Raw genomic sequence first — 49,374 nt, forward strand, 5'->3', positions numbered from 1 at the left:
CCGTGGAACCGGACCCCGCCCCTCCGCCCCGGCCTCCGCGCGCCGCGGCCGATGCGTCACCGGCAATTCTTGAAGTAAGCGGTCGTTAACCGGTGACGCGATCTCCGCGATCGGGCATACTCACAGCGCACAGCCCGCTGATCAGCGCTTCCGCGACCCGGAGCGCCCCGGCCGGCTGGGCGCCACAGAGCCACCCGGCGGAGCCGCCCACCCACGGTGCCCTCCCGCCGCCGTGCCCGAAAGGGAGGAGAGCGTCGCCATGCCCGACCGCGCCCCGCAGCCGGTGGACCGGCAACTGCCCACGGACGAGGCCAGGGACCTGATCTCCCTCGTCCGCGACATCGCGCAGCGCGAGATCGCGCCGCACGCGGCCGAGGAGGAGGACGCCGGACGCTTCCCGCGCGAGGTCTTCACCCTCCTGTCCGAGGCCGGACTGCTCGGCCTGCCCTACGACTCCGAACACGGCGGCGGCGACCAGCCGTACGAGGTCTACCTCCAGGTCCTCGAGGAGCTGGCCGCGGCCCGGCTGACCGTCGGCCTCGGCGTCAGCGTCCACACCCTCGCCTCCTACGCCCTCGCCACGCACGGCACCAAGGAGCAGCGGGTCGAGCACCTGCCCGCGGTCCTCGGCGGAGGGCTGCTCGGCGCCTACTGCCTCTCCGAGCCGTCCTCCGGCTCCGACGCCGCCTCGCTGCGCACCCGGGCGGTCCGCGACGGCGACGACTGGGTGATCACCGGCACCAAGGCCTGGATCACCCACGGCGGCGTCGCCGACTTCTACACCGTCATGGCCCGCACCGGCGAGGAGGGCCCGCGCGGCATCACCGCGTTCCTCGTGCCCGGCGACGCCGAGGGGCTGAGCGCGGCGGCACCGGAGAAGAAGATGGGCATGAAGGGCTCGCCCACCGCACAGATCCACTTCGACGGCGTGCGCGTCCCCGACGCCCGGCGCCTCGGCGACGAGGGCCAGGGCTTCGCCATCGCGCTGGCCGCCCTCGACTCCGGACGGCTCGGCATCGCGGCGTGCGCGATCGGCGTCGCCCAGGCGGCGCTGGACGAGGCGGTCGGCTACGCCACCGAGCGGCGCCAGTTCGGCCGGCCGATCGCCGACTTCCAGGGGCTGCGCTTCATGCTGGCCGACATGGCCACCCAGATCGAGGCCGGCCGGGCCCTGTACCTGGCGGCGGCCCGGCTGCGCGACGCGGGCCGCCCCTTCGCCAAGCAGGCGGCCATGGCCAAGCTGCACTGCACGGACACGGCGATGAAGGTCGCCACGGACGCCGTGCAGGTCCTCGGCGGCTACGGCTACACGGCCGACTTCCCCGTCGAGCGCTACCTGCGTGAGGCCAAGGTCCTGCAGATCGTCGAGGGCACCAACCAGATCCAGCGCATGGTCATCGCCCGTCACCTCGCGGGTCCCGAGTCGCGGCGCTGAACTGCCCCGGCCGGACCAGGGGCGCCGCGAGCCGGACCCACTCCGGGTCGTGGCGTCCGGGCAGCGTCCGGCCGCCCTTGGCCCAGGCGCGGACGAGATCGCGGTAGATGGGCGGGTCCTGCGGCGGCGGAGCGGGCTGCGCGGGCGTGCGCGGGACCGTTTCCGCTGCTGCGGGGACGAGCATGCGGTACTGACGCCCGGTCGCGGTGTGGGTGGGGGTCATATCCGGGCAACGCGGAAACGGCCGGACAGGTCACCGGCCCGCGCAATCGAGCATGAGTTCCCGGCCGTCCGGGGACGTGCCGGAGCCGCCCCGCGCGTCAGGACGCGGGGCGGCCGACCGGTCGGCGAAACGTGCGGGGGCGCGACGCTCAGGCGGCGTGGCGGCGCATCGACGGCACGCGCATCGGGCGCGAGCCCGGGCCGCCGACGTGCGAGAACGGCTGCGTCCGCCAGTCGAGGCCCTGCGGCAGGGTCAGCAGCAGGGCGGTGTCCTGCTCCTGCGGCTCCACGGTCTCGTCCGCGGGCCGGGCGTCGGCGGCGCTGCGGCCGGTGCCGCGGCACACCGTGAGGCCGAACGGGTTCCACGGAGAGGCGCACAGCGCGTGCTCCGGCAGGAACTCCTCGTCCGACAGCAGGGCGATGGGCTGCGCGCAGTCCGGGCAGATCACCCGGTACATCTCGAAGGTGTCGTACGCGTCTGCCTCGTCGGCGTCGAAGGCGTCGGGTTCGACGCCCTCCGGCTCGGGCTCGGCGACCGGCTGGAGTCGCTTGGGCGCGGTACGACCAGGGCGTTGAAGACTCTGCATGGGATTCTCCCCCTCGGGCTGGGCCGTGACGGCAGTGCGGCCTCGACCACAGCAAGCACTTCCCGTCCGCCCGGCGGGGTAATCACGAGCACATCACGGAGAGCGCGCCGAGGCTGTGGCGTTGGTCACATGCCGTGCACAGGCGCCCGCCCGCGCGACCGGCGGGGGCACATCACGAACCGGTTATGACCTGCGCTGCACGGGTATCCGCGGAGATCACCCGCACTGTAGGTTCTTGCGCCATGGAGGAGCTGGACCGACAGATCGTGCAGCTGCTCGTCAAGGACGGGCGGATGAGCTACACCGACCTGGGCAAGGCCACGGGCCTGTCCACGTCGGCCGTGCACCAGCGCGTGCGCCGGCTGGAACAGCGCGGCGTCATCCGCGGCTACGCCGCCGTCGTGGACCCGGAGGCGGTCGGGCTGCCGATGACGGCGTTCATCTCGGTGAAGCCGTTCGACCCCAGCGCCCCCGACGACATCGCCGAACGCCTCGCCGGCGTCCCCGAGATCGAGGCCTGCCACAGCGTCGCCGGCGACGAGAACTACATCCTGAAGGTGCGCGTGGCCACCCCGCACGAGCTGGAGGAACTGCTGGCGCGGGTGCGTTCCCTCGCGGGCGTCTCGACCCGTACGACGGTCGTCCTGTCCACCCCCTACGAGGCCCGGCCGCCGCGCATCTGACACCGCGCCGTCCGGCGGCGAGCCCCGCGTGCGGGAGGCCCGGCGCGGCGCGGGAAACTGTCCGTCATGAGTGAGCGCACCGCCCCGACCGAGACCGTCCTGCTCCGCCGCGGAGAGGTCCACAGCCCCGCCGACCCGTTCGCCACGGCCATGGTCGTCGAACGCGGCCACATCGCCTGGGTCGGCTCCGAGGGCGCGGCCGACGCCTTCGCCGACGGCGTGGACGAGGTGGTCGACCTCGACGGCGCCCTGGTCACCCCGGCGTTCACCGACGCGCACGTGCACACCACCTCCACCGGCCTCGCGCTCACCGGCCTCGACCTGTCCGGCGCGCCCTCCCTGGAGGCGGCCCTGGCGAAGGTGCGGGAGTTCGCCGCCGCCCGCCCCCACGACCGGGTGCTCCTCGGGCACGGCTGGGACGCCTCGCGCTGGCCCGGCGGCCGTCCCCCGGCCCGCGCCGAACTGGACGAGGCCACCGGCGGGCGGCCCCTGTACCTGAGCCGCATCGACGTCCACTCCGCCGTCGTCACGACCGCCCTGCTCGACCTGGTCGCCGCAGACGTCCCGCGCGAGGACGCCCCGCTCACCCGCGACGCCCACCACGCCGTCCGCGCCGCCGCCCTCGCCGCCGTCGGGCCGGCCCAGCGCGCACAGGCGCAGCGCGCCGCCCTCGCGCACGCGGCCTCCCTCGGCATCGGCGCGGTCCACGAGTGCGGCGGCCCCGAGATCTCCTCCGAGGACGACTTCACCGGCCTGCTGCGGCTCGCCGCCGAGGAACCCGGAATCAGGGTCGTCGGCTACTGGGCCGAACGCGACGTCGACAAGGCCCGCGAGCTGGGCGCGCTCGGCGCCGCCGGGGACCTGTTCGTCGACGGCGCCCTCGGCTCGCACACCGCCTGCCTGCACCGGCCGTACGCCGACGCCGGCCACACCGGCACCGCCTACCTGGACGCCGCGGACGTCGCCGCCCATGTCGTCGCCTGCACCGAGGCGGGGATCCAGGCCGGTTTCCACGCGATCGGCGACGCGGCCGTGACCGCGGTCGTGGAGGGCGTGCGCGCCGCCGCCGAGAAGGTCGGCCTCGCCCGCATCCGGGCCGCCCGGCACCGCGTCGAGCACGCCGAGATGCTCACCCCCGAGACCGTCGCCGCCTTCGCCGAGCTGGGCCTGACCGCGTCCGTCCAGCCGGCCTTCGACGCGCTGTGGGGCGGCGAGGACGGCATGTACGCCGAGCGCCTCGGCGCAGAGCGCGCCCGGACCCTGAACCCCTTCGCCGCCCTGCTGCGCGCCGGCGTGCCCCTCGCCCTCGGCTCCGACAGCCCGGTCACGCCCCTGGACCCCTGGGGCACGGTCCGCGCCGCCGCCTTCCACCGCACGCCGGAGCACCGGGTCTCGGTCCGCGCGGCGTTCACGGCGCACACGCGCGGCGGCTGGCGGGCGGTCGGCCGGGACGACGCCGGTGTCCTGGTGCCCGGCGCGCCCGCGGACTACGCCGTGTGGCGCACCGGCGAGCTGGTCGTGCAGGCCCCCGACGACCGGGTCGCCCGCTGGTCGACCGACCCGCGTTCCGGCACGCCGGGCCTGCCCGATCTCAGCCCCGGGACGGACCTGCCCGTCTGCCTGCGCACGGTGGTGGGCGGACGGACGGTCTTCGTACGGCCGGGCGAGTGATCTCCACGGGCCGGACGGCACGGCCCGCGCGGCGGGGCGGCGTCGCGCGACCTGCGTATCTCCGGGCGGGGCCCCCGCACGCGGGTGAACCCGCAGGTCGGACGGCTGTTGACAGGCGGCGGTCCGGGGCCGGTAGGTTCGGCCGGGTCCACCACGGGACGCCCGACCGGGGACGTCCGCAACTCGCCGTGGCGCCGCTGGGTCAGGGACGGTGTACCGCACCGGGGCACCGTCGCTGGGAGCCAGGCGCAGCGACCGCGCCCACGGCGGGGGAACGTTCCGGCCCGGTCGGGACGGTGTGACCCGGGTGGGGCCCGGGCGCTCAGTAGACAACGGCTTTCGGTCGACCCGCAGCCAGCGGGTCCCAGGTCGGCCCGAAGGGCGCCGGGCCCCCCTCCGCAAGGGCGGGCGACGAGGCCGGACGGCGGGCCGTCACCGGGAGCTCGCCGGACCGACATCGCGCGTACGAACATCGCGTCACGTCGGCGCAGGCGGCGGCCACTATGGTGGACCTCTGCGTACGGACGTGAAGGGGCAGCAGTGAACGACGGCGAGGGGACCCGCGCGGCAGACGCCCAGGAGAGGCGTTTCGGCCCGCTCGGCACGCCATTGGTGATCATTCCGACCTACAACGAGGCGGAGAACATCAAGGCCATCGTCGGCCGGGTGCGCGAGGCCGTGCCCGCGGCGCACGTCCTCGTGGCCGACGACAACAGCCCCGACGGCACCGGCAAGCTCGCCGACGAACTCGCCGCAGGCGACGACCAAGTGCACGTCCTGCACCGCAAGGGCAAGGAGGGCCTGGGCGCCGCGTATCTCGCGGGCTTCCGCTGGGGTCTGGAACACGACTACGGCGTGCTGATCGAGATGGACGCCGACGGCTCCCACCAGCCCGAGGAACTGCCCCGCCTGCTGACCGCGCTCAAGGGCGCCGACCTGGTGCTCGGCTCCCGCTGGATGCCGGGCGGCCGGGTCGTGAACTGGCCCAAGGGCCGGGAGCTGATCTCCCGCGGCGGCAGCCTCTACTCCCGCGCCCTGCTGGACGTCCCCATCCGCGACGTCACCGGCGGCTACCGCGCCTTCCGCCGCGAGACCCTGGAGGGCCTCGGCCTGGAGGACGTCGCCTCGCAGGGGTACTGCTTCCAGGTCGACCTCGCCCGCCGCGCGATCAAGGCCGGCTATCACGTCGTGGAGGTCCCCATCACCTTCGTGGAGCGGGAGCACGGCGACTCCAAGATGAGCCGGGACATCCTGGTCGAGGCGCTGTGGCGGGTCACCTCGTGGGGCGTGGGGGAGCGGGTCGGGAGGATCATCGGCCGGGGCGGTCCCGAGAAGCCGTGACCCCGCCGCGTGCCGTCCCGCCCTCGCCGGAGGGCTTATGCCGTGCTGAGCATCCGGCGGGCACACTGGGACCATGACGACTGGCGCTTCGACCTCTCCCCGCCCCGCCCGGCCCCGGCGCTCCCGGCTGCGGACGTTCCTGCCGCTCGCCGTCGCCGGCTGGCTGGTGCTGGAGATCTGGCTGCTGACCGTGGTCGCGGGCGCCGCGAGCGGGTTCGTGGTCTTCCTGCTGCTCGTCGCCGGCTTCCTGCTCGGCTCGGTGATCATCAAACGGGCGGGCCGGCGAGCCTTCCGCAACCTCAACGAGGCGCTCGAGCGGGGCACCCCGCCGTCGAGCGGCGGCGGCAACGGCCTGATGATGCTGGGCGGACTGCTGCTGATGCTGCCCGGCCTGGTCTCCGACGCCCTCGGTCTGCTCCTGCTGGTGCCGCCGGTCCAGAAGGCACTGAGCCGGTACACGGAGCGCACGGTGGAGCGCAGACTCCGCGCCGCCGCGCCGGGCGGCCTCGGCGACGCCTTCCGGCAGGCCCGTATGCACCGGCCAGACGGCAAGGTCGTGCAGGGTGAGGTCGTCCGGGACGAGCCGGGCGACACGCCGCGCGAGCCGCGCCCGCCGCTGAACCGCTGAGCGGGACGGCCGGGCGGGACGGCCGGGCCGGAACAGCACCACGACCGCGGGCGCCGTACGTCTGGACGTACGGCGCCCGCGGTCGTTGTTCTGCCGGCGCTGGGATCATGGCACCCGGCCTTCGGACCGGGCCGCCGGGACTAGGCCGACTTGCGGCTGTCCCGCGGGTGCACCGCGATGTTCATCGCGCCGGAGCGCAGAACGGCCAGCCGCTCCTCGAGGACCTCTTCGAGCTCCTCGCGCGTGCGCCGCTCCATCAGCATGTCCCAGTGCGTACGCGCGGGCTTCGCCTTCTTCTCCTCCGGGCCGTCGCCGTCGACAAGGAGTGCCTGGGCCCCGCAGACCTTGCACTCCCACTCCGGCGGGATCTCCGCCTCTACCGAGAAGGGCATCTCGAAGCGATGTCCCTTCTCGCATGCGTACTCCACGGCCTGGCGCGGGGCCAGGTCGATGCCGCGGTCCGTCTCGTAGCTGGTCACCACGAGGCGCGTGCCGCGAAGAGCTCGCTCACTCATGAATCGTGCCTCCCGGGCTTGTCGCCCACAGGACAGGTGTCGCTGTCGTCGTCATCCGGTCAACGTCCGGTCGGCGGTAAAGATTCCCGTTCGGAGTCCCGTTCCGGGTCATGCGTCGCCGTCGTGGCCGCAGCCTTGTCAACCAGTGCAGTACCCACCGGCGCCCGGTTTGTCACACCTATTCGGAGATGTCACCCAGCGTTTCGGCATCTTTGACGCGCAGTAACGGTACGCCTGGCAGGCCAAACGCGTACACTACAGCCCTTTCGGCTCCAGTGCTAAATCCTTTCGGGAACGGGGTTCCCCGCGTCGGCGATCGCACGCCGTACGGGCACCCTCGCGAGCAGCAGGAACCCGAGGAGGAAGAAGGCCACCAGGGAGATGATCGCGTCCCGGTAGCTGCCGGTCAGCTGGTAGGTGAGGCCGAACAGCAACGGTCCCAGCCAGCTCGTCCCGCGGTCGCTCAGCTCGTACGCCGAGAAGTACTCGGCCTCCTTGCCGGGCGGCACCAGATGGGAGAACAGGGAGCGGGACAGGGCCTGGCTGCCGCCGAGGACGAGCCCGATCCCGGACGCCAGCACGAAGAACCACACCGGCGCCCCGGCGGGCAGGAAGTAGCCGGCCGCGAGGACCAGGGTCCAGGCCGCCAGCGAGCCGAGGATGGTCCGCTTGGCGCCGTACCGGCGGGCCAGCCGCCCCAGCGCCAGCGCGCCGGCCACCGCCAGCACCTGCACCAGCAGCACGGCCCCGATCAGCGTCGACTGCCCGAGGTCCAGCTCCTTCGAGCCGTAGATCGACGCCTGGGAGATCACCGTCTGGATGCCGTCGTTGTAGACGAGGTACGCCAGCAGGAAGGACAGCGTCAGCGGGTGGCGGCGCATGTCGCGCAGGGTCGCCGCGAGCTGCCGCCAGCCGGTGGCGGTCGCCTCCCGGGCCGGGGCCGCCCCGCGGTCGCGCAGCCTTCGCAGCGGGATCACCGTGAACACCCCCCACCACAGACCGGCCGACGCCAGGCAGATGCGCACCGCCTGGCCCTCCGAGACGCCGAAGGAGTCGTGGGCGAGGTACAGCACCAGATGGGCGACCAGGACCAGCGCGCCGGAGGCGTAACCGAAGGCCCAGCCGCGTGAGGAGACCGCGTCGCGCTCCTCGGGGGCGGCGATCCTCGGCAGGTAGGAGTTGCAGAGCATCATCGCCACGGACTGCGAGGCGTTCGCGACGATCAGCAGCAGACCGCCGAGCAGATAGCGCTCGCCGTCCAGGAAGAACATGCCGGTGGTCGCGGCGGCGCCCAGATAGGCGGCCACGCCGAGCAGCGGCTTCTTGCGGCCGGTCCGGTCGGCGGCGGCGCCGGCCAGGGGCATCGCCAGCACGGCCACGATCACCGACAGCGACACCGAGTACGCGAAGAAGGAGCCGGCCCGCACCGGGATGCCCAGCGGGTGCACGAACCCGTCGGCGTCCGCGGCCTCCTCGGCCACCGAGGTCAGGTAGGGGCCCAGGAACACCGTGAGCACGCTCGTCGAGTAGACCGAGCAGGCCCAGTCGTAGAAGTACCAGCCGCGTCGCTCGCGCCGCCGCTCGGCGGCCTCGTCGGCCGCAGGTGTCCGCACGGTCTCGGTGCCCACCCCGTGCCCTCTCTTCCCCGTGAAGGCGCCGCGCGGGGGCCGTGCCGGCGGGGGAGCGGGGCCTCAGACCCAGACGCCCCGTTCCTCCATGACCTTGCGCAACGTGTCGATGTGATCGGTCATGATGCCATCGACCCCGAGGTCCAGCAGCCGGTGCATGCGCTCCGGTTCGTTGATCGTCCAGACGTGCACCTGAAGCCCGCGCGCGTGGGCGGCCCGGACGAAGCGGCGGTCCACCACCTGGATGCCCGACTGGTACTCCGGCACCTGGGCCGCGACCGCCGAGCCGCGCAGCGCCGCCGGCACGCCCCAGGAGCGCAGCCGCAGGTTGAGCACGCCGCGGGTGCCGTACGAGGTCGCCAGCCGCGGCCCGGCCAGGCGCTGGGCGCGCACCACCCGCGCCTCGGAGAAGGACCCCACGCAGATCCGGTCCCAGGCGCCGGTCCGGGCGATCAGGTTGAGGAACGGATGCAGTGCGGACTCCGCCTTGAGGTCGACGTTCCAGCGCACCTCGGGAAAGGTCTCCAGCAGCTCCTCGAACAGCGGCACCGGCTCGCTGCCCGCCACCCGCGCGCGGCGCACCTCGTCCCAGGGGAGGTCGGCGATCCGGCCCTGCCCGTCGGTCACCCGGTCCAGCGTCGCGTCGTGGAAGGCGACGAGCCGGCCGTCGCGGGTGGCGTGGACGTCGGTCTCGATGTACCGGTAACCGGCCTCCACCGCGCGCCCAAACTGCAGCACGGTGTTCTCCAGGCCGTCCGCCGCGCCGCCCCGGTGCGCGAAGGGGATCGGGCCGGGGTGGTCGAGATAGGGGTGCCGTATGCGCGTGGTCACGGACGCAGTATGACCCGCCGGGGTTGACCGGCGGCAACGACCGTGCTGCCGTCGGATGCCGACGGGACGGCGAAAACGCGCAGGAAGAACTGGGCGAGCGGGCCGATGGACACCGCGTACAGCAGGGTGCCGGCACCGATGGTGCCGCCCAGCGCGAACCCGGAGGCTACGACGGCGACCTCGACCGCGGTGCGCATCAGCCGGATCGAGCGGCCGGTGCGCCGGTGCAGCCCGGTCATCAGCCCGTCGCGCGGACCGGGTCCGAAGCGGGCGGCTATGTAGAGGCCGGTGGCCACCCCGTTGAGCAGGATGCCGGTGGCCAGCAGCGGGACGCGCACGGCGAGGGCGTCCGAGGCGGGCGCCAGGGCGAGGGCGCCGTCCATCGCCAGGCCGACCACGACGACGTTGGACACCGTGCCCAGCCCCGGGCGCTGGCGCAGCGGGATCCACAGCAGCAGCACGCCCGCGCCGACGACGATCGACACCACCCCGATGGTCATACCGGTCAGTTCGGCGAGCCCTTGGTGCAGCACGCCCCACGGTTCGAGCCCCAGGCCGGCCTCCACGAGCAGCGCCGAGCTGACTCCGTAGAGGGCGAGGCCCAGGTAGAGCTGGACGAGCCGACGCAACAGACGCCCCCCGGCGCGGGCGCCCGTTGGGCTGGAGGAGGTGGCGTGATTTCTGGAGGTGGAGAAGTCCTGTGAGCCGGATGAGCCCGGTGAGCCCAATGAGTCTGGTGTGTCTGGTGAGTCTGATGAGACGGACAAGGTGTCCCCCGGTGGTCGTCGTGGCCTGACGCATGCCACTCTGTGGCGTGGAGCGATCGGCCATCCATGGCCAATTCGGGGAAGGTGGACTGATAGTCATGGCCCAGTGGACTTCCGCGGTGGGCGCGGCGCAGCTCGGCCGGCTGCTCAAGTCGCAGCAGGACCGCCCGGCGGGCCCCGGCACACGCCGCCCGCCCGCCTACCGCTCGCTCGCCGACGGCATCCGGCTGCTGGTCCTGGAGGGCAGGGTGCCGGTCGCCGCCCGGCTGCCGGCCGAACGGGAACTGGCCCTGGCCCTGTCCGTCAGCCGCACCACCGTCGCCGCCGCCTACGAGGCGCTGCGCTCGGAGGGCTTCCTGGAGTCCCGGCGCGGCGCGGGCAGCTGGACCGCCGTGCCGGCCGGCAACCCGCTCCCCGCGCGCGGCCTCGAACCGCTGCCCCCGGAGGCCCTGGGGTCGATGATCGACCTCGGCACGGCCGCGCTGCCCGCGCCCGAGCCCTGGCTCACCCGCGCGGTCCAGGGCGCCCTGGAGGAACTGCCGCCGTACGCGCACACGCACGGCGACTACCCGGCCGGGCTGCCCGCGCTGCGTGCCATGATCGCCGAGCGCTACTCCGCGCGCGGCATCCCCACCATGCCCGAGCAGATCATGGTGACGACCGGCGCGATGGGCGCCATCGACGCGATCTGCCACCTGTTCGCGGGGCGTGGCGAGCGGGTCGCCGTGGAGTCGCCGTCGTACGCCAACATCCTCCAGCTGATGCGGGAGGCGGGGGCGCGGCTGGTGCCCGTGGCGATGGCCGAGGGTCTCACCGGCTGGGACATGGACCGCTGGCGCCAGGTGCTGCGGGAGGCGGCGCCGCGCATCGCCTATGTCGTCGCCGACTTCCACAACCCGACCGGCGCCCTCGCCGGCGAGGACCAGCGCAGGCGGCTGGTGGAGTCGGCCCGCTCGGCGGGGACGGTGCTGGTCGCCGACGAGACGATGAGCGAGCTGTGGCTGGACCCGGACGTGGAGATGCCGCGGCCCGTGTGCGCCTTCGACCCGGCCGGGTCCACCGTGATCACCGTCGGCTCGGCGAGCAAGGCCTTCTGGGCGGGGATGCGCATCGGCTGGGTGCGGGCGGCGCCGGACGTGATCCGCAGCCTGGTCGCCGCGCGCGCGTACGCCGATCTGGGCACGCCGGTGCTGGAGCAGCTCGCGGTGAACTGGCTGTTCAGCACCGGGGGCTGGGAGCAGGCGGTGGAGATCCGGCGGGAGCAGGCGCGGGACAACCGGGACGCGCTGGTCGCCGCGGTGCGCCGGGTGCTGCCCGAGTGGGAGTTCGAGGTGCCGCGGGGCGGGCTGACGCTGTGGGTGCGCGCCGGGGGGCTGTCCGGGTCGCGGCTCGCGGAGGTGGGGGAGCGGGTCGGCGTGCGGGTCCCGTCCGGGCCGCGGTTCGGGGTCGACGGGGCCTTCGAGGGGTATGTGCGGCTGCCGTTCACCGTGGGCGGGGCGGTGGCGGAGGAGGCCGCCGCACGGCTCGCGGCGGCGGCCCGGCTGGTGGAGAGCGGCGGGACGGCGGGAGCGGACGCGCCGCGCACGTTCGTGGCGTAGGCCGCGGCGGGTGGGGACCGGGGGCCTACGGGGTCTTCGCCGGGGCGGTGTCGGCCCCCACCGGCTCGGCGTCGAGGGTGGGCACGGGCGCGGGTCCGGCGTCGAGGGTGGGCACGGTCACCGGCTCGCCGTCCAGGGTGGGCACCGGGGTCTTGATCGTGACGACCGGCTCGGGGGCCGGCGCGTCCGCCGGCTCCGGCGCGGCCTCGCCCTCGACGGGGACCCGCTCGCCGTCCGCCGGGGCGGTGCGCGGCGGGAGCAGCTCCAGCACGGCCTGCCGGTGGGCGTCGCTCGTGGCGTCGTCGTACGGGTCCGGCGTCGCCGGCACCTGGAGACGCAGGACCGGGCCCGTGCCCAGGCGGGCGTAGCCGCGGCCGGGCGGGACCTGGGTCGGGGGCGTGGTGTGCGGGGGCGCGCCCAGCACGGCCTCCAGCTGGGCCGCGGTGGCCTGGCCGAGCGCCACGCGCGCGCGGGTGTGCTGGCGCACCGGGTCGCCGAGCGCGTCCAGGGTGTCGAACGTCTCGGCCACGACCACCGTGACGCTCGCCGCGCGGCCGTGCCGGAGCGGGATCTGGAGCAGGGACTGCGGGTCGCGGTGACCGTCGGCCGCGGCCACCTGGCTCAGCGCGGCCGGGCGGTCCAGCAGGATCCACAGGGGCCGCCTGGTGTCGTCCGGCGGCGGCTGGCCCGCCTGACGGGCGCGGTTGACGGCGATGAGCCGCCGTTCCGTCTCGGTGGCGGCCCACTCCAGGCCGGCCAGGGCGCCGGCGAGCGCGCACTCCACCGCCAGCACGCCGTCCCGTCCGGTCAGACAGGCGTATTCGCCGGTGCCGCCGCCGTCGACGACGAGCAGGTCGCCGTGCTGGACCGCCTGGAGGGCCACCGACCGCAGCAGCGTCGACGCGCCGCTGCCGGGCTGGCCGACGACCAGCAGGTGCGGCTCGGTGGAGCGGATGCCGGTGCGCCAGACGACCGGCGGGACGTCGCGCCGCTCCTCGCCGTGGGTGAGCGGGAGCGTGCGCGGGACCTCGCCGGGGTCGGTGAAGCCGAGGACCGTCTCGCCGGGGGCGGTGACGAAGGGCTGGGCGGCGATGTCCGTGGGCAACGGCGCGAGCACCGAGACCGTGAGCTGGTTGCCCTCCTCGTCCCACAGGAAGTGGTACTCGCGGCCGCGGCCCGACTTGGCGCCGACCAGGTGCTCGATCCGCGCCCGGGCCTCGCGCTCGCCGTCCGCGAAGTAGGCCGGGTAGCGGATCACGAGATGGGTGGTGCGGCCGGTGCCGTCGAACTCGTACTCCGGGAAGGCCTTCTCCCACGCCCCGCCGTGGGAGTAGAGCGGGGCCGGGTCCTCGGGCACCGAGAAGTACGGGACCAGCGCCTCGTACAGGGCCCGCAGCCGCTGCGTGCGGGAGTCGTCCGCGCCGTCGCCGGCCGACCGGGAGCGGTCCCGCCCCTGCCAGGCCGCCGCCGCCATCAGCGTGACGACGGCGAGCAGCGGGCCGTACGGCACGAGCGTGACGACCAGGAGCACCGAGGCCGCCATGAACAGCAGGGGGCCCCGCCGGTCCTTGGGGGTGCCGGCCCACTTGCGCCGCCCGGCCGAGGCCAGCCGGCGCAGACCGCGCGTGATCCTGATCAGCGGGTGGAGGACGTCGGTGGCGCTGTCGGCCGCCGTCCGGGCCAGCTCCCGGCTCCGCGCGAACCGGGCGCTGCCGTTGCTCAGAATGCGGGGGAGGGGGCGCCGGGCCACTGCTGTCTCCTGGAGGTGCGTACGAGCGGGTCGGGGGGTCCGGGCGGACGGGGCGTCAGAACTTGAGGCCGCCCAGGAGGCTCGCCAGGCTCTCGCCGCCCGCCTTGATGCTCGGCGCGATGGCCGTGCTGGCGAGGTAGAAGCCGAACAGGACGGCGACCAGGGCGTGGGACACCTTGAGCCCGTCCTTGCGCAGGAAGATGAAGACGACGATGCCGAGCAGGACGACGCCTGAGATGGACAGGATCATGAGGTCTCCTGGTGTCGAGGGGGACAGTCACCATGAGTACTTCCAGGATCACAGCATGTATCCATACGATTAAAGGTGCAACTGGGTGAAAATCGCTCGATTTCGCCCAGGTGGCGGAGGTCGTCCCCGGCCTGTCGCCCGTGCGTCGTGCCCGGCGGGTGCATTGCTGATCCTTGCCTCGGCGGGCGCCGCTGATGTGCCCGCCGAGCCAGTACGCTGGCATTTCACCCGTACGGCCGCACCGCTCGCGGACGGACGGTGCTCCCCCCCCACGGTCCCCGACGCGTGCAGTGAGAGGCGGTCCCGCCGATGACCGAAGCCCCCGACCCCGAGGTCGTGGAGTTCGCGACCAGGATCTTCGAGCTGGCCCGGCGGGGCCGGACCGAAGAGCTCGCGGCGTACGTGGACGCGGGCGTGCCGGCCGACCTCACCAACGACCGCGGCGACTCCCTCGTGATGCTCGCCGCCTACCACGGCCACGCGGGAACCGTGCGCGCGCTGCTGGAGCGCGGCGCCGAGGCCGACCGCGTCAACGACCGGGGGCAGACCCCCCTCGCGGGGGCGGTTTTCAAGGGTGAGCAGGAGGTGATCCGGGCCCTGCTGGACGGCGGTGCCGACCCCTGCGCGGGCACTCCCTCGGCCATCGATACCGCACGTATGTTCGACAAGGGGGACCTGCTGGAGCTGTTCGGCACCAGCTGACCGCAGCGCCGCGGCCGGCCGGGAAACCCCGTCCGACCAGGCGCGACACGGAAAACGGGGGAGGCGGTACGGGACCGCCCGAAATTTCGGTCGCGGCATCGAGAAGCGCCGGGTCATCATGACGTCGTGATTCACGGACGCGATGGCTGGGCAGGTGTTGCCGCACCGCGCGGGCCGTGATGCGGCCCGCATGGGCCACCGACGAGAGGCAGAGGAAGATGGTCTACAACAAGCAAGAGACGGCGGGCGCCCCGACGTGTTGTCACGCGGCCAGGTAATGCACGTCCCCGGTTGCGTCGACGCTTGATGTGAGGCTGTTTCCCATGTTCGATCCGGTCATAGCGCCCAGTGGCACGCTGCTCGGCCTGCTCCAGCGGGGCCGCGGCGACGGCACGCTGCACGCGCTCACCGCCCCGCGCGACGAGGCGCTCACCGCGCTCGACCAGTGTGTGCGCCACGACCCCCGTCACGACTGGCAGGTCGAGAACCGCTCCCTCTACTACGCCCGGCTCTACCTCGACCTGGGCGGCGGCATCGACGCCATCGAGGCGCACCTGTTCGCCCCCGAGGACCTCGTCGACACCGACGAGTCCCGCACCGGTCTGGCCCTCGCCGTCCTCGGCCACCTCGCCTCCTACGGCAGGCGCGACGCCCTCGCCCTGCTGCGCCGGTACGCCGCCCACGGCGGCAACTGGGCCTGGGCCCTGGACGAACTCGCGCTGCGCGACGACGACGCCGGGCTTCGTGCCCTGGCCGCGCCCGTGCTGGCCCGGTTCGCCACCGACGCCGAGGGCGAGGCCGAGCTGGCCGCAGCCGTGCGCGACGCCTTCGAGCCCCGTCCCTGGCGGCTGTGGGCCGACGATCCGCGCCCGTCCATCGCCGGGCGGGTCCGCGCCGCCCAGGAGACCGGTTGCTTCGACCGCTGGACGCGCCAGATGCGGCCGGCCGGCCCCCGGCCCGGCTGGAGCGTCGCGGCCGTCTTCGCATGGGCCCAGCAGGGCATCGAGCGCGGCGCCGCGCTGCATGTACCGGCAGCCCGCTGCCTCGCCGCCGTGGCGGGCCCCGAGGACCGGCCCGAGATCCTGCGAGCCGCCCAGGACGGCTCCGAGGGCGCCCGCTGCACCGCGCTGCGCTATCTCGCCGACAGCGCCGACCCCGACGCCCTCGACCTGATCGAGCTGGCCGTGGCGACCGGGCCGGCGCCCGTCCTGCAGGCCGCCGTCGACGCCTTCGAACGGATGAGCGGGCCCGTCGCCGTGGACCGGGCGCGCGGCTGGGCCCGTCGGCCCGACGAGCTGGGCGCTGCCGCCGGGCGGGTGCTCGCCTGCCGGGGCGGGACCAAGGACAGCGACCTCGTCCTCGGCGCGCTGCGCGAGGCCGTGCGGGGCGAGGGCCCGGACGCGCCGACCCTGTGGACCCTGGTCGACGGCGCCGGGCGTCTCGGCATCGTCTGCGCCGCCCCCGTGCTGCGCCACATCTACCGCGAGACGGCCTCGTCGCACCTGCGCGGCAGGGCGGCCCGGGCGCTCGCCGCCACCGACCCCTCCTTCCCCGCCGGATTCGCCGTCGAATGCCTCTGGGACTGCGAGGAGACCACCAGGGAACTCGCCGCCCGGCACGCCGAGACCGGCGACGCGCGGGTCGAGGAGCAACTGCGGCGGCTGGCGTCGGATCCGGCCGAGGAGGCGGAGGTCCAGACGGCGGTGCGCAGCCGGATCGGCCCCGACGCGCCCGCCGTGTGAACGAGGGGTTACCCGGGAGTCAGAAGTACATGGACGAGGCCTGACCTGCGCGGGTGTGCAGCGCAACGCTCATGGACCGTTCCCCGGCCGGAAAGATCGACGTTGACGCGGCCACGTCCAGCACGGCGACAACACCCCTATGCGTGTCGTCATCGTGACCGAATCCTTTCCCCCCGATGTGAACGGCGTGGCCCACTGCGCGCTCCAGACCGCCCGACACCTCGTCGATCGCGGTCACGCTCCCCTCGTCGTCGCACCGGCTCCCGCTCCCGGACAGAAGGCCGGCGCTCTCGCGCCGTGCCCGGTCGTCCACGTCCCCTCCCTCCCGCTCCCCGGCTACCCCCAGGTCCGCGTCGCCCTCCCCAGCCGGCGCCTGGCCGCGGCGCTCGTCGAGCACCGCCCCGACATCGTGCACCTGGCCAGCCCTTTCGTCCTCGGCGTCCGCGGCATGGCCGCCGCCGCCCGGCTGCGCATCCCCGCCGTGGCCGTCTACCAGACCGACCTGGCCGGATACGCCCGCACCTACATGGGCGCCGGCGAGGCGGCCGCCTGGCGGCGCATCCGCTCCGTGCACTCCGCCGCCGACCGCACCCTCGCCCCGTCCACCGCCTCCCTGCGCGACCTGGAGATCCACGGCGTGCCCCGAGTCCGGCTGTGGCGGCGCGGCGTGGACACCGCGCGCTTCCGCCCGGGGCTGCGCGACGAGGCACTGCGCCGGGAACTCGCCCCGGGCGGCGAGCTGATCGTCGGTTACGTCGGACGGCTCGCCCCCGAGAAGCACGTCGAGCTGCTCTCCGGCGTCTGCGGCCTGCCCGGCGTGCGCGTCGTGGTCGTCGGCGACGGACCGAGCCGGCCCGGTCTGGAGGAGGCGCTGCCCGGCGCCGTCTTCCTCGGCCGCCGCACCGGCGACGAACTCGCCCGGATCTTCGCCTCCTTCGACGTCTTCGCCCACACCGGCCCGTTCGAGACCTTCTGCCAGACCGTCCAGGAGGCCATGGCGAGCGGCGTTCCCGTCGTCGCGCCCGCCGCCGGCGGCCCGCTGGACCTGGTCGACCACGGGCGCACCGGAATCCTCGTCCCGCCGCGCGACGCCGACGCCGTACGGGAGGCCGTGGCCGCCCTGGCCGCCGACGCGGAACTGCGCCGTGTCTTCGGCGCCACCGCGCGGGCCACGGTCGAGGGCCGCACCTGGGCCGCCGTCGGCGACCAGCTCATCGAGCACTACGCGGCCGTGCTCGAAGCCCGCAGGCCGGCGGTGGCGGCATGAGCGAGTCCCTACGCATCGTCCGCCTGGCGAACTTCGTCGCCCCCTCCTCCGGCGGTCTGCGCACCGCCCTGCGCGAACTCGGCAAGGGCTTCAAGGCCGCCGGCCACGAGCCCGTCCTGATCGTGCCGGGCGAGCGCCACACCGACCAGGAGACCGAGCAGGGCCGCGTCATCACCCTGCCGGGGCCGCTACTGCCCGGCACCGGCGGCTACCGCGTCCTGATCGACCGGGGCCGCGTCGCCGCCCTCCTGGAGGACCTGGGCCCCGACCGCCTGGAGGTCTCCGACCGCACCACCCTGCGCTGGACCGGCAAATGGGCCCGGCGCGCCCGGGTGCCCGCCGTGATGGTCTCCCACGAGACCGCCGACGGCGTGCTGCGCACCTGGGGCCTGTCCGAGAACCTGTCCCGCCGCGCCGCCGACAGCCTCAACGTCCGCACCGCCCACACCTACTCCAAGGTCGTGTGCACCACCGAGTTCGCCGAACGGGAGTTCGTCCGCATCGGCGCACGCAACGTCGTACGCGCCCCCCTGGGCGTCGACCTGGTGGCCCGGCATCCCGCCCTGCGCGACCCCGCGCTGCGCGACCGGCACGCCCACGCGGACGAGACGCTGCTGGTGATGTGCTCCCGGCTGTCCGTGGAGAAGCGGCCCGGCACCGCCCTTGACGCCCTGGAGGCGCTGCGTCGGCGCGGGGTGCGGGCCGTGCTGGTCGTCGCCGGCGACGGACCGCTGCGGGCCCGGCTGGAGCAGCGGGCGACCGAGCGCGGTCTGCCGGCCACCTTCCTCGGGCACATCTCCGACCGCGGTCTGCTCGGCGCCCTCCAGGCCTCCGCCGACGTGTGCCTGGCCCCGGGGCCGGCCGAGACCTTCGGGCTCGCCGCGCTGGAGGCGATGGCCTGCGGCACACCGGTCGTCGCCAGCTCCTCCTCCGCGCTGCCCGAGGTGATCGGCTCCGCCGGGGCCACCGCGGCGGACAGCGGCAACGCCTTCGCCGACGCCGTCCAGGCCCTGCTGGACGGGCCCGAGAAGACGCGCCGGGAGGCGGCACGCGCGCGTGCCGAGTGCTTCGGCTGGGACACCGCCGTACGGGAGTTCCTCGCCGCGCACGACGCCAAGGCGACCGAGCGGCCCTTCGTCCCCGCGGAGGGCCTCGCATGAGACCCCCCGTCCGTTACGTGGCCCTCGGGGACTCGCTGACCGAGGGAGTGGGCGATCCGGTGGGGAACGGGTGGCGCGGCTGGGCCGCGCTGCTCGCCGGCGGGCTGTGCGAGCAGCCCGCCGGGTTCACCAACCTCGCGGTCAGCGGCGCCCAGACCCGGGACGTCCTGGAGAACCAGCTGCCCGCGGCGCTGACCCTGCGCGCCGACGTCGCCTCCGTCCTCGTCGGCGTCAACGACACGCTGCGCCGCACCTTCGACGTCCATCACGTCGCCGCCCGTCTCGACCGGGTGTACTCGGCCCTCGTCCAGCAGGGCGCGGTGCTGCTCACCGCCTGTCTGCCCGACCCCGGCGCGATGCTCGGGCTGCCCGGCGCCCTGGCCCGCCCGCTGGCCCGGCGCCAGCAGGCGGTGAACACGGTCGTGCACGCGCTGTCCGAGCGGTACGGGGCGCTGCACCTGCACGCCGCCGAGGGCGCCTGGCTCACCGACCGGGCCATGTGGAGCTCCGACCGGCTGCATCCCGCAGAGCGCGGCCACCGGCAGCTCGCGCTGCGCTTCCACGCCCTGCTGGCCGAGGCGGGCCTGGCGACCGGTCCGGCGCCCTCGCCCGAACCGGAGTTCCCGCCGCCCAGCAGGTCGGCGAGCCTGTGGTGGCTGGCCACGCAGGGCAGCGCCTGGATCGCGCGCCGGTGCAACGACCTGCTGCCCCAGTTGCTGCGCCTGGCCGCCGACGAGATGCGCCACCGCGCGCGGGGGACGGTCGGCCTGCTCGATCTGCGGGCGGCGCAGTCGGTGTCCGCGGCGCTGGCCGCGCTGCCGGCGCCGGAGCCCGTGGCGCGGCGGACGGGGGTTGCGGACCTCACGGCGGAGGGCCTGACGGCGGCGGATCGGGCGGCGGTGCGGGGCCCGGCCGGGAGGAGGGACCTCGCCGTCGCCGACCTGGCGGTGAAGGAGCACGCCGTGCAGGGACCGACGGCGAAGGATGCGACCGTGAACGACCTGCCCGTGCCGGTGTCCGTCGGCGAGGCGCGGCCGGGTGCGGGGGTGGCCGCGTAGCGCCCGTACGGCGGGGATCCGGCGTGCGGTCAGCGGCGGCGCACCGGCACGAACCGCACCGGCGTGCCCGGGACCGCCTGAGCCGCCGCCGCGAGGTCGGCCGCGCGGACGACGGCGATCACCGGGTAACCGCCGGTGGTCGGGTGGTCGGCGAGGAAGACGACCGGCCGGCCGTCGGGCGGGACCTGGACCGCACCGAGGACCATGCCCTCGCTGGGGAGTTCGCCCGCGCGGGCCCGCTCCAGCACGGGCCCCTCGGTGCGCAGGCCGATGCGGTTGCTCGCGGGGGACACCCGGTACGCGCGCGAGGCGAACGCCGCCACCGCCGACGGGGTGAACCAGTCGTCGCGGGGACCGAGGGTCACCCGCAGGACAAGCTCGGCCGGGGGCGCCGGCTGAGGGGCCACGTCCACACGCGCGTGGGGCGCCCCGGCCATCCGCCCGAGGGGCAGCACCGCGCCGTCCGTGAGCGGCGGCGGGCCCAGGCCCGACAGCAGGTCCGTGGAGCGGCTGCCGAGCACCGGCTCGACGGCGATGCCGCCGGCGACGCCCACATAGCCGCGTACGCCCCGCACGGCCGGGCCGACGTCCAGCAGCGCGCCGCCGGGCACCCGCACCGGCGCGCCCCAGGCGGCCGGGCGTCCGTCGACGGTGACCCGGCAGGGCGCGCCGGCGACCGCCACGGTGACCGTCGAGCGGGGGCGCAGGGCGCAGCCGGCGAGGGTCGTCTCCAGGACGGCCGCCTCGGGCGGGTTGCCGACCAACCGGTTGACCAGCGCCGCCGCGGGCGGGTCGAGGGCGCCCGAGCGGGGCACCCCCAGGTGGGCGTGGCCCGGACGCCCCAGGTCCTGGACGGTGGTCAGCGCCCCGGCCCGTACGACGGCGAGCGCACGGTCGCTCATGACCGGCCCACCCGCCCCGCCGGAACGAAACGGACGCGCGTGCCCGGCGACAGCAGGGCGGCCGGCGCGCGCGTGTGGTCCCACAGCACCGCGTCGGTGGTGCCGATCAGCTGCCAGCCGCCCGGCGACGTGCGCGGGTAGACGCCGGTGTAGGCGCCCGCCAGCCCGACCGAACCGGCGGGCACGGCGGTGCGCGGCGTGTCGCGGCGGGGGACGTGGTATCGGGGCGGCAGACCAGTGAGGTAGCCGAAGCCGGGCGCGAACCCGCAGAAGGCGACCTCGTACTCGGTCCCGCAGTGGATGCGGGCCACCTCTTCCTCGGACACGCCCCACAGGGCGGCGACGTCCGCGAGGTCGGGCCCGTCGTAGCGCACGCGCAGCTCGACCGCCTCCCGCGCGGGCGGGGGAGCGGGCGGCGCTTCGGCGGCGGTCAGCTCACCGGCCAGCCGGCCCGGCTCGGCCAGACCGTCGAGGAGGACCGTACGGGCCGCAGGGACGATCTCCCGCACCACGAGCGACCCCTCCGCGCGGCGGCGCAGCAGCTCGGCGTGGAGCGCCCGCGCCTCCCGCCCGGAGGCCACCTCCACGAGCAGGGCGTCGTCGCCGACGGGCAGCACTCTCATGCGAAGGCCTCCACCCGCACCCCGGACTCCTCCAGCCGCCGTCTGACCCGACGGGCCAGCTCTACGGCGCCGGGCGTGTCCCCGTGCAGGCACAGGGAGCGCGCGCGTACGTCGATGCGCGCCCCGGACAGGGAGGCGACCTTCCCGGTCCGGGCCAGGCTCAGCGAGCGCTCCACGACGGCCTCCGGGTCGCTGATCACGGCCCCGTCGTGGGCGCGCGGCACCAGCGTGCCCTCGTCGGTGTACGCGCGGTCGGCGAACGCCTCCGGGACCGCCGGGAGCCCCGCCTCGCCGGCCAGCTCCAGCAGCCGTGAGCCGGGCAGTCCCAGCACCGGCAGCGCGCCGCCGGCCAAAAGCACGCCGTCGACGACCGCGCGGGCCTGCGCCTCGTCGTGCACCGCGCGGTTGTACAGCGCCCCGTGCGGCTTGACGTAGGCCACGCGCGCGCCCGCCGCACGGGCGAACACCTCCAGGGCGCCGATCTGGTACGCCACCTCGGCCGCCAGCTCGGCGGGCGGCACGTCCATCGCGCGCCGCCCGAACCCGGCGAGGTCCCGGTAGGAGACCTGGGCGCCGATCGTCACCCCGCGCGCGGCGGCCAGCTCGCACACCCGGCGCATGGTGGGGGCGTCCCCGGCGTGGAAGCCACAGGCCACGTTGGCGCTGGTGACGACGGACAGCAGTCCCTCGTCGTCGGTCAGCCGCCAGCGCCCGAAGCCCTCTCCCAGGTCGGCGTTGAGATCGATCGCGGTCATGAGTCCCCTCGTGCCGGACGTGCGCTGTCCATTTTCTCACCCGAATGTGTCACCCGATTGCTGGCCGGGAAGACCTCGGCCTCGCCGTCCGACCCCACCGGACCGTGTCACCCGACGCGGTACTGCTCGTCGCGGGCGTCGGTCAGGAACATCTGCCCCGGCGCATGGGTGATGGCGAACGGCGGCCGGGACGCGATCACGGCGGCCTGCGGAGTCACGCCGCAGGCCCAGAACACCGGGATGTCCTCGGGCTCCGCGACCACCGGGTCGCCGAAGTCGGGACGGGCCAGGTCGGCGATGCCGAGGGCGGACGGGTCGCCGCAGTGCACCGGGCCGCCGTGCACCGCGGGCAGCAGACTGCTCTCCCGGATCGCCGCCGCCAGGCGCCCGGGCGGCACCGGACGCATCGACACCACCATGGGGCCGTGCAGCCGCCCGGCGGGCCGGCACTGACGGTTGGTCACGTACATGGGTACGTTGCGCCCCTGCTCGATGTGGCGCAGCGGGACGCCCGCGCCGGTCAGCGCCCACTCGAAGGTGAAACTGCACCCGATCAGGAACGACACCAGGTCGGGCCGCCAGTGGCGGAGCACGTCCGTCGGCTCGTCCACCAGCTCGCCCTTCCGCCACACCCGGTAGCGCGGCAGATCGGTGCGCAGGTCCGCGTCCGCCGCGAGCACCGTGGTCACGGCGCCCGGGTCGGTCACGTCGAGCACCGGGCAGGGCTGGGGATTGCGCTGGCAGAACAGCAGCATGTCGTACGCCCAGTCGGCGGGCACCGAGATCAGGTTCACCTGGGTGTGGCCCGCGGCGACCCCGGCGGTGGGGCCGGCCAGGCCCGCCCGGAAGCGGGCGCGGGCGGTTTCCGGGCTCCACGCGCGCGCGTGCGGGTCCACGACGGTCAGGGGACGGTCCTGTGTGCGGTTCACGCCAGTTCCCTTCCACGAGTCTCGGGCAGTCCGAACAGGGCCAGTGCGGCGAGGCCGTAACCGATCGCGCCGAAGACCAGCGCGCCGCCGACGCCCCAGCTGTCCGCCAGGAAGCCGACCGTCGTCGGGAAGACGGCGCCCACGGCCCGGCCGGTGTTGTACGTGAAGCCCTGCCCGGTGCCGCGCACCTCGGTCGGGTACAGCTCGCTCAGGAAGGAGCCGAAGCCGCTGAAGATGGCCGACATGCAGAACCCGAGCGGGAAGCCCAGCACCAGCAGCAGGGTGTTGGCGCCGCTGGGGATGTTGGCGTACGCCAGGATGCACACCGCCGACAGCAGGGCGAACAGCCAGATGTTGCGCCGGCGGCCCAGCCGGTCGGTGAGGTAACCCCCCGTCAGATAGCCGAGGAACGCGCCGGAGATCAGGAACGTCAGATAACCGCCGGTGCCGACGACCGACAGGTCGCGCTCGGTCTTGAGGTACGTCGGCACCCACGTCGCCAGCGTGTAGTAGCCGCCCTGGACGCCGGTGGAGAGCAGCACGGCGAACACGGTCGTGCGCAGCAGACCCGGCGCCGCGGCCGTGCCCGGCCGGAAGATCGCGGCGAACGAGCCCTTGTGCGGGGCCCTCTCGCGGGCGGCGACCGCCTCCGGGGCGTCGTGCACGCGGCGGCGCATCCAGATGACCAGGACGGCGGGCAGCGCACCCGTCCAGAACATCACCCGCCAGGCCAGTTCGTCGCCGAGGAACGAGAACACCAGCGTGTAGACGATCGCCGCCAGGGCCCAGCCCACGGCCCAGGAACTCTGGATCACGCCGAGGGTGCGCCCGCGGTGCCGGGCGCTCGCGTACTCGGCCACCAGGATCGCGCCCACGGCCCATTCGCCGCCGAAGCCGAGCCCCTGGAGCGCCCGGAACACCAGCAGCGTCTCGTAGTTGGGCGCGAAGCCGCAGGCCACGGTGAAGACGGCGTAGGTGATCACCGTGATCATCAGCGCCCTGACCCGGCCGATCCGGTCCGCCAGCACGCCCGCGAGGGCGCCGCCGACCGCGGAGACCACCAGGGTGACGGTGGTGAACAGGCCCGTCTGGCCGCTGTCCAGGCCGAAGTGGGCGGCCAGCGCGACCATGCTCAGAGGGAGCGTGAAGTAGTCATACGAATCGAGCGCATAGCCGCCGAAGGCTCCGGCGAAGGCGCGTCGTCCGCGCGGGCCGAGGGCGCGGAGCCAGGCGAAGGCGCCGGTGTCCGCGGAGCCGCCGTTGCCGCTGGGGTCGCCCGTGCCGGCGGGCCCGCCCGTGCCGGCGCGATCGCCCGGTCCGGGTCCGCGGCCGGTGGCCGCAGGGCGGGGTGCAGGGGCCGGGGCGCCCGGCGCGGAGTCCGGGGACGGGACCGGCGCGGAAGCGGGCGTGGACGTCGGCGGAGGAGTCGGTGCAGGGTTCGCGCTCATGTGCACCTCGCAGTGGGTGGAGGGAGGGTGCTGCGGACTGAGCCGTGCCGTGCGGAAGCGACGGCCGCCACGGTGCGGGCGGCGACGCCGTACCCAGCAAGGTAGAGGATCGTTGAACGATCCCTCAATACCCTTGTTGTTTCGTTCCTGTTTCTGCGCTTGAATTCCCGGCATGGCAGAGCAGCTGACCGGACTGGCCGACGACCGCGCGCTCCTGGGGCGCACCAGCACCGCCGAACGCGTCGCGGACATCCTCCGAAGCCGCATCGCCGAGGGTTATTTCCCGCCGGGGACCCGGCTGTCGGAGGAGAGCATCGGCGGCGCGCTCGGCGTCTCCCGCAACACGCTGCGCGAGGCGTTCCGGCTGCTCACCCACGAACGGCTGCTCGTTCACGAGCTCAACCGGGGGGTCTTCGTGCGCGTGCTCACGGTCGAGGACGTCGAGGACATCTACCGCACCCGGCGGCTCGTCGAGTGCGCGGTCGTGCGCGGACTCGGCGAGCCGCCGTACGCCCTGGACGGGCTCGCCGCCGCCGTCGAGGAGGGGCAGCGGGCCACCGTCGAGCACGACTGGAACGCGCTGGGCACCGCCAACATCCACTTCCACCGCGAGCTGGTCGCCCTCGCCGGCAGCGACCGCACCGGGGAGCTGATGCGCAGCGTCTTCGCGGAGCTGCGCCTGGCCTTCCACGTCGTGGACGACCCGCGCCGCCTGCACGAGCCCTATCTCGCGCGCAACCGCCAGATCCTCCAGGCCCTGCGCTCCGGCGACCGGGAGGGCGCCGAGCGGCTGCTGGAGGTCTACCTCGACGACTCGCGGGAGCGGATCGCGGAGGTCTACCGGCGCAGGGTGGCGCAGGAGCCGTAGGCGCGGGAGCAGGCACGCGAGCCGACCGGCGCGGGAGCAGTGGACGCAGACGGGAGCGCTGCGGGCAGGGGGCGGTTCTGCGCCGTTTGGGTCGTTGTCAGACCGAGGACCTAATCTGTGCACCGTGACTTCGCCTGCATCGACGGACAGCGTTCCGCCCCAGTTCAGCGCGGGGCCGCGCCCCGCCGTGGGCCCGGCCGCCGACGAGGGACTGGCGCGGCGGCTGCGCGCGCTCGCCTGCACCGCGCCGCTGCACGACCTCGACGCGCGCAAGGCCAACCTGGCGGGCGAGTACTCGGTGTACGGCATGGCCGAGATCGCCCTCGCGGCCATCGACCTGATCACGCTGAACATGGACTTCGACACCGGCGCCGACCACGATCAGGTGGTCGCCCGGCTCGTCCCGCGCACAGCCGCCCAGGCCCCGCGCCGCCCCGCCGCCGAGCACGAGCGGGTGGCCCGCTGGGTCCTGGAGAACCTGATCAACGTCGGCAGCGTGGACCGCGGCTTCCGCGCCGTCTACGGCACCTTCGCCCCGGACGGCACATACGTCCGCCGTGACTACGACTTCAAGCTGATCGAGGAGGTGCCCGGCCCGGGCGGCAGCGTCTACCTGCGCACCACCGACGAAGCGGTGAACGTCCTCGTCGGCGCCCTCGACACCGATGTCACCAGCGCCCAGATCGCCGCCGAGGTCAAGCTGGAGGTGCTGATCAGCCGCGGCCGGCTCGCCGACGCCCAGCTCGCCGCCGAGCAGGCCCGCTACCGCACCGTGCAGTACTCCGAGACGCTGCGCAGGGCGCTGGAGGCCACCCGGCGCAACGTCCGCGCGGTGGACTGGCTCACCACCGTGCCCGACATGATCGCCGAGGCCCTCGACCATGTGGCCGACCGCTACCGTCACGAGAACGCCATCCTCACCAACATCCGCAAGGCCCGCGACGAGTCCGAGGACCCCGAGCACAAGCGGCGCGCCGCCGAACTGGTCGACATCGTCAAGGACTGCATCCGGCGCCACACCCAGCTCCAGTCACGTCTGCTGGAGGCCGGCCCGCTGTTCCGCGCCGAGCAGGACCGGCAGGCCTTCGCCCCGCCCGCCCCGGCGTCCGGGATCGACCTGTACGGACAGCTGGTCGCGCCGCTGCTGCCGCTGCCCCTGGAGCAGGCCATCCGCGTCACCGACGCCTTCTTCGCGCGCGGGACGGGACTGCGCACGCCGGTGTCCGTCAGGGTCGGCGACCTGGTCGACATCCTGCTGACACCGCCGGTCGAGCGGGAGCACCTGGGCGCGGAGATGCCGGAGCCGGACCTCATCGCCACGCCCGACGACAGTCGCTTCAGCGAGGAGCAGCTGGCGGCTGCCAGAAAGCTGCTGGACCTGCCCGCCGACGCCCCCCGGCGGCTGTCGGGCCTGCTGGCGCAGGCGCGCCGACGCGACCCCGACCTGCCGTACCTGGTGGCCCTCATGGCGATCCACGCCGCGAGCCCCGCGGTCGGCACGGCTTACCGGCAGGGCGAGGAGAAGCTGCTGTTCGCGGTGGACGACGGGACGGAGCTGGACGATCCCGAGTTCGGCGGTGCCGACCTGATCGTGGGCACGGCGCTGCTGGACGCCGCCGGGATGGCGGCCGACCGGCAGGAGGTGGCGTGATGCGGCCCGCCGAGCGATCGGCAGCGGGTCGCGTGTTGCCCCACGTCGGACGGTCGGCAGAGGGCTTCGTGGTGCCGTACGTCGGCCGACCGGCGGGCGGTGGCGCGATGCCGCGTGCCGGGTCGCCGGTGGAAGGCCGTGCGACGCCGTATGCCGGCCCTCGCCGCGCTCGTGCCCGCACCGGTGTCGGAGCCCACCCGATGCCGTATGCCGGCCCTTGCCGCACCCGCGCCCGTACAGGCGTCGGACGCCGCGCCACGCCGTACGCCGCCCCCCGCCGCACCCGCACCGGCGCGGTCCCCGCACCCCGTCCCCAGAGCAAGGAGTCGCAGTCGTGAGCGAGCACGTCGAGTGGAGTGAGCCGGACGCCCCCTCCCCGGCGGGCGCCGCCGTCACCCCCGCCGACGCCGCCGACGCGGCCCGGCTCGTCGCCTTCGGGCTCCAGCCCAGGCTGCTGCCGGCGCGCGACCAGGAGTACGCCGACCTGCTGCGCCGCTACCGGGAGGACCCGCCGTTCGCCCGGCTCGCGGACGCCGTGGCCGCCGGGCTCGGGCTCGTCGTCCTGGAGGTGTCCCCCCGCGCGGGCATGGCCGTGACCGCCGCCGAGGACTCCGTGTTCGCCGTGCGCATGGGCGACTACGCCCGCCGCACCGCCGCCGACTCCGCCGACCGGTTCCTGCACGGGCTGGCCCACCTCGCCGTCGCCGCCATGGCCTTCCCGCGCCCCGAGGACCTCGCCGACGACGGCTACATCGGCCGCGTCACGGTCAACGGCGTCGACGCGTTCGTCCGCCAGGCCTGCCGCCGGCTGGAGGAACGGGCGGCGCAGCAGGGGGAGAACACCGACCCCGTCTCCGACGCGCCGGGACTGGAGGCCGCCTGGCGGATCTGGGTCAGACGCAGCGCCGCCGGCGCCACCAAGGACGCCCGCCGCCTCGCCGGCTCCACCACCGGCATCGTCGGCAAGGCCGTGGCCTTCCTCACGGACTCCGGGTTCCTCCAGCGGACCGGCGACGACAACGGCGGCACCTACCGCACCACCGCCCGCTACCAGCTCCAGGTCCGTGACATGGCCGGCAGCGCCGCCATGGCCGAGCTTCTGGACCTCGGCATCGTCCCGGTCACCGACGGCACGCCGACCCTGCTGCCGCCCGAGGACACCGACGACCTCGACCTGGTGGCCGACGCCGGGCTGCCCTTCCACTCCGCCTGAACCCCCACCTGCCGAAGACTTACGAGAGTCCGCCATGTACGAGCTGTCCCGGGTCCGCCTCTACTCCATCGGGCCCGCCGGCGCGCGCTACGCCGACACCGTGCTCGACCTGCGCGGTGTGGGTGAGCCCGTGCCCGACCCCGCACCCGCCCAGGCGGAGTTCTTCGAGGAGGAGCCCGCCGGCCCGCCGCGTCGGCCCGCGCCCGCGGGAGTGCTCTTCCTGGAGAACGGCGGCGGCAAGTCCGTGCTGCTGAAGCTGATCTTCTCGGTGATGCTGCCGGGCCACCGCAACACCCTCGGCGGCGCCAGCTCCGGCGTGCTGCGCAAGTTCCTGCTCGCCGACGACTGCGGACACGTCGCGCTGGAGTGGCAGCACGTCCTCACCGGCGAGCTGGTCGTCGTCGGCAAGGTCAGCGAGTGGCGCGGCCGCCAGGTCTCCAGCGACCCGCGGAAGTTCGCCGAGGCCTGGTACTCCTTCCGGCCGGGCCCCGGACTGAGCCTGGACAACCTGCCCGTGGCCGAGTCCACCGCCGTACGGCCGCCCATCGAGGGCCAGTCCGGGGCGCAGGGGCGCCGCCGCACGATGAAGGGCTTCCGGGACGCCCTCACCGAGGCGGGCAAGGCCTACCCGCACCTCGAGGTGCACTGGGAGGACATCCACGAGCGCTGGACCGAGCACCTCGGCGACCTCGGCCTCGACCCCGAACTCTTCCGCTACCAGCGGGAGATGAACGCCGACGAGGGCGAGGCGGCCGGCCTCTTCGCGGTCAAGAAGGACTCCGACTTCACCGACCTGCTGCTGCGCGCCGTCACCGACACCCGCGACACGGACGGCCTCGCCGACCTCGTCAGCGGCTTCGGCAGCAAACTCGGCCGGCGCGCCGAGCTGATCGCCGAACGGGACTTCACCGCCGGATCGGTCGATCTGCTCGGCCGGATCGTCGATGCCGCCGAGGCCCGCTCCCGCGCCCGGGACGTCCACACCGGCGCCGAGCGGCGCACCCGGACCCTGGCCCGGCGGCTGTCCGCGCGCGGCGCGCAGGAGCGGGCGCGGGCCGCCGACCTCGCCCAGCGGGTCACGGCGGCCGCGCACGCCGTCACCCAGGCCGAGTCCGGGCGCGAGCGCAGCGCGCTGATCGCGGCCGAACTGGCCTACCGGCACGCCTCCCTCGCGCTCGCCGCCGCCGAGAAGCAGGCCGCCGCGCAAAAGCGCGAACTGGCCGAGGCGCGCACCCTGCACGCCGCCTGGCAGGCCGCCGAGGCCGTGCTGCGCCACCGCGCCGCCGCCGACCGGGTGGCCAGGGTCGCCGCCGCGATCCAGGAGGCCGAACGGGACGCCGCCCCTGCGCTCGCCGCGCGCACCAGGGCAGCCGTCGACCTCGTCCGGGCGTTGCACGCCGCCGCGCAGAGCGCCGAGTCCCTCGCCAACGAGGAGGAGGAGCGGTCCGCCGCCCTCCAGGAGGCCGGCGACCTCGCCCACCGGGACTCCACCGCCGCCGCCACCGAGGCGCAGCGGGCCCGCAGCGAGGCCGGGCACCTGCGCCAGCGCCTGTCCGAGGTCGAGCAGGAGACCGCCGAGGCCGTGCGCGCGGGCTGGCTGGACGACAGCGCGCCCGACGCCGACCCGGCGCGCGCGGCGCTCGCCGCCAGCGACGCCGAGAAGGCCGCCGTGGCCGCCTGGGACACCGCCCGCGAGGCGGCACGCCGCGCCGCCGATCAGGCCCGGGAAGCGACCGCGGCCGAGTCCCGCGCGGAGCTGACGGCCGCCCGCGCGGCCGACGCCGCACTGTCCGCCGAACACGCCCACGACGCGGAGCGCCGCACCGCCCGGGCGCTGGCCGGCGAGGAAAGGCTCGCGGAGCTGCTGGGCCTCGCCGGGCACGACGTGCGCGCCGGCATCCCGCAGCCCAGGCAGGAGGACGCCGCCCCCACCGGGGAACCGGCCGACGGGACCGGCGCCCTCACCGCCGAGGAACTCGACCGCTTCGCCGACGAGTTGCGCGAACTCCTCGACGACGCCGTCTCCTCCGCGGAGCGGCAGCTGTTCGAACTGCGCACCGCCGCAGCCGACGACGCCCGCATCCTCGGCGCGCTCGGCGACGGGGGACTGCTGCCGCCGGGCCCGGACGTCCTGGCCACCGTGGAGTACCTCGGCGAGCACGGCATCCCCGCACTGCCCGGCTGGCGCTACCTCGCCCAGGCCGTCGACCCCGCCGACCACGCCCGTGTGCTGGCCGCCCGGCCCGAACTGGTCGACGGCGTGATCATCACCGACCCCGCCTCGCACGCCCGCGCCCGCGAGGCCCTCGGCGAGGCCGCGCTGCTCCCGCGCTCGGCCGTCGCCGTCGGCACCGCCGCCGCACTTCTCGCCCCGGCTCCGGCCGAGGGCTCCGGCACGGCCGACGTCTTCCTCGTACCGCCGAACCCCGCCATGCACGACGAACACGCCGCCGACGAGGAGCGGCAGGCGCTGCGCGCCCGGGCGACCGCGCGGGACGAGGAGATCCGCACCCTCGCCGCCCGTCTCGGCAAGGACCGGGAACTCTCCGCCCGCCTGGCCTCCTGGCGCGCCGGCTGCCCGGCCGGACGGCTGACCGAGCTGGCCCGGGCGGCCCACGACGCCCGCGCCTTCGCCGCCGAGGCCGAGGCCGAGCTGACCGAGGCGCGCACCCGGCGGGCGGAGGCCGAGGAGGCCGCCGCCGAGGCCGCGCAGGTGCGCGAGGAGCGGCAGGAGGCCGCGCAGAAGGCGCGGCGCGCGGCCGACGCACTCGCCGGGCTCGCCTCCCGGCTGCGCGAACGCGCCCGCTGGCAGGTGCGCCTGCGCGAACTCGCCGACGAGGCCGCCGAGTCGGAGGCCCGGGCCCAGGCGTGCCTGGAACGCGCCCGCGCCGCCGACGAGGACCGGCGCGCCGCTCAGCGCGCGGCCGACGACGCCCGCCGCACGGCGCGTGCCCTGCGCGCCGAGCGCTCCGAGATCGCCGGCGCCCCCGACGACGTACCGGACGACGACGCCGACACCCCGAAGGCGTCCCTGCCCGCCCTGCGCGAGGCGTACCGCGCCGCCTCCCAGGTGTACGAGAAGGTCGGCGTCGGCGCCGACCTGCGGGCCGAGCAGGCGCGCGCCGAGAGCGACGAGAGCGCGGCCCGCGCCGAGCTGGACCGGCTGAGCAACAAGGTCCGCACCCGTGCCGAGCAGCTTCTTCAGTCCCCCGACGGCTCCGACGGGCCTTCCCGGCAGGCCGCGGTCGTCCGTGCCGAGGAACTCGTGCAACTGCTGGAGACCCGGATGTCCAGCGCCAGCGAGCAGCTCGGCAGGCTGCGCGGCGAGGCCGAGCGGCTCGCGCCCGAGGACGGTGGCGCCCACACCGAACTCCCCGAGGAACTGCGGCCCCGCGACGCCGAGCACGCCCAGTCCCTGCTGCGCACGGCCACCGCCGAACTCGCCTCCCGTACCGAGGCGCTGTCCCGCGCGCGGGAGGCGCACGCCGAACTGCTCGACGCCCACCGCGCCGCCGAGGACGCGGCCGGCGGCTTCGACGAGATCGCCGCCCTGCTGCGCGACCTGCTGCGCGAGCCGGTCGGCGAGGAGGAACCGGGCGCGCCCGAGCCCTACCCCGGTGGGCTGGAGGAGGCCCGGAGGTCCGCCGCCGAGGCCCGCAGATCACTGCGCGGCTGCGCCGCCGACCTCTCGGCCGCCGAGGCAGCCGTGCGCGAGGCGAGCGACATCCTCGTCCGCCACGCCAACTCCACCCGCTACGAGCAGGTCCGCACCCCGGCCCGGCAGCAGATCCGCGAACTGCCCGCCGCGGCCCTGCCCGAGCATGCCCGCAAGTGGGCCGACGCCTTCGCGCCCCGCCTGCGCGTCCTCACCGACGAACTGGACCAGCTGGAGCGCAACCGCGACTCGATCGTGGACCGTCTGCGCGGTCTGGTGGAGTCTGCCCTGGCCACCCTGCGCTCCGCCCAGCGGCTGTCCCGGCTGCCCGAAGGGCTCGGTGAGTGGTCAGGGCAGGAGTTCCTGCGCATCCGGTTCGAGGAACCCGACCAGGCCACCCTCACCGAGCGGCTCGGCGAGGTCGTCGACGAGGCGACCCGCGCCGCCGTCAAGAAGAACTCCGACCTGCGCCGCGACGGCATGTCCCTGCTGCTGCGCGGAGTGGCCGCCGCCCTCCAGCCCAAGGGCGTCGCCGTCGAGATCCTCAAGCCGGACGCCGTGCTGCGCGCCGAGCGCGTCCCCGTCGGGCAGATGGGCGACGTGTTCTCCGGCGGCCAGCTGCTCACCGCCGCCATCGCCCTGTACTGCACGATGGCCGCACTGCGCAGCAACGACCGGGGTCGCGACAAGCACCGGCACGCGGGCACCCTGTTCCTGGACAACCCCATCGGCCGGGCCAACGCCACCTATCTGCTGGAACTCCAGCGGGCGGTGTCCGACGCCCTCGGCGTCCAGCTCCTCTACACCACCGGCCTGTTCGACACCACCGCGCTGGCGGAGTTCCCCCTGGTCATCAGGTTGCGCAACGACGCCGACCTCCGCGCGGGGCTGAAGTACATCAGCGTCGAGGAACACCTGCGCCCCGGACTGCCCCGGCCGAGCGCCGACGGCGAAGGGGAAGCGGTCCGCAGCGAGATCACGGCGACGCGGATGTTCAAACGCCCGGCCTGACGCGAACCCCGCCAACCACGGGGGCCCGACGCGCTCTCAGGGGTGGGACAGCTGCCCGGTCCCGCCCCTCCTGCGTATCCGCTCCTGCGTCCGCTCGGCGGCCCGCGCCTGCCGCCGGGCCCGGCGACGCTCACGGCGCAGCGCCCGCGCGGTGCTGCTCGGCGTCGAGACCACGCCGTTGCGCTGGTTCCACACCTGGCGCGTCACCCAGACGTCGAGCACCGCCCAGGTGGCCGCCACCGTACTGGCGATGCTGGTGAGCACCATCGGGAGCGCCAGCCACGATCCGGCCAGGGTGGTCAGAAAAGCGACCATGGCCTGGATCAGCGTCACCGAGATGATCAGCACGGCCCGCACCGCCGCCGTGCGCACCGGGTCGGGCAGCCGCCGCCGCTTCGCGGGCTCCTCGACCCACAACGGCCGGTAACGGGGCCGCTCCCGGGCAGCCTCCCGCCCGGCGGGCCGCGCCGCCGGCCCGCCCGCCGCGGATATCCGCTCCGCCGGTCGCCGGTGCGCCGGTTCCCGTTCCTCGGTCGCCAACTGCCCTTCCGCTCCGCCGAATCGACCCGTCTCCACGCCGTGCTCCCGCGTGTCGGCGCCCTGTCGCGCGGTGCCTCGCGCGGCCCTGTCCTCGCCGGGCGTCGTTCGCTGCTCCGCCGTGCCCATCACCGTGTCACTCCCCATCGCCAGCAGACCGCTCGCCCTGTCCGAAGACCCGACTCTCCTCTGGCTGCCCGGCTTGCGCTGTTTTACGCTGCCCGGGTGCAGGATGCGGCTCCTGTGGCCGATTCCGCCCCCATTTCCTGTAGTGAAGGACGAACGGGACGCGCCGAAGATTCCCGGGCGTCGAATACTTCCGGCCAAATCCCCGCGCCCACCCATCGGATTCGGCCGCGCCGCCGCGACCGTATCCGGGGAGGCAATCTCCCCATGAGCGGACAACTCCCCATGCTCCACGGACCGGACGGAAGCCCTGCTTCCACAAGCGCCTTCGAATTGGCCGTGCGCCAGTAGTAGGCTCGCGCCGTTTGTTGACGCACATGCGTACCCCTCGCCGGCCGGTGGGGGTCGAGCTGGGGGAGTCCATGCGCTTTCGCGGGAAGTCCATCCGCCGGAAGATCGTGGCGCTGCTTCTGGTGCCGTTGGCGGCCCTGACCGCCATCTGGGCCTTCGCGTCGGTCCTCACCGGACTCGAGGCGAGCCGGCTGTTCCACGTGACGGCCGTGGTCGAGAACATCGGCTATCCCACCGAGGACACCATCCGCCTCCTCCAGCGGGAACGCCGCCAGACCCTGGTCCTGCTCGCCGACCCGCGCGACTCCGACAGCCGTGCCGCCCTCCAGCGCAGCCGCGCCGCCACCGACAAGGCCGTCGCCGAGATCCGCCGCAACGCCGAGGACCCCGACGTGCGCGAGGGCCTCGGCGGCACTGTCGACGAGCGCCTCACGGCGGTCCTGGACGCCTTCGAGGGCCTGGAGCCGTTGCGCCGCAGCGTCGAGGACCGCACCGTCGACCGCGCCGAGGCCCTCGGCTTCTACAACCGCCTGATCGACCCCTGCTTCATTCTGCTCACCGACCTCCACATCGTCGACGACGTGGAGATGGACACCCGGTACCGCGCCCTCGTCAACATCGCCCGTGCCCGCGAACTCCTCTCCCGCGAGGACGCCCTGCTCGGCTCCGCCCTCGTCGTCGGCGAGCCCACCCGCGACGAACTGCGCGAGGTGTCCGACCTCGTCGCCCAGCGCACCGTCCTCTACGACACCAACCTGCCCCTGCTGCCGGCCTCCGAGGGCGACCGCTACGAGCGCTTCTGGAAGAACGCCGCCACCGCCCCGCTGCGCGCGGCCGAGGAGGCCGCCCTTTCCGGAGACGACGCCGGCGCCGGGCAGGTCGACGCCCAGGACTGGGACACCGCCGCGGGCAAGGTCCTCGGTGAACTCGGCGCCCTCGACGACGAGGCGGCGGACCGCCACCAGGACCGCGTCCGCCCCATCGCCATCGGCATCATCGTCAAGGCCGTCGTCGCCGGCGTCCTCGGCCTGGTCGCCCTCCTCGTCTCCCTCGTCGTGTCCGTACGCGTCGGCCGTGGCCTCATCCGCGACCTGCGCCAACTGCGTTTGGAGGCGCACGAGGCGTCCGGCGTGCGCCTGCCCAGCGTCATGCGCCGCCTGTCCGCGGGCGAACAGGTCGACGTGGAGACCGAGGTCCCGCGCCTGGAGTACGACAAGAACGAGATCGGCGAGGTCGGCCAGGCCCTCAACACCCTCCAGCGCGCCGCCGTCGAGGCCGCCGTCAAGCAGGCCGAACTGCGCTCCGGGGTCTCGGAGGTCTTCGTCAACCTCGCCCGCCGCAGCCAGGTCCTGCTGCACAAGCAGCTGACGCTCCTCGACGCCATGGAACGCCGGACCGAGGACACCGACGAACTCGCCGACCTCTTCCGCCTCGACCACCTCACCACCCGAATGCGCCGGCACGCCGAGGGCCTCGTCATCCTCTCCGGCGCCGCGCCCTCCCGGCAGTGGCGCAAGCCCGTCCAGCTCATGGACGTGGTGCGGGCGGCCGTGGCCGAGGTCGAGGACTACGAGCGCATCGAGGTCCGCAGGCTGCCGCGGATGGCGGTCACCGGCCCGGCGGTCGCCGACCTCACCCACCTCGTCGCCGAACTCCTCGAGAACGCCACGGTGTTCTCCCCGCCCCACACCGCCGTCCAGGTCCTCGGCGAGCCCGTCGCCAACGGCTTCACCCTGGAGATCCACGACCGCGGCCTCGGCATGACCGCCGAGGCGCTGCTGGACGCCAACCTCCGGCTCGCCGAGACCCCGGAGTTCGAGCTGTCGGACACCGACCGGCTCGGCCTGTTCGTGGTCAGCCGGCTCGCCCAGCGGCAGAACGTCCGCGTCTCCCTCCAGCCGTCCCCGTACGGGGGCACCACCGCCGTCGTCTTCATCCCCGACGCGCTGCTCACGGACGAGGTGCCGGACACCAACGGCGTCGGCTTCCGGCTCGACCGGCCCCGCGCCCCGCGGGAGGCCGAGCCCGCGGACAGCCGCCGGGCCGCGGTCTCCCAGCGGCCGGTGACCCTCCCCGGCCTCCCGGCCACCCTGCTCGACGGGCCGGTGGAACTCGAGGCGCCCGTCGCCCTGGACGCCATCGAGGACTTCCCGGGCGTCCTGGACGGCGCGGACGGCGAGCGCGGCGGACTCCTCGGCCCGCACCGTTCCGCCGCCCGCACCGACGACACGCGCGACGCCGGCGACCGGCACGACACCGAGCGGCAGGGCGGGTTGCCGCAACCCCGCCGCCGCACGCCCAAGCTGGTCAGCTCGCACGGGCGCCCGGTCACCGGTGGGCGGCCCTGGCGCCAGGACGGCGACGACGAGGCCCGGCCCGGCCCCGCTCCGCTGCACGCCGACCCCGAGCGCCCCGCGCCCCTGCCGACCCGCCGCCGCGGCAGCTCGCCGCTGGGCCGCAACCCGGCGTCGGGCGACCGGCCCGGCCCTGCCGACGGCCGTCTCACCGGACCCCGGCCGGGCGGCCCCGCCGGCGGCGAGCGCCCCGAACCCCAGGGCACCCCGGCCGACCGCGCGGGACTGCGGGCGCTCGACGGACGCGCCGACGCAGGCGACCGCCGCGCTCTCGACCGGCCTTCCGCCGCCCCGGCCCTCCCCGGACGCGCACCGTCCGGTCCGGCCGGCCCCGACCCGCAGGACGCCGCGGGCCGCCCCGGGCAGGACCGGCCCGGACCCGGCCCCGACGCCGCCCTCGGCGGGCTGCCGCGGCGCGTCCGCCAGGCCAGCCTGGCGCCGCAGCTGAGACAGGACCCCGGCCGCCGCGGCGGGGACAGAGCGGCGCCCGCCGACCGGGACGCCGACGAGGTCCGCAGCCGTATGGCCTCGCTCCAGCGCGGCTGGCAGCGCGGCCGCGAGGAGAACGCCACAGGGGACGACACGCCCCACGGCACAGCACCACAGGGAACGAACAAGGGGGACGGTCGATGACCGCACCGAAGACGACCGGCCGCACCGACAACGGCAAGTCCGTCGAGCTGAACTGGCTCCTCGACGACCTCGTGGACCGCGTCGCCAGCATCCGCAAGGCGGTCGTGCTCTCCGGGGACGGCCTGGCGACGGGGGTCTCCAAGGACCTCTCCAGGGAGGACGGCGAGCACCTGGCCGCCGTCGCGTCCGGCTTCCACAGCCTCGCCAAGGGCGTGGGCCGCCACTTCGACGCGGGCGGCGTCCGCCAGACGGTGGTCGAACTCGACGACGCCTTCCTCTTCGTCACCGCGGCCGGAGACGGCAGCTGCCTCGCCGTCCTGTCCGACGCCGACTCCGACGTCGGGCAGGTCGCCTACGAGATGACGCTGCTGGTCAAGCGGGTCGGCGCGCATCTGGCCACGGCTCCGCGCACCGATCTGCCCTCGGGCGGGTAGTGGGATGACATGAGCGCAGACGGTCAGGCAAGAAGCCACTGGTTCGACGACGAAGCGGGACCGGTCGTCCGTCCCTACGCCATGACGCGGGGCCGCACCAGCCATGCGGCCCAGCACCGCCTCGACGTCATCGCGGTGGTCGTCACGGAGCCCCACGCGGACGATCCGGAGGCGGATCCGACACTGTCCCCGGAACACGCCGACATCGTCGGACTGTGCCGCGAGACCCCCCAGTCGGTCGCCGAACTCGCGGCCGAACTCGACCTGCCCATCCAGGTGGTCAGGGTCCTCATCGGGGACCTCGTGGACGCCCGACTGGTCCATGTGACCCGACCGGTGCCGCCGGCCGAGCTGCCGGACGAGAGTATTCTGCGCGACGTGATCAACGGCCTCCGCGCGCTGTGAGCAGCGCGGGCAGCGAGGTGAAGACGTGACGGCCACCGCCGCGCCACCCCCGTCAAGTCCAGAGAGCAGGAAGAAGAGATCGATGATCTTCGGGCGTTCCGAGCGCGGCAGAGCCCCGGTGGAACCCGTCACGCTCAAGATCCTGGTGGCCGGCGGCTTCGGCGTCGGCAAGACCACCCTCGTCGGCGCGGTCAGCGAGATCAGGCCGCTGCGCACCGAGGAGGTGCTCACCGAGGCGGGCCGTCCGGTCGACGACACCAGCGGCGTGGAGGCCAAGCACACCACCACCGTGGCCATGGACTTCGGCCGCATCACCCTGCGCGAGGACCTGGTGCTGTACCTGTTCGGAACGCCCGGACAGGAGCGGTTCTGGTTCATGTGGGACGAACTGTCCGAGGGCGCGCTCGGCGCGGTGGTCCTCGCCGACACCCGCCGCCTGGAGGACTGCTTCCCCGCCATCGACTACTTCGAGCGGCGCTCCATCCCCTTCCTGGTCGGCGTCAACTGCTTCGAGGGCGCGGCCCGTTACCCGGCGTCGGCCATCCGGCAGGCGCTTGACCTGGACGACGACGTCCCCCTGCTGCTGTGCGACGCCCGCGACCGGCGGTCGGTCAAGGACATCCTCGTCGGGGTGGTCGAGCACGCGATGGACTACGGGACCCAACGCCGCCGGGCGCCCGTGACCACCTAGCCACGCGCACGCGCGCGTGGCCGGTGCCTCGGCCGTCGCCGCGACCCGCGCCCGGCCGACCGGCCACGTCCACGCGCGCGTGGGCCGCCCCGTCGCCGGGCTCCACGGCCCGGTGTCGACCGCAGTGCCGTAGCAGCCGGAAGCGCACCGCGCGCGAGGCGTCCGGCGCGGGCACTGCCTGGCCTGCTGCCGGTGCGCCCCGAGTCCGTCCGGGCCGTCCTGCGCGCCCTCGGCGGTGCCGGTCAAAACCCGGCCGGCGCTCCGGTGGACCGGCGCCGAGTCCGGCCCGTCGGAAAGAAACAACCGGCGCGGGGGATACGTCGTGCCCGCGCGCCCGGAGACATCCCAGGCAAGTCCCGTGGACGCGTTCGGCGCCCTCAGCCCCGTCCGGGGTCCGCGACGGCGCAGCCCGCCCCGCTCGGCGCCGCCTGCGTCCCGCGCCGTACCCGATGACCCGGCACACCGGCCCGGCCCACCACCCAGCTCGCCCCGCGCAGCGCCTTCGCGGCCTTCTTCAACGGCGCCAGACACGCGGCCGCCTCCCGGTGGTCCGGCACGCTGTCCGGCGCGCACACCACCGTCGCCAGCGACAACGTCACCGGCCGCCCGCCGGCCGACCAGAACGTGTCCAGCACCGACGCCGCGAGCGGATCCAGCCCCTCCCAGTCGGTCAGTACCAGGAAGTCGTCGCCGCCGATGTGCCCCACGCGCGTGCTCTCGGACGCCATGAGCTGCAGCGCCCGCCCCACCGACCGGATCAGTTCGTCGCCTGCCGCGAAACCGGCCCCGTCGTTGACCTGCTTGAAGTGGTCGACGTCCAGCCAGCTCAGCGCGAACGGCCGCCCGTCCGCGACCCGCCGGTCCACCTCCGCGGTGATCGCGTCCGAACCGGGCAGCCGCGTCAGCGGATTGAGCCCGGCCGCCTCCTCGACGCGCGTCTCGGCCAGCGCCCGCACCAGGTCCGCGAGCCGTACGACGCCGACGCAGCGCCCGTAGGCGTCCACCACGGCCACATCGTCCGACGTGCGGTCCCGCGCGCCGTCCGCGACGACGTCCAGCACCTCCCAGGCGGTCGCGTCGACCCCCACCGTCCGCGGCGGATCGCCCAGTTTCGCGGCGGGCCGGTCGGCGTACAGCGCATGCCCGTAGCGGCCCGACATCGACAGCAGGAAACGCGACCGGTGCACCGACCGGACGGGCGCCCCGGCCCGGTCCACGAGCAGCACCCCGGACACCTCCGGAGAGCCGGTGAGCAGCGCCCGCACCTGCCCGGCGGACGCGTGCGCGGGCAGCAGCGCGGCCGGGCGCACGAACTCCCGCACCGACGGCCCCGACCGGGGCGCCGGCGCCGTCGCGGGCGAACGGGGCGGAACGTACACGTCCGCCGCCGGCAGCCGGGACGGCGGCGCGAACAACTCGCCCTGCGCCAGCTGCGCCCCGGCCGCGAGCGCCGCCGCGCACTGCAGCTCCGTCTCCACGGCCTCCACCGACAGGAGCGCTCCCAACTCGTCGCAGAGCGTCCGCATCGCCCGCACGGCGGCGGGCCTGGCCAGCAGCGAGGCGTCGAGCTTCATCAGGTCGGGGCCGATGTCCGTGAGCAGCCGCAGCGGCAGGTCCCCGTCGCCCACGCCGTCGGCGCTGATCCGGAACCCCTGCGCGCGCAGCGCCGAAACGGCCTCCAGCAGCGCCTGCTGCGGCACGTGCGCGTACGGCGGGCAGACGTCGACCGTCACCTCCCACGGCATCCGCCCGGCGGCCCGCACGGCGTCGTGCAGCGGGGTGAGCCCACCGAGGTCGGCGAGGGTGGCGGCGAAGACGTTGACGTGCAGCGGCAGCAGGGTCTCCTTGCGCACCGCCGCCCGCACCGCCAACAGGGCCAGCCGACGGTCGAGTTCCGGGTCCCGGCGGGCCTCGGCCAGCACGTCGCCGGCCTCCGGGCGGGCGAGGACCTCCAAGGCCGCCACCCCGCCGGTGGACAGATTGACCACCGGCTGGAACGCGAAGCGGAGCGAATCCGACCAGGAGTGCACGGGAGCATGATGGCCCGGCCCGGCAGCCCTCAAGCCCAGTTCATGAGACGTTCACGCAGCATTCCGAGCCGGTCACTCAGCGTACGAACATGCGCGCGACCCATGGACGAACACCCGCACTCCGGGCATGTGCCCCCGGCATCGCGGCAGCGGAGAGGACGCCCCTGCCAAGATCGGATACAGTCCGCCGCGTGTCCGAATCTGAAGCCTCCGTCCCCAACTCCGCGCCGGGTTCCCACTGTTCGAGCTGCGGATCGCCCTACGGAGAGGGCGTCACCGGCTGGCCCCGCACCTGCCCGGACTGCGGCCACGTCGCCTACCGCAACCCATTGCCCGTGGCGATAGCCCTCCAGCCCGTGTACGACGTCAAGGGCACCGCCCTGGTCGTCGTCACCCGCGCCGTCGACCCCGCGCGCGGCGGCGTCGCCCTGCCCGGCGGCTACATCGACGACCGCGAGGACTGGCGCAAAGCCGTCGTCCGGGAGCTGAAGGAGGAGACCGGCATCGACGCCGCCGCCCGCGACGTCCGCCTGGTCGACGCCGCCAGCTCGCCCGACGGCCACCTCCTGCTGTTCGGCCTCCTCCCGGAGCGCCCCGCCGACGACCTGCCCGACTTCGCCGCGACGGACGAGACGGAGGGCCGGCACCTGCTGCGCGGCGCCGAGGAACTCGCCTTCCCCCTGCACACGATGGCCGCGCGGGCCTTCTTCGAGGGCCGCTACATCTGACCCCCGCCCTCCCCGAGCCCTCGTATCCGCACCCGGTGGGGCGGCACCCCGCCGCCCCCACCCTCCCGCTCGACGACCACCCGGCCGTCCTCCCGGCGCACGGCGTAGCGCACCGGCTCGGCCTCGTCCCACCCGTCGCCGGCGTCCGGTGCGACCACCCCGCCTCCGGCCCGCCCCGGGGCCGGAGCCCAGACCTCGAGCGCCGCCCCGCCGTCCCCGTCCCGCACCGGAATCACCGCCCCCGCGCGCGCGAGCACCGGAATCCTTGACAGCGGGGCGTCGACGACCACCCGCCCCGGCCCCTCGTACGCCCGCTCCGTCACCGTGTCGTACCAGCGCCCCCGCGGCAGCCGCACCGCACGCCGCTCCACCCCCGGCTCCAGCACCGGAGCCACCAGCAGGCAGTCGCCCAGCAGGAAGGCGTCCTCGCAGTCCCGCAGAGCCCGGTCCTCGGGCGCGCCCCACCACAGCGGCCGCACATACGGAGCCCCCGTCCGCCGCGCCAGATGCGCCAGCGTCACGAAGTACGGCAGCAGCCGCCTGCGTTCCAGGAGAGCCACGCGCGCGTGCTCCAGCACATCGGCCCCGAACGCCCAGGGTTCCCGACGCCCCGCACGCGGCCCCGAGCCTGTCCGGAACAGCGGCAGATACGCGCCGAGCTGGAACCAGCGCAGATACAGCTCCGGCGACGGACTCCCGTCGGAGCCGCCCACGTCAGCGCCCGAGTACGGCACCCCGCACAGCCCGAGCCCCAGCACCAGCGACAGCGACGCGCGCAGCCCCGGCCAGCCCGTGGCCACGTCCCCCGACCAGGCGCCGCCGTAGCGCTGCAGGCCCGCCCAGCCGGAGCGGGAGAAGACGAACGGCCGCTGCCCGGGCGCCAGCCTCCCCAGGCCCTCGTACGCCGCCCTGGCCATGCACAGCCCGTACACGTTGTGCGCCTCACGATGGTCGCCGCCCCACCCTTCCAGAGCGTGCCGGGAGGACCGCGGCAGAGTCGGCTCCCCGAACGCCGCGAACGACGTCGGCTCGTTCATGTGGTGCCAGAACCCGGCGAAGCCCTGCGCGAGCCGCTCGGCGTACAGACCGCCCCACCACTCGCGCACGCGCGCGTGGGTGAAGTCCGGGTACACCACCTCGCCGGGCCGGGAGACGCCGCGCACCGGCCGGCCGGCCGCGTCCCGCACGAACACGTCCCGCGCGACCCCGGTCTCGTACACCGCGTCGCCCGGCTCCGCCGGCACCGCGGGACCGACGACCGACACCAGCCGGACACCGTCCCGCAGCAGGTCCTCGGCGAGCGCGGGCAGCTTGGGGTAGCGGTCCCCGTCGACGGTGAACACCCGGTGCCCGTCATGGTGGCCGACGTCCAGGTGGACCGCGTCGAGCGGCAGCCCGTGCTCCTGATGGCCGGCGACGATCCGCCGCACCTCCTGCTCGCCGCCGAATCCCCACCGCGCGTGGTGATGACCGAGCGCCCAGGCCGGCGGCAGCGCGGCGGCCCCGGTCAGCGACGCCCAGGTGAGCAGCACGCGCGCGGGCGTGCCCACCATCACCCAGCACCGCAGCGGCCCGCCGTCCATGCGCAGCTCGCACACGCCCGGACGGTCGTGCCCCGAACCGGCGCCCTCCTCGCCCTCCCGCAGCGTCACCGTGCCGTCCCACGACGTGTCGTGGAACACCAGGTGCGCGCCCGCGTCGGCCACCACCAGCTGCACCGGCATCGTCAGGTGCAGCGGATCGTCGCCCGGTGCGAACCCCCGGCCGGGGTCGGTGTTCCACAACCGGTACACGCCGTCCCGCAGCCGCGGCCCCGACGCCCGTCCGCCGAGCCCGAAGAACCGCGCGTCGGCCCCCACCCGCGACCGCTGAAGCCAGCGAGCCTGCCCCCCGTCGACCGGCTCCCACCAACGCGGCGGCAGATCCCGGCGCAACGTGACACCGCCGGGCGTACGCACCTCCACCGCGCCCTCACGCGAGACCACCACCGTCATCCGCTCCGCCACGACCCGCCAGCCGCCGTCCTTGTCCGGCTCCAGCACGGCCCGGGGATCGGGCTCCGGACCATGCCCGGCGAGCCCGTACGACGGCTCGGGACCCGCCCCGTCCCAGCCCCAGAAGACGGCTCCGTTCACGGCGACGGCCATGCGCAGCTCGGACCGGTCGAACCGCAGCGTGCCGCCGCCCGGCCCGGGCTCCGCCTCCCGCAGCAGCCCCGGCACCCGCGCCCGCTCGGCGCCCCGTCGCGGCAGCCCCTCGGCGTCGGCGCGCCTCCTGCGCCACGCGGCCCGCACGGTACGCAACCTCCGGCCCGCACCGCCCACCGAACCGACCACCCTCATCGAACGCACCAGGTCACGACCGTCCATGCTGCTCACCCTGCCACTGACCCGTGGACGCGGGTGCGTCGTTCAACTGCCGTTCACCAGTGCCGGGGCCACATCTTCATGTCACGGACTATGTGGGCGGCGCCCTGGTGCGGAAGTCGATCACATGGCATCGTCCGTGTCAGCCGCGCACGCGCACACCCCAGCCCGTGCGCGAGCGACGCCCACGACGCGCACAGCCCGGGAGCCGACCCATGTCGATCACGAACCCCCAGCCCCTCTGGCAGCCGGACGCGGACCGCATCGCGCAGGCACGCATCACCCGGTTCCAGGCCTGGGCCGCCGAACAGCACGGGGCCCCCGCCGACGGCGGCTACGCGGCACTCCACCGCTGGTCCGTCGACGAACTCGAGGCCTTCTGGAAGGCCGTCACCGAGTGGTTCGACGTACGGTTCTCGACCCCCTGCGCGCGCGTGCTCGGCGACCGGTCCATGCCCGGCGCGCAGTGGTTCCCGGGCGCGGCCCTCAACTACGCCGAGCACGCCCTGCGCGCCGCCGCCACCCGCCCGGACGAACCCGCCCTCCTGTGCGTCGACGAGACCCACGAGCCGCGCCCCGTCACCTGGTCCGAACTGCGCCGCCAGGTCGGCTCCCTGGCCGCCGAACTGCGCGCCCTCGGCGTCCGCCCCGGAGACCGCGTCAGCGGCTACCTCCCGAACGTCCCGCAGGCGGTCGTGGCCCTCCTCGCCACCGCCGCCGTGGGCGGCGTCTGGACGTCGTGCGCCCCCGACTTCGGCGCCCGCAGCGTCCTCGACCGCTTCCAGCAGATCGAACCCGTCGTCCTGTTCACCGTCGACGGCTACCGCTACGGCGGCAAGGAACACGACCGCCGCGCCACCGTCGCCGAACTCCGCCGCGAACTGCCCACCCTGCGCGCCGTCGTCCACATCCCCCTCCTCGGCACCGACGCCCCCGAAGGCGCCCTGGAGTGGTCCGCGCTGACGGGCTCCGACACCGAACCCGTCTTCGAGCAGGTCCCCTTCGACCACCCGCTGTGGGTGCTCTACTCCTCCGGCACCACCGGCCTGCCCAAGGCCATCGTCCAGTCCCAGGGCGGCATCCTCGTCGAACACCTCAAACAGCTCGGCCTGCACTGCGACCTCGGCCCCGGCGACCGCTTCTTCTGGTACACCTCGACCGGCTGGATGATGTGGAACTTCCTCGTCTCCGGCCTCCTGACGGGCACCACCGTCGTCCTGTACGACGGCAGCCCCGGCCACCCCGCCACCGACGCCCAGTGGCGCGTCGCCGAACGCACCGGCGCCACCTTCTTCGGCACCTCCGCCGCCTACGTCATGGCCTGCCGGAAGGCGGACGTCCACCCCGGACGCGACCACGACCTCTCCCGGGTGCGCTGCGTCGCCACCACCGGCTCCCCGCTGCCCCCCGACGGCTTCCGCTGGCTTCACGACGAGGTCCGCGGCGACCTGTGGATCGCCTCCGTCAGCGGCGGCACCGACGTCTGCTCCTGCTTCGCGGGAGCCGTCCCCACCCTGCCCGTGTACGTCGGCGAGCTCCAGGCCGCCTGCCTCGGCACCGACCTCCAGTCCTGGGACCCCAGCGGCAAGCCCCTGACCGACGAGGTCGGCGAACTCGTCGTCACCAACCCCATGCCGTCCATGCCGATCTGCTTCTGGAACGACCCCGACGGCAGCCGCTACCACGACAGCTACTTCGACACCTACCCCGGCGTCTGGCGCCACGGCGACTGGATCACCGTCACCCCCCGCGGCTCCGTCGTCATCCACGGCCGCTCCGACTCCACGCTCAACCGCCAAGGCGTCCGCATGGGCTCGGCCGACATCTACGAAACCGTGGAGCGCCTCCCCGAGATCAGGGAATCCCTCGTCATCGGCGTCGAACAGCCCGACGGCGGTTACTGGATGCCCCTGTTCGTCCACCTCGCGCCCGGCGCCGTCCTGGACGAGGCCCTCCTGAACCGCATCAAGCGGACCATCCGCGAACAGCTCTCACCCCGCCACGTCCCCGACGAGATCATCGAGGTCCCCGGAATCCCGCACACCCTCACCGGCAAGCGCATCGAAGTTCCGGTCAAACGACTCCTCCAGGGCACCCCGCTGGAACGAGCGGTCAACCCCGGCTCCGTCGACAACCTCGACCTCCTCCACTTCTACGAGGACCTCGCCCGCGACCGAACGTGACCGGCCAGGCCCCTCCCGCCCCCTGTGACCTGTATCGATCGACCAGCTTCGACAGGCCCGACCTCCACTGTCAGTGGGTCCGGTTACTGTGAGTGAGCATTGATCGACTGCGCACAGGGGGAAGACATGGCGCACACCGACCACCGGACCATGCGGCACGCACTGCAGCGGGAAGTAGCGGGCGTCATCGGCCTGCTCACCGACGAGCACGACTTCCGCGCCATGCGGCGCTACCGCAGCTTCACCTTCGACGACCACAAGACCTACCTCCAACAGGTCGAGCACCTGCTCAGGGCCCGGGCCTCCGAGGGCAGCCACACCACGGTCGCCCTCTTCGACCCACAGGAGTACGCCGACTTCTGCGCCGACAACGGGCTCGACCCGGACACCCCGTCGAGCCGCACCCGCTTCACCGCCGAACTCGCGGCCGGCGGCCCCACCGTCCCCTACGACGGCAGGCCCCTCACCGACCTGGTACCGGCCCTGGTGGACGAGGCGGTCCGGCAGGCGACGTGGGAGTACGCCTCCACCCTCCTGGCCCGCCTCGGGGACTGCGCCACCTGCGGCGAGAACCTCGGCCGGGCCGCCTTCCACCACGCCTCGACCCTCCTCGTGCGCATCCTGGAAACGGCCCCGCCCGGAGAGCGGCACCTCGTCTGCAGCGTCTCCGCGCAGGCCGAGACCCTCGTAGCCGTCCTCCACGCCGACCAGGACACCGACGGCAGGACCCGGCTGGACGAAGCGGAAGCCCTCGAATTCACCACCGTCCTCGCCCTCGGCCTCGCCACCGAGAGCCCGGGCGGCCTCGTCATGCGCACCAGCGCCCCCGCCACACCCGACCGCGTCTACGGATGGCGGCTGCGCGCGTACGGCCTCGTGCCGCTGACCGCGGGGGAGGTCTTCGACGCCTACTGCACCGACGCCGAATCCGGCGACCTGATCTCCCCGGAATCCGGTGTCGACTACTGCACACCGCCCGACCTGGGCGAGGCGGGCCCCTCGGCCGAGCACCGGCACTGAGCCGCCGCCCGGCAACGCGAAGGGCGCTCCACCCGAGGGCGGAGCGCCCAGCGATCAACAACCCGCCCGGCTACTCCCCGGACAGCACGGCCCGAGCCGCCCTGCGCGCTTCGTCGGCACTGTCCGTCGCCCGTGCGGCCGCCGCCGCACGCTCGCACTGGGCCAGCGTGTACTTCGCCAGCGTCGCCCGCACATACGGAATCGACGCCGCGCCCATCGACAAGGAGGTGACACCCAGACCGGCCAGCACGCACGCGAGCAGCGGGTCAGACGCGGCCTCGCCGCAGACGCCGCAGCTCTTGCCCTCGGCTCGGGCCGCCTCCGCGGCCAGCGCGACCAGGTCGAGCAGCGCGGGCTGCCACGGGTCCTGCAGCCGGGACACCGCGCCCACCTGACGGTCGGCGGCGAAGGTGTACTGCGCGAGGTCGTTGGTCCCCAGCGACAGGAACTCCACCTCCCGCAGGATCGAACGCGCCCGCAGCGCGGCCGACGGAATCTCCACCATGGCACCGAACTTCGCATGCAGCCCGGCCTCCCGGCAGGCGTCCGCGAATGCCTTGGCGTCGATCCGGTCCGCCACCATCGGCGCCATGACCTCAAGGTGCACCGGCAGACCCTCGGCCGCCCTCGCGAGCGCCGTCAGCTGGGTCCGCAGCACCTCGGGGTGGTCGAGCAGCGTGCGCAGCCCGCGCACGCCCAGCGCCGGGTTCGGCTCGTCGCCCGGCGTCAGGAAGCTCAGCGGCTTGTCCGCGCCCGCGTCCAGCACCCGCACGACGACCCGGCACTCGGGAAACGCCTCGAGCACCTGGCGGTAGGCCTCGATCTGCTTCTCCTGGGAGGGCGCCTTCTTGTCGTCGTCCAGGAAGAGGAACTCGGTACGGAACAGACCGACGCCCTCGGCCCCGGCCTCCACCGCGGCCGCGACGTCCGCCGGCCCGCCGATGTTCGCCAGCAGCGGCACCTTGTGACCGTCCGACGTGGCGCCCGGCCCGGTGGACGCGGACAGCATCGCCCTGCGCTGCGCGGCGGCGGCCTCCAGCTGGGCCTTCTTCTCCGCGCCGGGTTCCACGAAGACCTCGCCGGTGCTGCCGTCCACCGCGATGACCGTGCCCTCGGACAGTTCGACCGCGCCCGGCAGCGCCACCACGGCGGGTACGCCCAGGGCCCGCGCAAGAATCGCGCTGTGACTGGTCGGCCCGCCCTCCTCGGTCACGAAGCCGAGCACGAGGGTCGGGTCCAGCAGCGCCGTGTCGGCCGGCGCCAGGTCACGCGCGACGAGCACGTACGGTTCGTCGCTGTCCGGCACACCCGGCATCGGCACGCCCAGCAGACGTGCGACGATGCGGTTGCGCACGTCATCGAGGTCGGCCACCCGGCCCGCGAGGTACTCCCCGGCGCCCGCCAGCAGGTCGCGGTAGGCGGCGAAGGCGTCGTAGACCGCGCGCTCGGCCGTACTGCCGACGGCGATCCGCCGGTCCACGTCCGCGATCAGCTCCGGGTCCTGGGCCATCATGGCCTGTGCCTCGAGCACCGCCTGGGCCTCGCCGCCGGCGAGGTTGCCGCGCGCGATCAGATCGGCGGCCACGGCGTCGACGGCCTTGCGGGCGCGCCCCTGCTCACGCTCCGCCTCCTCGGCCGGGATCCGCTTGGCGGGGGGTTCGAGCACCGCCGTCCCCATGTGCCGAACCTCGCCGATCGCCACACCGTGGCTCACGCCGACGCCTCGCAGCGTTGTCTCCATCTCACCCGTCTCCGGTAGTGCGGCGGGCCCGCCGCCGCTGTGGTTGATCCGATGGCCGTCACACGGGGACGGCGCTGACGTCAGTTCCAGGCGAAGAGGGACTCGCCGACCGTCACATCACCGCTGTCCCGGAGACCGGAGAGCGCCTCGGCCGTGGCGTCCAGCGCGACGACCGGGCACACCGGGGACTTGCCGGCCGCCTCCACGGCCGCCGGGTCCCAGCGCACCACGTCCTGCCCGCGGGAGACGGTGTCGCCCTTGTTCACGAGGAGCTCGAAGCCCTCCCCGTTGAGCTGGACGGTGTCGATGCCGAGATGCGTGAGGACGCCGTGCCCACTGTCGTCGACCACGACGAACGCGTGCGGGTGGAGAGAGACGATGACTCCGTCGACCGGCGCGACGGCCGTGGACGGCTCGCGCACGGGGTCGATGGCGGTTCCCGGGCCGACCATGGCCCCGGAGAAGACCGGGTCCGGCACGGCGGCCAGTCCGATGGCGCGTCCTGCCAGCGGCGACGTCACGGTGGTCATGGGAAGCCTCCCAGGGGATGGAGCTGAAGTGGCCGTTCAGAGGGAAGCTACCAGGTGGTGGTCTAGACCACCAACCGCCTGGATTTGCACGTGGTTCGAAGGCGCGTGTACAGTCGAACTCCTGCTTGAGGCCGAGCGATGCGACCCGCTCTCTCGGATCGGCAGTAACCAACTCGTCAGATCCTATCTTGGGACTGTCTTCCGCATGCCTGCGGAACGGTGGTCAGAGGGCCGGAAAATCACTGGTAGAGTTGGGAACACGAAGGGAAGCGCCCGGAGGAAAGCCCGAGAGGGTGAGTACAAAGGAAGCGGCCGTTCCTTGAGAACTCAACAGCGTGCCAAAAGTCAACGCCAG

The 49,374-nt window shown here is 74.5% G+C and carries 38 protein-coding genes and 1 pseudogene; 22 read left to right on the forward strand and 17 right to left on the reverse strand.

All coding sequences use genetic code 11. The annotated features are described in order from the left end of the window. Positions 1 to 259 precede the first annotated feature (259 nt). Positions 260 to 1,435, forward strand: a complete 1,176-nt coding sequence (locus ACZ6KF_RS28785; RefSeq protein WP_469160123.1) for an acyl-CoA dehydrogenase — start codon at positions 260 to 262, stop codon at positions 1,433 to 1,435. A 371-nt stretch (positions 1,436 to 1,806) separates the two neighbouring features. Here ACZ6KF_RS28785 and ACZ6KF_RS28790 read toward each other — a convergent pair whose 3' ends face one another. After that, positions 1,807 to 2,244, reverse strand: coding sequence for a hypothetical protein (locus ACZ6KF_RS28790; protein WP_356636240.1), 438 nt, complete (start codon positions 2,242 to 2,244; stop codon positions 1,807 to 1,809). Between the two features lie 242 nt (positions 2,245 to 2,486). Here ACZ6KF_RS28790 and ACZ6KF_RS28795 point away from each other — a divergent pair, with 242 nt between their 5' ends. The 4 genes from ACZ6KF_RS28795 (at position 2,487) to fxsA (ending at position 6,567) form a co-directional block, all read left to right on the forward strand. Next, on the forward strand, positions 2,487 to 2,927 hold the full coding sequence (locus ACZ6KF_RS28795) for an Lrp/AsnC family transcriptional regulator (protein WP_039932055.1): 441 nt from the start codon (positions 2,487 to 2,489) through the stop codon (positions 2,925 to 2,927). A gap of 66 nt (positions 2,928 to 2,993) precedes the next feature. After that, positions 2,994 to 4,598: an amidohydrolase gene (locus tag ACZ6KF_RS28800; protein WP_356636237.1), complete on the forward strand. Its 1,605-nt coding sequence runs from the start codon at positions 2,994 to 2,996 to the stop codon at positions 4,596 to 4,598. A gap of 540 nt (positions 4,599 to 5,138) precedes the next feature. Next, positions 5,139 to 5,939: a polyprenol monophosphomannose synthase gene (locus tag ACZ6KF_RS28805; RefSeq protein ID WP_356636236.1), complete on the forward strand. Its 801-nt coding sequence runs from the start codon at positions 5,139 to 5,141 to the stop codon at positions 5,937 to 5,939. A gap of 73 nt (positions 5,940 to 6,012) precedes the next feature. Then, positions 6,013 to 6,567: an FxsA family membrane protein gene (fxsA, locus tag ACZ6KF_RS28810; protein ID WP_356636234.1), complete on the forward strand. Its 555-nt coding sequence runs from the start codon at positions 6,013 to 6,015 to the stop codon at positions 6,565 to 6,567. Between the two features lie 140 nt (positions 6,568 to 6,707). Here the strand turns inward: fxsA and ACZ6KF_RS28815 are convergent, their stop codons facing one another. From ACZ6KF_RS28815 to yczE, 4 genes are all read right to left on the reverse strand, one after another. Next, complete coding sequence (locus ACZ6KF_RS28815) at positions 6,708 to 7,082, reverse strand: RNA polymerase-binding protein RbpA (protein ID WP_003977404.1); 375 nt, start codon at positions 7,080 to 7,082, stop codon at positions 6,708 to 6,710. Positions 7,083 to 7,360: 278 nt separating this feature from the next. Further along, the gene (locus tag ACZ6KF_RS28820) at positions 7,361 to 8,710 is read right to left on the reverse strand and encodes an MFS transporter (RefSeq protein ID WP_356636231.1); all 1,350 of its coding nucleotides are present in this window, start codon (positions 8,708 to 8,710) and stop codon (positions 7,361 to 7,363) included. A 63-nt stretch (positions 8,711 to 8,773) separates the two neighbouring features. Beyond that, entirely contained in the window at positions 8,774 to 9,541 is a 768-nt protein-coding gene (locus ACZ6KF_RS28825) for a glycerophosphodiester phosphodiesterase family protein (protein ID WP_356636229.1), read from the reverse strand. Beyond that, a complete protein-coding gene (yczE, locus tag ACZ6KF_RS28830; protein ID WP_356636248.1) occupies positions 9,538 to 10,173 on the reverse strand; it encodes a membrane protein YczE in 636 nt (211 codons plus the stop codon). Before yczE ends, ACZ6KF_RS28825 begins: the two co-directional genes overlap by 4 nt. Positions 10,174 to 10,406: 233 nt before the next feature. Here yczE and ACZ6KF_RS28835 point away from each other — a divergent pair, with 233 nt between their 5' ends. After that, entirely contained in the window at positions 10,407 to 11,906 is a 1,500-nt protein-coding gene (locus ACZ6KF_RS28835; protein ID WP_356636227.1) for an SCO1417 family PLP biosynthesis transcription factor, read from the forward strand. 25 nt (positions 11,907 to 11,931) lie between these two features. Here ACZ6KF_RS28835 and ACZ6KF_RS28840 read toward each other — a convergent pair whose 3' ends face one another. Further along, the gene (locus tag ACZ6KF_RS28840; protein WP_469240997.1) at positions 11,932 to 13,656 is read right to left on the reverse strand and encodes a P-loop NTPase family protein; all 1,725 of its coding nucleotides are present in this window, start codon (positions 13,654 to 13,656) and stop codon (positions 11,932 to 11,934) included. A gap of 55 nt (positions 13,657 to 13,711) precedes the next feature. Beyond that, positions 13,712 to 13,906: a hypothetical protein gene (locus ACZ6KF_RS28845; RefSeq protein WP_356636223.1), complete on the reverse strand. Its 195-nt coding sequence runs from the start codon at positions 13,904 to 13,906 to the stop codon at positions 13,712 to 13,714. A gap of 309 nt (positions 13,907 to 14,215) precedes the next feature. Here ACZ6KF_RS28845 and ACZ6KF_RS28850 point away from each other — a divergent pair, with 309 nt between their 5' ends. From ACZ6KF_RS28850 to ACZ6KF_RS28870, 5 genes and pseudogenes are all read left to right on the forward strand, one after another. Continuing rightward, complete coding sequence (locus tag ACZ6KF_RS28850; protein ID WP_356636221.1) at positions 14,216 to 14,608, forward strand: ankyrin repeat domain-containing protein; 393 nt, start codon at positions 14,216 to 14,218, stop codon at positions 14,606 to 14,608. A 323-nt stretch (positions 14,609 to 14,931) separates the two neighbouring features. Continuing rightward, positions 14,932 to 16,350 (forward strand): HEAT repeat domain-containing protein, encoded by a 1,419-nt coding sequence (locus tag ACZ6KF_RS28855; protein ID WP_356636219.1) that lies wholly within the window; start codon positions 14,932 to 14,934, stop codon positions 16,348 to 16,350. 139 nt (positions 16,351 to 16,489) lie between these two features. Beyond that, positions 16,490 to 17,617: a glycosyltransferase family 4 protein gene (locus ACZ6KF_RS28860; protein WP_469176337.1), complete on the forward strand. Its 1,128-nt coding sequence runs from the start codon at positions 16,490 to 16,492 to the stop codon at positions 17,615 to 17,617. Further along, the gene (locus ACZ6KF_RS28865) at positions 17,614 to 18,777 is read left to right on the forward strand and encodes a glycosyltransferase (protein ID WP_469240999.1); all 1,164 of its coding nucleotides are present in this window, start codon (positions 17,614 to 17,616) and stop codon (positions 18,775 to 18,777) included. The genes ACZ6KF_RS28860 and ACZ6KF_RS28865 overlap by 4 nt, the downstream gene beginning before the upstream one ends. Then, positions 18,774 to 19,607: pseudogene (locus tag ACZ6KF_RS28870) on the forward strand (SGNH/GDSL hydrolase family protein); the annotation flags it as partial. The gene ACZ6KF_RS28865 and the pseudogene ACZ6KF_RS28870, both read left to right, overlap by 4 nt. Before the next feature lie 257 nt (positions 19,608 to 19,864). Here the strand turns inward: ACZ6KF_RS28870 and ACZ6KF_RS28875 are convergent. From ACZ6KF_RS28875 to ACZ6KF_RS28895, 5 genes are all read right to left on the reverse strand, one after another. After that, on the reverse strand, positions 19,865 to 20,737 hold the full coding sequence (locus ACZ6KF_RS28875; protein WP_356636213.1) for a 5-oxoprolinase subunit C family protein: 873 nt from the start codon (positions 20,735 to 20,737) through the stop codon (positions 19,865 to 19,867). Next, complete coding sequence (gene pxpB, locus ACZ6KF_RS28880) at positions 20,734 to 21,360, reverse strand: 5-oxoprolinase subunit PxpB (RefSeq protein WP_356636211.1); 627 nt, start codon at positions 21,358 to 21,360, stop codon at positions 20,734 to 20,736. The genes ACZ6KF_RS28875 and pxpB overlap by 4 nt, the downstream gene beginning before the upstream one ends. After that, positions 21,357 to 22,115, reverse strand: coding sequence for a LamB/YcsF family protein (locus ACZ6KF_RS28885; RefSeq protein ID WP_469241001.1), 759 nt, complete (start codon positions 22,113 to 22,115; stop codon positions 21,357 to 21,359). The genes pxpB and ACZ6KF_RS28885 overlap by 4 nt, the downstream gene beginning before the upstream one ends. Positions 22,116 to 22,222: 107 nt before the next feature. After that, positions 22,223 to 23,044 (reverse strand): putative hydro-lyase, encoded by an 822-nt coding sequence (locus ACZ6KF_RS28890; protein WP_356636207.1) that lies wholly within the window; start codon positions 23,042 to 23,044, stop codon positions 22,223 to 22,225. Next, on the reverse strand, positions 23,041 to 24,492 hold the full coding sequence (locus ACZ6KF_RS28895) for an MFS transporter (RefSeq protein WP_469241003.1): 1,452 nt from the start codon (positions 24,490 to 24,492) through the stop codon (positions 23,041 to 23,043). Before ACZ6KF_RS28895 ends, ACZ6KF_RS28890 begins: the two co-directional genes overlap by 4 nt. A gap of 172 nt (positions 24,493 to 24,664) precedes the next feature. On the opposite strand from ACZ6KF_RS28895, the gene ACZ6KF_RS28900 reads away from it, so the two are divergent. The 4 genes from ACZ6KF_RS28900 to ACZ6KF_RS28915 all read left to right on the forward strand — a co-directional run bounded on the left by ACZ6KF_RS28900 (position 24,665) and on the right by ACZ6KF_RS28915 (position 32,890). Continuing rightward, positions 24,665 to 25,360: a GntR family transcriptional regulator gene (locus tag ACZ6KF_RS28900; protein ID WP_356636203.1), complete on the forward strand. Its 696-nt coding sequence runs from the start codon at positions 24,665 to 24,667 to the stop codon at positions 25,358 to 25,360. Positions 25,361 to 25,484: 124 nt separating this feature from the next. Next, positions 25,485 to 27,011, forward strand: a complete 1,527-nt coding sequence (locus ACZ6KF_RS28905; RefSeq protein WP_356636201.1) for a hypothetical protein — start codon at positions 25,485 to 25,487, stop codon at positions 27,009 to 27,011. A gap of 334 nt (positions 27,012 to 27,345) precedes the next feature. Continuing rightward, entirely contained in the window at positions 27,346 to 28,224 is an 879-nt protein-coding gene (locus tag ACZ6KF_RS28910; protein WP_356636199.1) for a hypothetical protein, read from the forward strand. Between the two features lie 34 nt (positions 28,225 to 28,258). Next, entirely contained in the window at positions 28,259 to 32,890 is a 4,632-nt protein-coding gene (locus ACZ6KF_RS28915; RefSeq protein WP_469241005.1) for a hypothetical protein, read from the forward strand. A 36-nt stretch (positions 32,891 to 32,926) separates the two neighbouring features. On the opposite strand, the gene ACZ6KF_RS28920 is transcribed toward ACZ6KF_RS28915, so the two are convergent. After that, the gene (locus tag ACZ6KF_RS28920; protein WP_469176560.1) at positions 32,927 to 33,556 is read right to left on the reverse strand and encodes a hypothetical protein; all 630 of its coding nucleotides are present in this window, start codon (positions 33,554 to 33,556) and stop codon (positions 32,927 to 32,929) included. Positions 33,557 to 33,975: 419 nt separating this feature from the next. Here ACZ6KF_RS28920 and ACZ6KF_RS28925 point away from each other — a divergent pair, with 419 nt between their 5' ends. The 4 genes from ACZ6KF_RS28925 (at position 33,976) to ACZ6KF_RS28940 (ending at position 38,421) form a co-directional block, all read left to right on the forward strand. Next, positions 33,976 to 36,891 (forward strand): nitrate- and nitrite sensing domain-containing protein, encoded by a 2,916-nt coding sequence (locus ACZ6KF_RS28925; RefSeq protein ID WP_469241020.1) that lies wholly within the window; start codon positions 33,976 to 33,978, stop codon positions 36,889 to 36,891. Next, the gene (locus ACZ6KF_RS28930) at positions 36,888 to 37,325 is read left to right on the forward strand and encodes a roadblock/LC7 domain-containing protein (protein WP_356636193.1); all 438 of its coding nucleotides are present in this window, start codon (positions 36,888 to 36,890) and stop codon (positions 37,323 to 37,325) included. The genes ACZ6KF_RS28925 and ACZ6KF_RS28930 overlap by 4 nt, the downstream gene beginning before the upstream one ends. A gap of 9 nt (positions 37,326 to 37,334) precedes the next feature. After that, complete coding sequence (locus tag ACZ6KF_RS28935) at positions 37,335 to 37,730, forward strand: DUF742 domain-containing protein (RefSeq protein ID WP_356636191.1); 396 nt, start codon at positions 37,335 to 37,337, stop codon at positions 37,728 to 37,730. Between the two features lie 82 nt (positions 37,731 to 37,812). Then, complete coding sequence (locus tag ACZ6KF_RS28940; protein ID WP_356636189.1) at positions 37,813 to 38,421, forward strand: GTP-binding protein; 609 nt, start codon at positions 37,813 to 37,815, stop codon at positions 38,419 to 38,421. Between the two features lie 377 nt (positions 38,422 to 38,798). Here ACZ6KF_RS28940 and ACZ6KF_RS28945 read toward each other — a convergent pair whose 3' ends face one another. Further along, on the reverse strand, positions 38,799 to 40,451 hold the full coding sequence (locus tag ACZ6KF_RS28945; RefSeq protein ID WP_469160114.1) for an EAL domain-containing protein: 1,653 nt from the start codon (positions 40,449 to 40,451) through the stop codon (positions 38,799 to 38,801). A 191-nt stretch (positions 40,452 to 40,642) separates the two neighbouring features. Here ACZ6KF_RS28945 and ACZ6KF_RS28950 point away from each other — a divergent pair, with 191 nt between their 5' ends. After that, positions 40,643 to 41,179 carry an NUDIX domain-containing protein gene (locus ACZ6KF_RS28950; RefSeq protein ID WP_469241007.1) on the forward strand — a complete coding sequence of 179 codons (537 nt, stop codon included), beginning with the start codon at positions 40,643 to 40,645 and terminating at the stop codon, positions 41,177 to 41,179. Here ACZ6KF_RS28950 and ACZ6KF_RS28955 read toward each other — a convergent pair. Further along, positions 41,170 to 43,548 (reverse strand): glycoside hydrolase family 31 protein, encoded by a 2,379-nt coding sequence (locus tag ACZ6KF_RS28955; protein WP_469241009.1) that lies wholly within the window; start codon positions 43,546 to 43,548, stop codon positions 41,170 to 41,172. The two genes, ACZ6KF_RS28950 and ACZ6KF_RS28955, sit on opposite strands and share 10 nt — an antisense overlap. Positions 43,549 to 43,760: 212 nt before the next feature. Here ACZ6KF_RS28955 and ACZ6KF_RS28960 point away from each other — a divergent pair, with 212 nt between their 5' ends. Together ACZ6KF_RS28960 and ACZ6KF_RS28965 are read left to right on the forward strand one after the other, a co-directional pair. Continuing rightward, complete coding sequence (locus ACZ6KF_RS28960; RefSeq protein ID WP_469241011.1) at positions 43,761 to 45,728, forward strand: acetoacetate--CoA ligase; 1,968 nt, start codon at positions 43,761 to 43,763, stop codon at positions 45,726 to 45,728. A gap of 126 nt (positions 45,729 to 45,854) precedes the next feature. Beyond that, entirely contained in the window at positions 45,855 to 46,748 is an 894-nt protein-coding gene (locus ACZ6KF_RS28965) for a hypothetical protein (protein ID WP_469241014.1), read from the forward strand. Between the two features lie 70 nt (positions 46,749 to 46,818). Here ACZ6KF_RS28965 and ptsP read toward each other — a convergent pair whose 3' ends face one another. Both ptsP and ACZ6KF_RS28975 read right to left on the reverse strand, forming a co-directional pair. Continuing rightward, positions 46,819 to 48,489 (reverse strand): phosphoenolpyruvate--protein phosphotransferase, encoded by a 1,671-nt coding sequence (gene ptsP / locus ACZ6KF_RS28970; protein ID WP_469241016.1) that lies wholly within the window; start codon positions 48,487 to 48,489, stop codon positions 46,819 to 46,821. Positions 48,490 to 48,569: 80 nt separating this feature from the next. Further along, positions 48,570 to 49,019, reverse strand: a complete 450-nt coding sequence (locus tag ACZ6KF_RS28975; RefSeq protein WP_356636175.1) for a PTS sugar transporter subunit IIA — start codon at positions 49,017 to 49,019, stop codon at positions 48,570 to 48,572. Positions 49,020 to 49,374: the final 355 nt, after the last annotated feature.

The sequence above is a fragment of the Streptomyces sp. NPDC046379 genome, from assembly GCF_055587785.1.

What these genes read in the sequence shown, in the direction of transcription:
- ACZ6KF_RS28885 (WP_469241001.1), bottom strand. Translation starts at nt 22,115, where the DNA reads ATGACCGCGATCGATCTCAACGCCGACCTGGGAGAGGGCTTCGGGCGC.
- ACZ6KF_RS28955 (WP_469241009.1), bottom strand. Translation starts at nt 43,548, where the DNA reads ATGGACGGTCGTGACCTGGTGCGTTCGATGAGGGTGGTCGGTTCGGTG.
- ACZ6KF_RS28790 (WP_356636240.1), bottom strand. Translation starts at nt 2,244, where the DNA reads ATGCAGAGTCTTCAACGCCCTGGTCGTACCGCGCCCAAGCGACTCCAG.
- ptsP (WP_469241016.1), bottom strand. Translation starts at nt 48,489, where the DNA reads ATGGAGACAACGCTGCGAGGCGTCGGCGTGAGCCACGGTGTGGCGATC.
- ACZ6KF_RS28850 (WP_356636221.1), top strand. Translation starts at nt 14,216, where the DNA reads ATGACCGAAGCCCCCGACCCCGAGGTCGTGGAGTTCGCGACCAGGATC.
- ACZ6KF_RS28835 (WP_356636227.1), top strand. Translation starts at nt 10,407, where the DNA reads ATGGCCCAGTGGACTTCCGCGGTGGGCGCGGCGCAGCTCGGCCGGCTG.
- ACZ6KF_RS28935 (WP_356636191.1), top strand. Translation starts at nt 37,335, where the DNA reads ATGAGCGCAGACGGTCAGGCAAGAAGCCACTGGTTCGACGACGAAGCG.
- ACZ6KF_RS28815 (WP_003977404.1), bottom strand. Translation starts at nt 7,082, where the DNA reads ATGAGTGAGCGAGCTCTTCGCGGCACGCGCCTCGTGGTGACCAGCTAC.
- ACZ6KF_RS28865 (WP_469240999.1), top strand. Translation starts at nt 17,614, where the DNA reads ATGAGCGAGTCCCTACGCATCGTCCGCCTGGCGAACTTCGTCGCCCCC.
- ACZ6KF_RS28900 (WP_356636203.1), top strand. Translation starts at nt 24,665, where the DNA reads ATGGCAGAGCAGCTGACCGGACTGGCCGACGACCGCGCGCTCCTGGGG.
- ACZ6KF_RS28940 (WP_356636189.1), top strand. Translation starts at nt 37,813, where the DNA reads ATGATCTTCGGGCGTTCCGAGCGCGGCAGAGCCCCGGTGGAACCCGTC.
- ACZ6KF_RS28925 (WP_469241020.1), top strand. Translation starts at nt 33,976, where the DNA reads ATGCGCTTTCGCGGGAAGTCCATCCGCCGGAAGATCGTGGCGCTGCTT.
- ACZ6KF_RS28975 (WP_356636175.1), bottom strand. Translation starts at nt 49,019, where the DNA reads ATGACCACCGTGACGTCGCCGCTGGCAGGACGCGCCATCGGACTGGCC.
- ACZ6KF_RS28795 (WP_039932055.1), top strand. Translation starts at nt 2,487, where the DNA reads ATGGAGGAGCTGGACCGACAGATCGTGCAGCTGCTCGTCAAGGACGGG.
- ACZ6KF_RS28930 (WP_356636193.1), top strand. Translation starts at nt 36,888, where the DNA reads ATGACCGCACCGAAGACGACCGGCCGCACCGACAACGGCAAGTCCGTC.
- ACZ6KF_RS28800 (WP_356636237.1), top strand. Translation starts at nt 2,994, where the DNA reads ATGAGTGAGCGCACCGCCCCGACCGAGACCGTCCTGCTCCGCCGCGGA.
- pxpB (WP_356636211.1), bottom strand. Translation starts at nt 21,360, where the DNA reads ATGAGAGTGCTGCCCGTCGGCGACGACGCCCTGCTCGTGGAGGTGGCC.
- ACZ6KF_RS28855 (WP_356636219.1), top strand. Translation starts at nt 14,932, where the DNA reads ATGTTCGATCCGGTCATAGCGCCCAGTGGCACGCTGCTCGGCCTGCTC.
- ACZ6KF_RS28895 (WP_469241003.1), bottom strand. Translation starts at nt 24,492, where the DNA reads ATGAGCGCGAACCCTGCACCGACTCCTCCGCCGACGTCCACGCCCGCT.
- ACZ6KF_RS28785 (WP_469160123.1), top strand. Translation starts at nt 260, where the DNA reads ATGCCCGACCGCGCCCCGCAGCCGGTGGACCGGCAACTGCCCACGGAC.
- ACZ6KF_RS28915 (WP_469241005.1), top strand. Translation starts at nt 28,259, where the DNA reads ATGTACGAGCTGTCCCGGGTCCGCCTCTACTCCATCGGGCCCGCCGGC.
- ACZ6KF_RS28965 (WP_469241014.1), top strand. Translation starts at nt 45,855, where the DNA reads ATGGCGCACACCGACCACCGGACCATGCGGCACGCACTGCAGCGGGAA.
- ACZ6KF_RS28960 (WP_469241011.1), top strand. Translation starts at nt 43,761, where the DNA reads ATGTCGATCACGAACCCCCAGCCCCTCTGGCAGCCGGACGCGGACCGC.
- fxsA (WP_356636234.1), top strand. Translation starts at nt 6,013, where the DNA reads ATGACGACTGGCGCTTCGACCTCTCCCCGCCCCGCCCGGCCCCGGCGC.
- ACZ6KF_RS28845 (WP_356636223.1), bottom strand. Translation starts at nt 13,906, where the DNA reads ATGATCCTGTCCATCTCAGGCGTCGTCCTGCTCGGCATCGTCGTCTTC.
- ACZ6KF_RS28875 (WP_356636213.1), bottom strand. Translation starts at nt 20,737, where the DNA reads ATGAGCGACCGTGCGCTCGCCGTCGTACGGGCCGGGGCGCTGACCACC.
- ACZ6KF_RS28920 (WP_469176560.1), bottom strand. Translation starts at nt 33,556, where the DNA reads ATGGGCACGGCGGAGCAGCGAACGACGCCCGGCGAGGACAGGGCCGCG.
- ACZ6KF_RS28860 (WP_469176337.1), top strand. Translation starts at nt 16,490, where the DNA reads ATGCGTGTCGTCATCGTGACCGAATCCTTTCCCCCCGATGTGAACGGC.